Source organism: Luteibacter sp. (assembly GCF_009912395.1).
GTDB lineage: Bacteria > Pseudomonadota > Gammaproteobacteria > Xanthomonadales > Rhodanobacteraceae > Luteibacter.
In genome coordinates, this window is sequence record NZ_WNDO01000032.1 from 1 (window position 1) to 57,671 (window position 57,671).

A 57,671-nucleotide genomic window follows, 5' to 3' on the forward strand; every position below is an offset into this window, starting at 1 on the left:
GCGCGAGCACCGCGCCCTGTTGGAGCAATACGCTTTGATCGCCAGCATGAGTGCCAGAGGCAACTGCTACGACAACGCAGCAATGGAGAGTTGGAACCACAGTCTGAAGGTCGAGGCCATCCATGGTGAACACCTCGCCACACGGGAGCAGGCCAAGGCTCATGTGTTTGACTACATTGAGGTTGACTACAATCGGATCCGGCTGCACTCGACCCTGGGCTACCTCAGCCCAGAGCAGTACGAGCTGGCCAATGTCGCTTAGATAGGTGTCCGTAAATCAGGGGCAAGATCAGGGGCACCACCTTTGACACCATCGGGCACAGGCCGTGCGGCGGCGCTGTTCCGCGAACTGGCCTATCGCGCCGAACGCGCCAACTCGCTGAAAACGATGTCACCCTTAGGCCGCGAGCGACACGCCCGCGGCCAACGCGTCGAAGTACTCGCGCGTAAGGCGCAGCTGCGTATCGGCATCCTCGGCACGATTCACGACATGACGGAACGCCGCGTTCTCGGGACGGTCCTTCGCATACCAACCCAGGTGCTTGCGCGCGATGCGCACGCCCATGACCTCGCCGTAAAACGCGTAGAGGTGTTCGAGATGTCCGAGGAGGATGTCACGGACCTCGGTCGGCGTGGGCTCCGGTAGAAACCCGCCGGTTTTCAGGTGATGCGCGATCTCGCGGAAGATCCAGGGACGACCCTGCGCACCGCGGCCGATCATCACCGCGTCGGCGCCGGTGACGGCGAGAACTTCCCGGGCCTTCGCCGGGGTGATGATGTCGCCGTTGGCGAGCACGGGGATCGAGACGCTCGCCTTCACGGCGGCGATGGTCGCGTATTCGGCATCGCCTTCGTACTTGTCGGCGCGCGTGCGGCCATGCACGGCGAGCGCGGCGATGCCAGCGTCTTGCGCGATGCGCGCGATGGTCAGGGCGTTGCGATGATCGCGGTCCCAGCCGGTACGGATCTTCAGTGTCACCGGGATGTCCACCGCCGCGACCACGGCGTGGAGGATGCGGCCCACCAGCGGCTCGTCCTGCAACAGCGCGGAGCCCGACCACACATTGCAGACCTTCTTGGCCGGGCAGCCCATGTTGATGTCGACGATCTGCGCGCCATTGTCGGCGTTGTAGCGCGCTGCCTCGGCGAGCATGCCGGGGTCGTAGCCGGCGATCTGTACGCTGATCGGCTCCGGCTCGCCGTCGTGGTCCATGCGGCGCAGCGACTTGCGCGTATTCCACAGGCGGGGATCGGCGGTGGTCATCTCGGACACAGCCAGGCCGGCCCCCATGCGCTTGCACAGGAGACGGAAGGGCTTGTCGGTGACGCCGGCCATGGGGGCGAGCACCACGGCCGGGGCGATGGAATGGGGACCGATGAACATGCGGGCATTTTACGCCAGCCGGGTCGCAAGATCCTTCGGACAGGCCCGGGCGGTGCGTTTCTGCCGGAAATTCCATCCAAGAGCGGCGCCCCCCGACTAGGCTAGGCTAAGCGACCCTTACGCGAGATAGCCCATGTTCCGCCTGATCGCCGCCGCGACCACGATCGCGCTTTCCGCCTCTCTCGCCCATGCCGGGGAGGTCCGCGTCCAGGTCGTGGACGTGGACGGCCACCCGGTGGCCGATGCCGTCGTGAGCCTCAGTCCGGTCGACAAGGCGCCGCGGGCTGTCCATGCCGTCACCCGAAACGTGGATCAGAAGGCACAGACCTTCATTCCCTACGTCACGGCGCTGCACCCCGGCGACAGCGTCGTGTTCCGCAATAGCGACGATATCGACCACCAGGTCTACTCGGTGTCCGACATCGCCCGTTTCGAATTCGTGCTGGACACGGGTGAATCGTCCAAACCACTCAAAGTGGACAAGACGGGCGTTGCCGCGGTCGGCTGCAATATCCACGACCGCATGCTGACCTACCTATACGTGACCAAGGATCCCGACGTGGTGGTGACCGACGCGAAGGGCGAAGCCCGCATGGAAGGCGTACCCGCCGGCCACTACACGGCGCACGCCTGGCATCCGCAGTTGCGCCCGGCGATCACCCTGCCGATCCAGGATGTGATGGTCGGGGCCGATGGCGGTTCCGTGCGCTTCATCGTCGCGCCCTTGCTGCCCGACCCCCGCACCGCGATGGACCACATGTCCATGGGGTCCTGAGCCCTCCATGCGGCTACCGGGTTTCCGCACGCGCCTGGCGATGTTCTTCGTCGCCACGCTGATCGTCGTCCAGGGCCTGACCGCCGGTCTGGCCTACGAGGTCGCGCGCCGGCACCTGCTGGCCGAGGGCGGCAGGCAGCTCACCGCCAATGCGGACGCCTTCGTGGCGCAGATGAACGACCTGTCCGAGCGCGTGGCCTCCGGCGTGCAGATCATGTCGCTGGACTATGCGCTGCGCTCGGCGATCGGCACGCGGGACCGCGGCACGATCCTCTCGGTACTTCGTAACCACGGCCATCGCGTCGGCGCCGCCCGGATGCAGCTGATCGGGCTGGACGGCCTGGTGCAGATGGACTCCACCACCACCGCCGGCGACGGCAAGCCGTTCGCCTTCCCCGAATTGGTCGCCAGCGCCTACGACGGTCATGCGGCGTCGGTCGCGACAGTCGGTGGCAAGGCCTACTGGGTCGTGGTGGTGCCGATCTACGCCCCCCAGCCGGTCGGCCTGGTGGCGGCAAGCATTCCGCTCGACGACGCCCTCGTGGCGCATATGCAGCAACTGTCGGCGCTGCCGCGCGACGTCGAATTGGTCGCCCGTGACGACGACGGCGCGTACAAGGCGATTGCGCATGGCGATTCGCGCCCGGAACTCACCGCGAGTTTCGTCGAGCGCGGCGAAGACCTGCCGCGCCATCCCACCGTGACGCGGATGGGCGGCCGTGAGTACCTCGCGCTGGCGCAGGCCCTGCGGCAACCCACGGCCAGCGGCTCGGTGCTGGCGGTGATGGGATACTCGCTCGACGACGCGATGCGGCCCTACAAGGCGATCTGGAGTGCGTGGTTGGGCCTGCTGGCGTTGGGACTGGTCAGCGGCCTGATCGCGTCCTGGCTCGTGGCGCGTGGTGTATCACGTCCGCTCGAAGCCCTGGCCGAAGCGGCCCGGCGCATCGCTGGCGGCGATTACCAGGGCACACCTTCCATTCGGCGGCGCGACGAAATTGGCGACCTGGCGCAGGCGTTTCGGACCATGGGCGATGCCGTCCACGAGCGCGAGCGCCGCATCCGCCATCAGGCGATGCACGACCCCGTCACCGGTCTGCCCAACCGCGCGGCGGCCGAAACGGCAATCGACGCGGACCTTGCGCAGGCTCCCCTGCGTGGCGGCGCGTTGCTGGTCGTCGGCGTGAACCGCCTGCCGGATATCGTGAAGACACTGGGCCACGCTATCGCGGATCGCCTCATGGCCGATGCCGGCCAGCGCGTGCGTTCGGTGGCGGGCGAGGCGATGGTGGCGCGCGTCACCGATACCCAGTTCGCGGTCTGGTTGTGCGGTGGCGACAGCACGGGTGCCGTGGGCGTCGCGCGCCGCGTCGTGAAGGTGCTGGGCGAGCCGTACCAGGAAGCCCAGGTTTCGATGGATATCGGCCCGGCGGTCGGGATCGCGCTCGCTCCGGATCATGGCGAGCATGCCTCAGCCCTGTTGCGCCGCGCGGAGGTCGCCGAATTCGCCGCGATCGGCTCGAACGCCGGCGTGGACATCTACGATCCGTGCACCGATCCGCATCGTCCCGAGCGCCTTTCGCTGATGAGCGACCTGCGCGACGCCATCGACGATGACGCGCTGGAACTGTGGTTCCAGCCGAAGCGGAACCTGCTCGATGGCCGCATCGACGCCGCCGAGGCCCTCGTCCGCTGGCATCGTCCCGGTCACGGCATGGTGCCGCCCGACCAGTTCATCGGCGTCGCCGAGGAAACCGGCAACGTCCGCCGGGTGACCCGCTGGGTGCTGGCGCGCGGCATCGCCCAGGCCGCGCAACTGCACCGCGAAGGGCGCGAGATGAAGGTATGGCTGAACCTCTCCGCCCACGACATCGGTGACACCGGCCTGCCCGAGCGCGTGGCCGAGTTGCTGGCACGTCACGAACTGCCGCCTTCGGCGATCGCCCTGGAAGTGACCGAAAGCGCGGTGATCGGCGAACCCGAGGTGGCGCTCGACGTGCTGCGTCGCTTCGCGGACATGGGCATCGACGTGGTGATCGACGATTTCGGCATCGGCCAGACCTCGTTCGCCTACCTTCGCCGCCTGCCGGTGACCGAACTCAAGATCGACCGCATGTTCGTCCGCCAGCTCGGCCAGGACGTCACCGACCGCACCATCGTCCGCGCCCTGGTCGAACTGGGCCACCGCTTGGGCTTCCGGGTAACGGCCGAAGGCGTGGAGGACGAGGGCAGCCTCGACTACCTCGCTGACGTCGGCTGCGACCACGCCCAGGGCTATTTCATCGGCCGCCCCATGCCGTTCCGCGACCTTTGCAGCTTCTACGATGCGCAGACCGTGGCGTAAACCCGATCGCGGCGTACGATGTACGGCATCGTCGAACGGGTCGGGGGATCGGGTGGATCAGGACGTCTGGGAACGGAAATACCATCTCGCACTGGAACGGATGGAGCGTGACGAACACGATTTCCGCCAGGTCGAGGAAAACCTGCGCCGGCTCGCGCTGCGTCTCGCGCTGCTCGCCCGTGGTCAGAGTACCGATGCCGACGCCTTGCTCGACCGTCTCACGTCCAGCCTTCACGCCGCATCCTCGGGCGAATCGCTCGATCCCCTGCTGGACGATCTCAGCGCCGTGGTCGCGGCCCTGGACGTGCCGCGTGGCGCCGACGATCCCGATAGCGTCGCGGCTCTGCGCGAGGACATCGCGCGTCTCCAGGACCTTCTGGCCGAAGTCGGGACGCGCCTGGGCGACGTGACCCGCTTCCTCGCCGGTGGCATGCGCGAGGCGGAGGAGGGCGAAGACCAGACACGCTCGCTCGACGCCCGCGTGCACGTGGAGATGAAGCTGCTGGAAGAACAGGTGGCGGCGGCCACCGACTTGTCGGGCCTGCGTGCGCAGGTCAGCGAGCGGCTGTCGATGATCGACGTGCATTTCCGCGAGCACCGCGAGCGTGAGGACGCACGACTGGCGGCCTATCGCGACGGCGCGCGACGCATGCGTCATCGCGTCGAAGAGCTGGAAACGCAGGCCACCACCCTGCAGGACTCGTTGCGTCGCGAGCACGAACGTGCCCTGACCGATCCGCTCACGGAGTTGCCGAACCGGCTGGCCTGGGAACGTCGCATGGAGGATGTCGAAAGCGACGTGCGCGCTGGTGGCATGGCCTGCCTTGCCGCCTTCGATATCGATCACTTCAAGGCGATCAACGATACCTATGGCCACGCGGCGGGCGACGCCGTGCTGCGTATCGTGGGGCGGACTCTGGCCCAGATTCTCGGCGACGACACCTTCGTAGCCCGTTACGGTGGCGAGGAATTCGTCGTGGTGTTCGTGGGCCGTGATACCGATGCTGCGCTGGCGTCCTCCGTGGCCCTGTGCGCGGCGGTGGCGAAGCTGGCTTTCCACGCTGGCGGCAAGCCGGTGACCGTGACGATGTCGGGCGGTATCACGCGATTCGACGCACGCGATACCGCCATCACCGCTTTCGAACGGTCCGATCGCGCCCTTTACGCGGCCAAGCGCGCGGGACGCGATCGCTGCCTGGTGGGCTGATCGGGGTCAGTCGCGACGGGCGAGCAGCAACCCAACGAGGATGCCGACGCCGAAACCACCCAGGATGGCGCCGAGCGGACGCTCGGCGACGGCCTCGCGGACGGTTTCCACCGCTTCGCCGGCCTTGGCCTGCACGCGGCCGGCGGTTTCGCGCACCGCGCCTTCGGCCTCGAGGTCGTGATCGCCCGTGAGGGCGCCGGCGGCACGCTGCACACGGCCACCGATGGTATTGGCGGCACCGCGGATCTGGTCTTCGTTCATGGTCCTCTCCTCGCTGGGTTGACGATCGGCAGACGTTGCCGGGAAGGGGGTGCACATTCCGTCAAGCCGACGCGTTCACCGTGTCCATGCGGCGACGCGTCATAATGGGCTCTTCGTTCGCCACAGGGGTGCTACCCGACCCATGGAAGCCACGACTCACCCGACGCCGCTCGGCGCCGCCGCGCAGCCTGAAGCCACCGTGGAACGGGGCGAGGCGCGCTTTACCGTGCTGTCCCCACGCCTGATCCGCCTGGAGTGGAGCGCGGACCGCCAGTTCCGTGACGGCCGCACGCAGGTGGTCGTCCACCGCGCGGTCGACGTACCGCCGTTCACGCTCAGCGAGGACGACACGGCGCTGGAGATCGACACCGGCACGCTGCGTCTTCGTTACGAGAAGGGCCCAGGCCGCTTCACGGCCGGCAATCTCGCGATCCTGGTCCGCCGTCCTTCGGGCGATGCCACCTGGCATCCGGGCGACACCCAGGGCGACAACCTTGGCGGTACCTATCGCACCCTCGACCGCTACGACGGCGACACCTGGCAGGACGGCAGCAAGCTGCCGCTGGAAGAGGGGCTCATCGCGCGCGATGGCTGGCACGTCGTGGACGACACCGCCGGCTTCGGTATCGACGACGAGGGCTGGGTGGTGGATCCACCGCGCGGCGAGCGCCAGGACTTGTATTTCTTCGGTTACGGGCACGACTACCGCGCCGCCCTGGCCGACTTTGCCGCCATCGCGGGTCCGCAGCCGATGCCGCCGCGCTTCGTCTTCGGTTACTGGTGGTCACGTTACTGGAACTACTCCGACGAGGAACTGCGCATCCTCGGTGCCCGCTTCGAGAAAGAGCGCATCCCGCTCGACGTGCTGGTGCTGGACATGGACTGGCACACCACCCCGGGCCTCTCGTTGCGGCCCGGGCACGAACATCGCGACGTGTTCGGCGAACAATCCGGCTGGACCGGCTACACGTTCAATCGCAGCCTGTTTCCCGATCCGGCCGCGTTCATGCGCTGGGCGCGTGGAGAGAAGCTGCGCATTACCCTGAACCTGCATCCCGCGTCGGGCGTCATGCCCCACGAAGAGAAATACGAGGCGATGGGCAAGGCGCTGTCGTGGGACACCTCCACGCGCGAACCCATTCCCTTCGAAGGCGCGTCGCAGCCGTACATGCGCGCGCTGTTTGACACCATTCTGCACCCGCTGGAACGGCAGGGCGTGGATTTCTGGTGGCTGGACTGGCAGCAGTGGCCGGAGTCGAAGGCCTTTCCCGGCCTGTCCAACACCTGGTGGCTGAACCATGTGTTCTTCACCGAGATGCAGCGCGATGGCGACCGGCGTGGCCTGATCTACCATCGCTGGGGCGGGCTCGGTAACCATCGCTACCCGATCGGATTCTCCGGCGACAGCGTGATCTCCTGGACATCGCTGGCGTTCCAGCCGCATTTCACGGCGATGGCGTCGAACGTGCTTTACGGCTACTGGAGCCACGACATCGGCGGCCACACCTTCCACAAGCAGATTCCACGACCGGAGCGGCACCTCGATCCCGAGTTGTACGCGCGCTGGATGCAGTTGGGCGTGTTCAGCCCCGTCTTGCGCACGCATTCGGCGAAGGAAGCCAGTCTGCACAAGGAATCCTGGCATTTCGGGCCGCCGTACGGCGACGCGATCTTCGCGGCGATCCGCCTGCGCTACCAGCTGGCGCCCTACATCTACGGCGCCGCCCGCGCGGCGTACGACACGGGTACCTCCATCGTCCGGCCGATGTACTACCACTGGCCGGAGCATGAGGAAGCCTACGGGCATCCGTCGCAGTACATGTTCGGCGACGACATCCTCGTCGCACCGGTCACGCTGCCGGTGGGCGACGATGGTACGGCGGCTTTCGCCGTCTGGTTGCCCCCGGGGCTCTGGTATAGCCGTGACGGCGCGGAAGCCTACGAGGGCGGCCAGGTGCTGGAGCGTAACTATGCGCTGGAGGAAATGCCGATCTTCGTGCGCCCCGGTAGCGTGGTGCCGCTGTATCCCGAAGGCCTGCGCGATCTGGCGAGCGTGCCGGCGTCGCTGATCCTTCAGGTGTTCCCCGGCGACGAGGGCCATGCGTCGCTCTACGACGACGATGGCGCGACGCAAGGTTACCAGCGTGGCGAGTTCGCCCGTACCACCGTGCGCAGCCGCCGTGGTGATCGTGCGCATCGCGTGCATATCGATGCGATGGACGGGCATTACCCGGGACGACCGACGACGCGTTCGTACGTGGTGGAACTTCTGGATGCCGGTATCCCGGAGAGTGTCGAGGTGAATGGCCGTGCACTTCCGTACAGCGCGACCGCCGCCCCCGGCACGTGGCTGTTCGACACGGCGTCGCTATGCATCCGCATCGACCTGGGCGAGGCATCCGTCGACATGGCGCACGATGTCGTCGCGCGTTTTGCACCCGAGCACGCCTTGCCGCGCGGGTTGCTGCATCGCATGCGGCGTGCTGCGCATGCGGTGAGTTATCTCAAGCAGGTGTGGGGCGATATCTCCGCGCTGCCCGATGACGTGGACCTGGCCGGGCAGGCGGCGCGTGTGCTCGCCTACGCGGTGGAGGAGGGCGACGACGAGGGCCGGGCAGAGCGGTTCACCCAGGGCGTGCGGGCCTTCGAGGCACGTTTCCTTGCCTTGCCCAACAGCGTGGACGCGACGCCGATCGACGACGCGTTCAAGCGCACCTTCGCCGACCTGCTGGGACGTTAAGCATTGCGTCGCGTCCTGTTCGCCATCCTGTGCCTGGTCGCCGTTTCCGTCCAGGCGCAGACACCCGTGCGCGTGGGTTCGAAGGCCGATAACGAGGGCGCGGTGCTGGGCCAGATCGTCGTGCAGGTGCTCAAGCACGAAGGTATCCCGGTGATGGACCGTACGCAGCTCGGGCCGACATCGATCGTCCGGCGCGCGCTGCTCAACGGCGATCTCGATATCTATCCGGAGTACACGGGCAACGCGGGGTTCTTCTTCCATCGCGAGACCGATCCCGCGTTTCGCGATGCGGCGCGAGCCCATGCGCTGGCCGCCTCGCTGGACCTGGCCGCGAACCGGTTGGTGTGGTTGCGTGCGGCCCCGGCGGACAACCATTGGGCGATCGGCGTGCGCGGCGATGTCGCGCGTGCAGCGGGCCTGAAGACGCTGGATGATTTTTCCCGCTGGGTGCGTTCGGGCAGCGATGTCTATCTCGCCGGCTCGGCGGAGTTCGTGGAAAGCGATGCCGCGTTGCCCGCCTTCCAGTCTGCCTACGGATTCCGCCTGCGCGGCGACCAGTTGCTGGTGCTGGCCGGTGGCGATACCTCGGCCACGATCAAGGCGGCGGCGGAGGGCACCTCAGGCGTGAACGCGAGCATGGTCTATTCGACCGACGGTGCGCTGGCGGTGACGGGCCTGGTGGTGCTGGACGATCCGCGTCATGTGGAAATGGTCTATCAGCCCGCGCCCGTGGTTCGCGAAGAGGTGTTGCGGCGCTATCCGCGGATGCGCGAGGCGCTGGACAAGGCGTTTGGTTCGCTGACCGTGGACGTGTTGCGCCGACTCAATGCGCGAACCCAGATCGATGGCGAGGACGCGGCGAAGGTCGCGGCGGACTACCTTCGCGACGAGGTGTCGTTATGACGACGGATGTACGCAAGGCGCCCTTCCTGCCGGTCGCGGTGCTTTGTTGTCTCGGTTTCGCAGCGGTGTGGCTGCCTTTCCTGCATGTCGCGCCCAATCGCCTGCTGAGCGGCGTGGCGCGCAGTCCCCACGAGATCGTGCTGGCTGTCGCGTGGCTGGCAGTGGCGGGGCTCGCGTGGTTCATTCGTTCGCGGACGCTGGCGATCGCCTGTGTATCCGCCATGGTGGTCGCGTTGCCCTGGCTGGCGGGCCATGACGCCGGGCGCCTGCTCGACGGCGCGGCGCCCACGTCGCGCGTGCAGACCGGTGCGGGATTCTGGACGATGTGGCTGGCCGCTGGCCTGTTGCTGCTGGATCGCCTTCGCGGCTTGTCGCTGCGCTGGCGCGCCGCGACCTGGGCCGCGATAGCACTCGCCGTGCTATCCCTTGCCATGGGCGGTGCGTTCGGCGATATCGCCATCGTGCGTGAGTACCGCGCGCAACGAGGCGTTTTCATCGATGCGTTCTGGACGCACGTCGCGCTTTCCGGAACGACCTTGCTACTGGCCCTGGCGATCGGTTTGCCACTGGGCGCTTGGGCGTGGCGAGCGAAGCGTGCGGGTGGCGTGTTGCTGGGCGTGTTTTCTTTCCTCCAGACCGTTCCGTCGCTGGCGTTGTTCGCTTTGCTGATCGGCCCGTTCGCATGGCTCGCGCGCGCATGGCCGGCGCTGGGCGCGCTCGGCTTTGGCGGAACCGGCGCCGCGCCGGCCGTGTTCGCGCTGGTGCTCTATGCCTTGCTGCCGGTGCTGCGCTACACGGTGACGGGGCTCGATGCCGCGCCCGCCGACGCGCGCGACGCGGCGCGCGGTCTGGGCATGAGTCGTTGGCACGTGCTGGCGCGTATCCAGGTGCCCTTGGGCCTGCCGGTGTTGCTGTCCGGGCTGCGCATCGTGGCGGTACAGACCGTGGGCCTCGCCGCCGTCGCGTCGCTGATCGGTGCGGGCGGGTTAGGGCGTTTCGTTTTCCTAGGCATCGGGCAGGGGGCCACCGACATGGTGTTGCTTGGGACGCTGGCGATCATCGCGCTGGCTTTTGCGATGGACCTGCTGTTCCAGGGGCTGCATGCCCTGGCGGAGGTGCGGGCATGATCGTCTTCGAAGGCGTCGGCAAGCGTTTCGGCGGACGCTCGGTGATCGATGGACTCGACCTGCGTATCGAGGATGGCGAGTTCTTCGTGTTGGTCGGACCCTCCGGTTCGGGCAAGTCGACCTTGCTGCGCATGGTCAATCGATTGGTGACGCCGGACAGCGGTCGCATCCTGGTGGACGGTGACGATGTGGCCTCGGTGGATGTCGAGCAATTGCGTCGCGGTATCGGCTACGCCATCCAGTCGGTGGGATTGTTTCCGCACCGGACCGTGGGAGAGAACATCGCCACGGTGCCACGCCTGCTCGGCTGGTCGAAGCGCGACATCGACGCGCGGGTCGACGAACTGCTCGCCCTGCTGCGGCTCGACGACCCCGGCATCGCCGATCGCTATCCGCGCACGCTCTCCGGTGGCCAGCAGCAACGCGTCGGCGTCGCGCGCGCGCTCGCTGCGCGTCCGCGCATCGTGCTGATGGACGAACCCTTCGGCGCGCTCGATCCGCTCACCCGCGAATCGCTGCAATCTGCCCTGCGCACGATCCAGCGCGATACGGCGACGACGATCCTGTTCGTTACCCACGACATGGACGAGGCCTTCGGGCTGGGCGATCGCGTCGGCCTCATGCTCGACGGCCATCTCGTGCAGGTGGGTACGCCGCTCGAATTGATCCGGCAGCCGGCGGACGAGCGCGTGCGTGAGTTCGTCGGCGGTTCGCGGGCGCGTCTTCGCGAACTGGCGATCCGGCCGGTGCGTGAGCGAATGCGCAACGAGATCGCCAGCGGTGGCGCCGCGGTGGATATCGACGCGAGCCTCCAGGACGCCCTCGGCGCGATGCTCGCGCAAGGACGGGACCGACTGCGGGTAGAAGAGAAGGGTCGTGTCGTCGGCAGCATCGCGTTGGCCGACCTGGTCGAGCGTCGCGGGTGAGGGCGATCCTGCCCCTGTGCATCCTCGTGGCCTTGCTGCTGGTGCTTCCGCACGCGGGGCCATGGTTCCATGCGTGGATGCCGACGCTGTCGCATCCGTTGTATGCGCGTACGTCGTTCCATGCGCTCACCTTCGCCCATCTGGGACTCGTGTTCGCGGCGACCTTGGTGGCCACCGTGCTGGGCCTGTCGCTGGGCATCGTCGCGACGCGGCCGTTCGGGCGCTCTCTGTTGCCCACGGTGCGCGCCGTGGCCGTGATCGGACAGACCTTCCCGCCGGTGGCGGTACTGGCCATCGCGGTGCCATTGCTCGGCTTCGGTGCGGCGCCGACCTTCCTGGCGCTGGTGCTCTACGGCGTGCTGCCGGTGCTCGGGCAGACCGTCGCCGGACTCGACGCCGTGCCACCCGCTGCGCTGCATGCGGCGGACGGCATGGGCTACGGCCGGTGGCGGCGGCTGTTGGAGGTGGAATTGCCCCTGGCGGCCGGGCCGATCATGGCCGGCATCCGTCTTTCGGCCATCGTCAGCATCGGCACGGCGACCATCGGCTCGGCGGTTGGCGCGACGACGCTGGGTTCGCCCATCGTGGAAGGGCTGGTCGGCAACAATCCGGCGTATGTGATCCAGGGTTCGCTGCTGGTCGGTGCGTTGGCGTTGTCGGTGGATGGTTTGCTGGGCGCGTTCGAACGCTACGTACGCCGCCTGTAGGAGCGCGCAAGCGCGCTCCTACAAGTGGGATGACTTACCAGATCTTCACGCGCTGCGCCGGATCCAGGTACAGCTTCTGCTCGGCCTGCGGCTTGAACGCGTCGTACCAGGCGTCCAGGTTGCGCACGGTCTGCGCGCGGAACTGGCCCGGCGCGTGACCGTCGCCGATCACCTGCTGGCGCATCGCCGCGTCGCGGGTCTTCTCGCGCCAGCTCTGCGCGAAGGCGAGGAAGAAGCGCTGGTCGCCGGTCAGGCCGTCGATCACCGGAGCCGGCTTACCGCCCAGGCTTTCCTTATAGGCGGCATAGGAGATCGCCAGGCCGGACACGTCCGCGATGTTCTCGCCCAGCGTTTGCTGGCCGTTGACGTGCAGGCCCGGTAACGGCTCGTACTGGTCGAACTGCTTCACCAGGCGCTGGCCCGCTTCCTTGAAGTGCTTCTGGTCGGCGTCGGTCCACCAGTTGGCGAGGCGACCCTGGGCGTCGAACTCCGCGCCGGTGTTGTCGAAGCTGTGGCTGATTTCGTGGCCGATCACGGCGCCGATGGAGCCGTAGTTGGACGCGGCGTCGGCCTTGGGATCGAAGAACGGCGCTTCCAGGATCGCGGCGGGGAAGTTCAGTGCGTTCTGCAATGGCAGGTTCACCGCGTTTACCGTCTGCGGGGTCATCCACCACTCGTCGCGGTCCACCGGCTTGCCGAGTTTGGCGAGCTGGTGGTGGTACTCGGCGAGGTTGGCGCGCTGGTGGTTGCCCAGGGCGTCGTCCGGCCGGATTTCAAGACCGGCGTAGCTGCGCCAGGTATCCGGGTAGCCCACGCCGACCTTGATGGTGGCGATCTTCGCCTTGGCCTTCTGCTTGGTGGCCGGGCTCATCCAGTCGAGCGTATCGACGCGCTGGTCGAAGGCCTTCAGCAGGTTCTTCACCATGTCCTGCACTTCGGCGCGCGAGGAGGCGGGGAAGTACTTCTTCACGTAGATCTGGCCCACGGCGTCGCCGAGGTCGCCGTCGAGCACGCTGAGGCCGCGCTTCCAGCGATCGCGCTGCTTCGGCGTGCCGGTGAGCGTCTTGCCGTAGAACTCGAACGACAGGTCGTCGAACGCCTTGGGCAGCACGAAGGTGACTTCGCTGATGGTGTGGTAGCGCAGCCATGCCTTCCAGGTGTCCAGCGGCTCGCTGGCGACCAGCGCGGCGAACTTCGTCACCGTGGCCGGCTGCCAGACGATAAACGTGGGCTGGTCATCGAGCTGGGCGGCCTTGAAGTAGGCATCCCAGTCGATGCCCGGGGCATTCGTCGCGAACTCGGTGCGCTTCCACGGATTGTTGGCCTTGTGGATGTCCTCGCTCTCCACGATGGAGGCCTGGGCTTCGGCGAGCTTGGTTTCCAGGGCGACGATGGCCTTGGCCTTCGCGGCGGCATCGGGCGTGCCGGCCTTGGCGAGCACGGCCTGGACGAAGGCGGCGTACTTGGTCCGCGCCTCCACCATATCCTTGTCGTTCTTCAGGTAGTAATCGCGGTTGGGCATGCCCAGGCCGCCTTGAAGCAGATAGGGGTAGTTCTTCGAGGGATCTTCCAGGCCTTGCGCCACGAACAGGCCGAGCAGGTGGCCGGTGTCGAGGTTGGTGGCGTTGATCGGGTCCACGTCGGCGCGCAGCTGGGCGCCCAACGCGGTGGACAGGGTCTGCTTGTCGGCGATGGCGTCGATCTTCGCCAGCGCAGGTTCGAGCGGCTTCAGCCCGGCCTTCTCGATGCCGGCCTGGTCCATGAAGGCCTTGTAGTAGTCGGCGATCAGGCGCTCGTTGCTGCCTTGGGGGGCGTTGGCGGCGGCCGCTTCCTTCACGAGGTCGGCATTGCGCTTCTCGGCCTTCTGGAACACCTGCAGGAAGATGCCGGTGCTGGCGCGATCGGCCGGGATCTGGGCCGTCTTCTTCCAGTTTCCGTTGGCGTATCCGTCGAAATCGTCGCCGGGCTTCACGGCATGGTCGATGCCCTTGAGGTCCACGCCCGAGGGCTGGTCGGCCGCCGCGACGGTGGACGTGGCCAGCGCGCAGGCGATGGCGGTGACGAGTAGCCGGTGGATGGTGGCCATGGAAGCTCCTTGGGGTGGAAAAGGTCGCCCACGATAGACCCGCTACCCACCCTCGTGTCCATGACCGATGGCACCCCCGTATCCGGCAAGTCGTGACGGGGGATGTGCCCTAATGATCGTCCGGCCCCGCAATGGGGACCGGCTGGGCGGGCCGCGGGTCGCCCCGGTCCGCCCGGACCTTCCAATGGCAAAGATCTTTAGGGAGATCGCCTTATGAACGCTCGTTTCGAACTTACCGGTCCGCAGATGGACATCACCAGCTACCCGACCTGGGCCCAGGACATGGTGTCCTCCTGTGAAGACGCCCGCGCGGCCATCGTCCGCCACGACATGTGGTCGGCGATGGTCGAGGCCACGCTGGATCCGCAGACCACCCGCAACTTCATGGTGGGGGTGTGGCCCGTGATCGAACGCTTCCCCGGCTATATGTCCCATAGCCTGCTCAAGACCCGTTACGGCCGCAGCCCGGGCGACGATCTCGCCCGCCGCTGGCTGGTCCGCAACATTCGCGTGGAGCAGAACCATGCCGAGTACTGGCTCAACTGGGCCGAATCGGCGGGGGTGTCCCGCGAGGAGGTCCTGGGCGGCGAGCCGCCGAAGGGTTCCCAGGCCCTGGCCGACTGGTGCGAGGAAGTGTCCCGGCACGATTCGCTGGCCGCGGGCATGGCCGCTACCAACTATGCGGTGGAAGGAGCCACCGGTGATTGGTCGCAGATTGTCTACGAAAGCAAGGCCTATGCGGAAAGTCTGCCGATTTCCGGCCGAAAAGCCGGTCTGCGCTGGCTTCAGCTCCATGCCGCGTATGACGATACCCATCCGTGGGAGGCGTTGGAAATTGTCTGCACGCTGCTGGGGAGCAATCCGCCAGTGGACCAGATCGAGCACGTGAAGGAATGCGTTCGCCGCAGCTACGTCGCCATGACGGTGACGCTGGATCGTTGCATGGATGGCATCCTCTCCATCCGCAAGTTGAACGAGGCGGCCGCGTAACTCGATAGTTGCAAGCAAAGTAGCGCAATATCACGAATAGTTTGAGGTAGAGGGATTCGATGCGACGCATTGAGGCCAGTCAACAACGACCACTGGCACGGCGCCTGAGGCCCTTGGCCTATGCGCTTGTGGCGGTCGTGTGCCTCATCCTCACCCTGACGTGGGTCGCGCTACAGACCCAGGTGACTCTCGCCGGTTTTCTCAACGGCGAGAGTCTTTGGTCGAAAGCCCAGAAGCAGGCGGTCATCGACCTGGACGATTACGCCCAGCATGGGCGTGCTGACGACCTCAATGGTTTCAAGCGTAACTATGCGGTGCTGATGGCCGATCGCTCCGCGCGCGATGCCATCGCCAGCGGTCATTTTTCGCATGCGGAGGTGGAGGACGACTTCGCCCGTGGCGGGGTCATCCCCGAGGCCATCCCCGGCATGGTCTTCATCTTCGAACATTTCTCCGGCATGCCTTACGTGCGCGAGGCCATTACGGAGTGGCATTCGGTCGACGATAGTCTCGCCGAACTGGACGGTATCGCGGAGCGGCTGGAGCACGGATACAACGCCGGTACGCTGACCGCGCAGGACATCGAGGAAGAGCGTGCGCACATCGGTGCGCTGAACCGTTTCATCGAGCCACGCGCCAAGGCGTTCTCGCTCGACATCGCCAACGGCGCCTCGTGGCTGGGCAGGGTGCTTTTCTTCACCGTGCTCGGCGTGGCCGCGCTCGCTTCGGCACTGTGGATGCGTCTGGCGAGTCGCATCCTCGCCGGTATCCGTGGCACCGAGGAACGCTACAGCCTGCTATTCGACAGCGCCGCCGACGCCATCTTCATGGTGGACGAGGAAACCGGCCGCATCCTCGACGCCAATCGACGCGCGGCGAGCTGGATCGGCTGCTCGCGACACGAACTCACCGGCATCCAGTTGTCGAGCCTGTTCGTCGACGGCACCGCGTATTCCGGCGTGGGTACCTTGCGTGGCGTCGAGGGCAAGACGCGACCGGTGGAAACGCAGAGCAGCCTCGTGGTGTGGGGATCGCGCCAGGTCTGCCAGGCCATCGTGCGCGACATCTCCGATCGCGTCGCGATGGAGCAGGAGCGCAAGATCGCCGCCGAAGCGCTGGCGAGCATCGCGGAAGGCGTGATCATCGCCGACGCCGAGCGCCGCGTGACCACCGCCAACGCGGCGCATACGAAGCTCACCGGTATTCCCGTGCAAGCGTTGCGCAAGACGCAGTTCGACGCGACGCGCACGCTGCCCGATGGCCGTCCGCTGCCTGCATCGCTGTGGGAAAACATCGCCGCCGGCGACAACTGGCTCGGCGAAGTGGAAAGCCGCCGTGCTGATGGCAGCACGTATCCCGAGCTGATGAGCATCAGCACGATCCGCGACGCGGAAGGCAAGCCGCAGCATTACGTCGCGGTGGTGTCCGACATCACCGCGCGCAAGGCCGATCGCCAGCGCCTGCAGCACATGGCCACGCACGATCCGCTGACGGGTCTGGTCACGCGCTCCGAATTCGAGCGGCTCTGTGCCGAGGCGATCACGCGCGCCGCCCACGAGCGCGGCGCGGTCGCGGTGCTGTTCGTCGACCTCGACGCGTTCAAGGTCATCAACGACAGCTATAGCCATGCCACGGGCGACGCCCTGCTCATGCGCGTGGCCGAGCGCATCCGCGCGCAGCTGTCGCCGCACGACGTGGCGGGTCGCATCGGTGGCGACGAATTCACCATCCTGCTGGCAGACCTGCGTTCGCGCGAGGAAGCCCTGGTCACCGCGGAAGCCTTGCTGGCCGCGTTGGCGCGCCCCTTCGACCTGGGCGACTACGAGCTGTTCGTCAGCGCCAGCATCGGCATCGCGGGTTATCCCCTGGACGGCAACGACCCGGTCACCCTCATCGCGAACGCCGACGCGGCGATGTATGTGGCGAAGACGGAAGAACGCAACGCGTTGCGTTTCTACACGCCCAAGATGCACGCCGACGCGCGGCGCCGCCTGAAGCTTGCTTCGGAGTTGCGCCAGGCGCTTGTCCGTAACGAATTCCAGTTGCTCTACCAGCCCAGCGTCGAGATCCGCAGCGGGCGGATCGTGGCGGTGGAAGCCCTGATCCGCTGGCGGCATCCCGAGTGCGGCAGTGTGCCGCCGGACGAGTTCATCCCCATCGCCGAAAGCCTGGGCCTGATCCGCCAGATCGACGAATGGGTCATGGAAACGGCGTGCCGCCAGTTGGTGGTCTGGGACGAACTTCGCCTGCCGCCGTTGCGCGTGGCGGTGAATGTCTCCGCCGGCTCATTCGCCCATCCGGAATTCCTACCGGGCGTCGAGCATGCCCTGGCGAAGACGGGCGTGCCGGCCAACCGCTTGCTCATCGAACTGACCGAAAGCGCGATCCTTCGACTTGGCGAGGATACCGAGCGCACGATGCTGGCCCTGCACAAGCATGGTGTGGCCGTGGCGATCGACGACTTCGGCACGGGGTACTCCTCGCTGGCCTACCTGAAGCTGCCGGCCGTGGCCTATCTGAAGATCGACCGTTCCTTCATCACCGGCCTGCCGACCAATGGCAACGACGTGGCGATCACCGAGGCGATGCTCGCCATCGCCCGCAGCCTCGACCTGCACACCATCGCCGAAGGCATCGAGACTGAGCCCCAGCACGACTTCCTGCTGAAGGCGGGCTGCCAGGAAGGGCAGGGCTTCCTGTACTCGCGGCCGCTGCCGCCGGACGAGATCGAGCGCCTGCTGGCGCCGCGGGCTTCCACGGCGGCAAACAAGCGCCTGTCCCTGGTGCCACCCAAGCGGGCCTCCTGACCGCCGGCCTTCGGATCGTCACGGGCGTCCCCATATGATGGGGCATCCGCTTTCCGTAAGAGGCAACGCCGTGTCCGACCGCGACTCCATCGTTTTCCTGTTCGACGTCGACAACACCCTGATCGACAACGACCGTTTCAGCGCCGACCTCGCCGCCCGGCTCGAACACGAGTTCGGCACGGATGGCCGCGAGCGCTACAACGCCATCGACAAGGAGATTCGCGGCCAAGTGGGCTACGCCGATTATCTGGGCGTCTTGCAGCGCCTGCGCGGGCAGCGCAGCGAGCGCTCCTTCATGGAGATGTCGTTCTTCCTGCTCGACTACCCCTTCGAGCAGCGTCGCTTCCCGGGCGTGCTGGAAGCCATCGACCACCTGCGCACGCTGGGTCGTCCGGTGATCATGTCTGACGGCGATACCGTGTTCCAGCCGCGCAAGATCCGTCGCGCGGGGCTATGGGAAGCCTTCCGCGAGGACGTGCTGATCTACGTGCACAAGGAAGAGATGCTCGACGACATGCAGGCCCGCTACCCGGCTGACCACTACGTGATGGTCGATGACAAGCCGCGCATCCTCGTGGCACTGAAGAAGCTGCTGGGCGATCGCGTGACCACGGTGTTCGTAAAGCAGGGGCACTATGCGGCGGCGGCGGGCAAGGACCTGGAAGACACGCCGCCGGACATCACGGTGGACACCGTCGCCGACCTGGCGAAGCTGGGGCGCGAGGCATTTTTCGCTACCGCTTGATATCAAGGACGCTTACGCATTGTAGGAGCGCGCTTGCGCGCGACAGGCCAGGTCGCGATCACCAATCCCCATCGAACGCCCCCCGCACCCACTCCATGCGCTCACCCTCAAACCCCACCACATCGAACCGGCACGGCCGTCGCGCATCGAGCGGCCTCCCCGTCAGCCAGATATGCGCGGCGCTGACGATGCGCCGTCGCTTGGCGGTCGTGACGGACGCCAGCGCTCCGCCGAACGCGGCACCACGCCGGTAGCGCACCTCGACGAAGACGACGACCTCTCCCTCGCGCATCACGAGGTCGATCTCGCCGTGTCGACAAAGAAAGTTGGCCTGGACCAGGCGCAGGCCACGCGCCTGCAGAAACGAAAGCGCCGCGCCTTCGAAGCGGTCTCCGAGGGCGCGGCGCGGGGTGGTGGTGCGGGGTGGTTTCAACGCGGACTCCTGTCCGCGCCGGCGGGAGATCAGCCGCCGCCGCTCTCGACGGTGGGGGCCGTGGCCGGCGCTTCGAGTTCGAGGCTACCCGCGACCGGGCGGGCCACGCCGTCGGTGAAGCGCGCCCAGATGAGTACGCGACGCACGCGACCGAATTCGTCGGCGACCAATTGACCGGTGGCGCCCGGCAGATAGCTGCCGGGGTGGCCGCGCATCCAGTCGATGTACGGCACCAGGCCCCACGCATCCATGCCGAAGGCGAACAGGCGTGCGGCGACACCCCGCGTGGCCGGGATCGCGCTGGCGAGATCCGCGCGATGCGGCAGACCCGGTTGCGCGTCGAACAGCCACGGCGCGTCGCAGAACTCCACGCCTTCCAGGTCGCGATCCGTGGTGGGATCGTCGCTACCCGCGTACACGTGAGAGGTGGCGAAAACTGGTTCGGTGTTGCGGGTCAGGCGTAGCTGGGGCATCAGCAGGCGGGCCTGCTGCGGCTTCATGCTGATGAACACACCGCCGTCGGTATCGCCTTCCGGCGTGGCGCCGATGCCTGCGCCGGAGAGCTGCGAGGCGAAGTCGATGCTGTTGGCGTCCAGCGTGACCTGTCCGGCCAGCTTGCCGCCGCGCGCCTGCCACTCAGCCTTGAAGGCATTGCCGGCGCGGCGGGCGAAGTCGTCGGTGGACACGATCACCACGGCCGAGTGCAGGCCGCGATCGGCCATGTGATCGGCGACCTGGGCGCCTTCGGTTTCCGGCAGCAGGCCGAACTCATTGGCGCCGGACGGCGGCAGGTTCTTGTTGTCGTTGGGGTAGTTCAGCGTGAGCATCGGCGCGGGCAGGGCGCCCTTGGCGAAGATCGCGGAGACGCCATCGCGGTTCAGCGGTCCGACCACGAAGCGGGCGCCTTCGGACACGGCCTTGTCGTAGGCGGCCACGGCATGGGTGGCGTCGTTGCCGGAGTCGTAGACCACCACTTCCGGGCGGGGCGCGTTGGTGTGCGCGGCGTCGATGTAGTTGGCGAAGAAGCCGTCGCGGATGGCGGCCCCCGCACCCGCGAGCGGGCCGGTCAGCGGCAGCAGCAGGGCGACCTTGGTCGGCACCTTGTAGCCTTCGCGCACACCCTTGTCGCCGGTCACGGTGCCCACGGCCTGGTCGAGCACCGCGGGCGAGCGGGTGGCGCTGCCCAACTGGGTCTGGGCTTCCATCACCCAGGGTCGCAGCGGATCGTTCGCCGGTAGCGTCGCGCCACGCGTGGCGAGCGGCTGCGCACCCAGGCTGGTCAGGATCGCGAGGATTTCCTTGCGGTTCTGTTCGCGGTCGATACCGCGCAACTGGCCGTCGAGGTCGACACGCGTCTGCGCCGCGCTCCAGGGATCGCCGGAGGCTACCTGCGCACGGGCGCGCAGTTCGGCAAGGCGTTGTTCGATCTGCGGGGACACGCGCGACGACGGCTTGCCGGTGAGCGACAGGGCGGTCGCCGGGTCGCCCTTCTTGAGAGCGAGTTCCGCGCGGATGGCGTCGAAGCGAAGGGCATCCTCGCCTTCCAGGCGCGAGCGGCGGATATCGCCGAGCACGGGCGCGGCGCGCTCCAGGGCACCTTCCTGGCGATACGACTCGGCCGCGAGCAGGCGGAAGTAGTCGCGATGCGTGGCGTCCTGGTCGGCCAGGGCCAGATAGGCCTGCGCGGCCTGGTCGAACTGGCCCTTCGTGTAGAGCGCCTGCGCGGCTTGCGTCGCCTCGCCGCTGGGTGCCGTGCCATGTGGCTGGGTCGTGCCACCCGGGGTCACGCAGCCGGCAAGGCCGGCGGACAGCAGGAGGCCGAGGGTGGTGGCGCGCATCGCTCGCATCGCGGTTTCCTTTGGTAACGCGGGAGGCGCCCTCCGGCGCCGAAACGCCCCGGATCATAGCCCATCGCTTCGCGAGGCCGGCGTGATCCGGCGCCGTTTATGCTGCGACAGGTAGGTGGTTATTCATCAGGTGCGAAGGGTTCCCGCGACACCGCTTCGTTGGCTTCTCGCCGCTGAAGCGGCTCCCACGGGGTTCGGCGTCAGGCGCCGTAGAGCGCCTTGCGTGGCGCGCCGGTGATCGCGGCGGCCAGTTTTGCCGCCTTGGCGGGCGGCAGTTCGTCCTTGAGGATGCCGAACACGCGAAGGCCTTCGGCCAGGCGTTCGTCCTCGCCGGCTTCGCGTCCGGCGACCATCACCACGAACTCGCCCTTCTGCTGGTTGGGATCAGCGGTGACGCGCGGCACCAGTTCGCCCAGTGGCGCACCCAGCACGGTTTCGAACAGCTTGGTCAGCTCGCGGGCCATCACCGCCTCGCGATCCGCGCCGAATACGTCACGCATGTCTTCCAGACATTCGACGATGCGATGCGACGACTCATAGAAGATGAGGGTGCGCGACTCGCCGGCCAGCTCGGACAGCCGCGACCGCCGCGCGCCGCCCTTGGCCGGGAGGAATCCCTCGAAGATGAAGCGGTCGCTGGGTAGTCCGGCAACCGACAGCGCCGCCACGACCGCACTGGGACCCGGCACCGGACTGGCCTTCAGGCCGGCGGCGCGCACCGCGCGGACCAGACGGAAGCCGGGGTCGCTGATCAGCGGCGTGCCGGCATCCGACACGAGGGCGACGTCTTCACCCGCCCGGATGCGTTCGACCAGGGCATCCACGGCCGTACGCTCGTTATGGTCGTGCAGCGCCACCAGCGGTGTGTCGATGCCCAGGTGGATGAGCAGCGGACGCGTATGCCGGGTGTCCTCCGCGGCGATCACGGCCACCTTGCGCAGGGTCTCGATGGCGCGCGCGCTGATGTCGTCGCGGTTGCCGATGGGCGTGGCGACGACGTGCAGGGTGCCGGGGCGAGGCTGGGACATCGGAATTTCCGCGTTGACTGGCCGCTCATTCTAGCCAGCATGGCTTATAATCGGAGGTGGAGTCGGCCAGACAGTCGCGTCGCGCCTTGTGCGCGTCGAGGAAAGTCCGGGCTCCACAGGGCAGGGTGCCAGGTAACACCTGGGCAGCGTGAGCTGACGGCCAGTGCAACAGAGAGCAGACCGCCGATGGCCCCGCAAGGGGATCAGGTAAGGGTGAAAGGGTGCGGTAAGAGCGCACCGCGTGCGGGGCTAACGTCGCACGGCACGGTAAACCCCACCCGGAGCAAGACCAAATAAGGGAACCATGACGCGGCCCGCGTCGTTCCCGGGTAGGTTGCTAGAGCCTGGCGGTGACGCTAGGCCGAGAAGAATGACTGTCACGTCGCAAGACGCACAGAACCCGGCTTACCGGCCGACTCCTTTCATTCTGTCGCGATCGGGGCACTTCGGTGCCCCGATCGCGTTTTCGTCGTCGGGTTGCGGCGAGCATCCATCGCGCGCAAGCGCGCTCCTACAAGAGGATGTCGACGCCGATGGTTGGGTGGGATGCGATTTCCTGGCATTCGTTCAGTCTCCACGCCATTTTCACGTCGCCCCGCCCCTCGTCGCGCAGAGCCATCCGTCAAAAAATCCTCGCGATTCAACCACCTTCGGTTGCTTTCTGAGAAATGGCTGGAATTGGTCATGAATGGAAGCTTTCTCCTTGATTCACAAGAAAAAATTCCTTGACAGTCTCAAGGGGCGAGACTATCGTGGGCTCCAGTGTGAAATCGTGGGATTTAGTGGGGTAGCCCTCAGTCATGTTTCAAGGCGAAACCGCCATCACGGTCGACGACAAAGGTCGTCTGACGATTCCGACCTCGTATCGGGATCTGGTGGCCGACGCCTGCGCAAACCGACTGGTGATTACCTACAACCCCTTCGAGTCGGGATCCCTGTGGATTTTCCCGTACGCGGAGTGGGAGCAGGTCCGCGACCAGGTCAATGCCCTGTCCAGCGTCAAGGCTGTCCACCGTGCGTTGCAGATGAAGCTGGTGGGTGCTGCCGCGATCGTCGAGCCCGACGGTGCGGCCCGTGTCCTCTTGCCAGCCAGTCAGCGCGCCGCGGCGGGCATAGAAAAAAAAGCCGTACTGCTGGGCATGGGCAACAAGTTCGAGCTTTGGAGCGAACAGGCCCACCTCGCCAAGATCCGGCAGACGATCAGCGAGGACGAGGTCAGCGACGACATGGCGGAACTGCGGTTGTAACGACGAACTGAATTTCTAAGTAGTGGCGTAACGGGAGCGGGATGTGGTGACGGCGGGGCGCGAAGTACACATCCCGGTGATGCTCGACGAAGCGGTGGAGGGCCTCGCCTTGCGCGAGAACGGGCGCTATCTGGACGGAACCTTTGGTCGGGGCGGTCACGCCCGGGCCATTCTGGACCGTCTGTCCGCCGACGGTCGCCTCTACCTCATGGACCGCGACCCGACCGCCATCGCCGTAGCCGAAGCCGGGCTCGCCACCGATCCGCGCGTGTCCCTACGCCACGACAACTTCGCCACGATGGGCGAATGGGCGGCCCTCGAAGGCGGCCTCGACGGCATCCTGCTCGACCTGGGCGTCTCCTCGCCGCAGCTCGACGATGCCAGCCGTGGCTTCAGCTTCATGGCTGATGCGCCGCTGGACATGCGCATGGACACCACGCGCGGCATCAGCGCCGCCGACTTCCTGGCCGAGGCCGACGAGGCCGAAATCGCCGACGTGCTGTGGACCTTCGGCGAAGAGCGCTTCAGTCGTCGCATCGCCAAGGTCATCGTGGAGCGTCGCGCCACCGCGCCGATCGCCCGCACCGGCGAACTCGCCGAACTGGTCGCCCGTTGCGTCGGTCGCCGCGAGCCGGGCAAGAATCCCGCGACCCGCACCTTTCAGGCGCTGCGCATCCGCGTGAACGCCGAACTCGAATCCGTGCAGCGTGGCCTCGACGCCGCGCTCGAACTGCTCAAGGTGGGTGGTCGCCTGTCGGTCATCAGCTTCCATTCGCTGGAAGACCGCACCGTCAAGCAGTTCATCCGTTCGCACGAAGGCCGCGTGCAGGGCAATCGCCGCGCACCGCCCACCGAAGCCAAGGCTGCGCGCCTGAAGCCGGTCGGCAAGGCCATCTTCCCGTCCGATGCCGAAGTCGCCGCGAACCCGCGTTCGCGTTCCGCCGTGCTGCGCGTGGCGGAGAAACTCGCATGAAGGTCTTCGGCGCGTTCTGCCTCACGATCCTGCTGCTGGCGGTCATCGCCAGCGCGATCGGTGTGGTGTGGACGCGTCACGAGAGCCGCATCCTGTTCGTCGAGCTGTCCCGCCTGCAAAGCCAGAAGGACGATCTTGGCGTCGAATACGGTCGTCTCGAACTGGAGCAAGCCACCTACGCCGAGCCCAGCCGCATCGATGCGGAAGCCCGCGCCCGCCTCGGCATGTACACGCCGAAGCAGCAGGACATCCAGCTGGTGCGCCGATGAGGGCCCGCTACGGCAAGCCCGTGGTGCCGAGCCGCCGCCGCGGCCAGGGACCGAGCCCGCGCAAGCGCATGACCGTGATGGTGGCCTTGCTCTGCATCGCCGCGTCCGGCCTCGTCGTGCGTGCGTTCGATCTCCAGGTGGTGCGCAAGCAGTTCTACCAGGACCAGGGCGATGCGCGCTTCCTGCGCGAAATGCCCATCGCTGTGTCGCGCGGCACCATCTTCGATCGCAACGGCGAGCCACTTGCCGTGTCGACGCCGGTCGCCTCGATCTGGGCCAACCCGCCCGAGGTGCTCGAAAACGCCGATCGCATCCCGGAGCTGGCGCATGCGTTGCACGTGGACGCCGACGACCTCAAGCAGAAGATCGAGGCGCGCGCCGACAAGGAATTCATGTACATCGCCCGCCAGATGCGTCCCGAGGACGCGCAGGCGGTCGTCGACCTGAAGATTCCCGGCATCGCCTCCCAGCGCGAATACCGTCGCTATTACCCGTCGGGTGCGGTGAACAGCCATATTCTCGGCTTCACCAATATCGACGACCACGGCCAGGAAGGCCTGGAACTCGCTTTCGACGAATGGCTGGCCGGCAAGCCGGGCGCCAAGCGCGTCATCCGTGACCGCATGGGTCATGTGGTGGAGGACGTCGAGCTGGTGCGCGAGCCGCAGCCGGGCCGTGATCTCACGCTGTCGATCGACCGCCGCATTCAGTACCTCGCCTACAGCGCCCTCAAGGACGCTCTGGAAAAGAACAAGGCCGACTCCGGCTCGATCGTGGTGATGGATGTCCACACCGGCGAAGTGCTGGGCATGGCCAACCTGCCGTCGTTCAATCCGAACGCCGTGCGTGGCAGCACCCCGCAGGAGCGCCGCAACCGCGCCGTCACCGACGTGGTGGAGCCGGGCTCCACGATGAAGGCGTTCACGATGGCCGCCGCGCTCACCAGCGGCAAGTACACCCCCACCTCGCCGCTGATCGAGACCTCGCCGGGTACCTGGATGATGGGTGGCCACCCGGTGCGCGACACGCATAACTGGGGCACGCTCACCCCGACCGGCGTCATCACCAAGTCGTCGAACGTCGGTGCGGCCAAGATCGCGATGACGCTGGACACCGATTTCCTCTACGGCATCTACAAGTCGTTCGGCATCGGCAACAGCACGGGCAGTGGCTTCCCCGGCGAGGCCTCCGGCTACCTGCCGGTGGGCCGTACCTGGAAGCCCATCGAGAAGTCGCGCCTGGCCTACGGTTACAACCTCAACGTGACGCCGCTGCAGCTGGCCACCGGCTACGCCGCCATCGGCAATGGCGGCCAGTACCGCGCGCCGTCGTTCATCAAGGGCGCCGACAACCCGCCCAATCAGGTTGTCACCCCCGAAGTGGCCCATGAACTCGTGCGCATGCTCGAGACCGTGGTCGCCCCGGGCGGCACCGGCTACGGCTTCGCCTCCGTGGCCAACTACAGCGTGGCCGGCAAGACCGGTACCTCGCACAAGAACTCCGCTGGCGGTTACTACGCCAACAACTACATTTCGCTGTTCGTGGGCATGATCCCGGCCAGCGCACCCCGCATCGTCACCGTCGTGGTCATCAACGACCCGAAGGGCGGCCGCTACTACGGCGGCTCGGTCGCCGGACCGGCCTTCGTCCAGGTGATGCAGGGCGCGGTGCGCCTGCTGGACATTCCACCGGACAACGTCGGTCGCTGGTACGCCGGTGGCCCGAGCCAGGGTGGCATGATCAGTACGAACAACGCACCGCCACAAGCGGACGACAGCGCGGCGGAAGAGGTGGTCCCATGACCATGCGCCTCGCGGATCTTCTCGACGGTTTCGCCGACGCCCCGGGTGTCGGCGAAATTCTCGTTTCCGGGCTCTCGCTCGATTCGCGTGCCATCGTCGAAGGCAACGCCTTCGTCGCGCTGCGCGGCACGAAGGGCCACGGCATGGACTTCGCCGCCAAAGCGGTGGAGCAGGGCGCGTCCGTCATCCTCGCCGAAGCGCCGTTCGACGCCGTCGATCCGGGCGTGCCAGTGGTGACGGTGAAGGGCCTTCGCGAGAAGACGGGGCGCATCGCCGCCCGCTTCTACGGTTCGCCGTCGCAGCCCCTGCAGGTCATCGGCGTCACCGGCACCAACGGCAAGACCTCGACCGTGCAGCTCATCACGCAGGCGCTGGCCTTCCTCGGTCGCAAGCCGGCGTCGGTGGGCACGCTGGGCGCGGGCATGCATGGCGCCGTCGTCGAAGGCGAGCGCACCACGCCGGACGCGATCAGCATGCAGTCGCTGTTCGCGGACTTCCGCGAAGCCGGCGCCACGCACGTCGCGATGGAAGTGTCCTCGCACGCGCTGGAGCAGGGGCGGGTGAACGCCGTCGCCTTCGACGTGGCCGTGTTCACCAACCTCACGCGCGACCATCTCGACTACCACGGCACGATGGAAGCCTACGGCGCGGCCAAGGCGAAGCTGTTTGCCTTCGAGGGTCTACGCGCGGCGGTGATCAACATCGACGACGCGTTCGGCCTGAAGCTGGCCAAGGGCCTGCCGGAAGGCGTGGCGAAGCTGCGTACCTCGATGGCCCACGAGGCCACCGAGAAGGACGCCGAGATCCGCGCGGACATCATCGTCACGTTGGCCAAGGGCCTGTCCTTCAATCTCAACACCCCGTGGGGCATGCGCACCGTGCGCAGCGCACTGCTGGGTCGCTTCAACGTCGCCAACCTGCTCGCCGTCGCGGCGGTGCTGGGCGCGCTGGGCGAACCGTTCGACCGCATCCATGCCGCGCTGGAATCGCTCCAGCCCGTCAACGGACGCATGAGCCGCCTCGGCGGCGACGGTAAGAAGCCGCTGGTGGTCGTGGATTACTCGCACACGCCGGACGCCTTGAAGCAGGCGCTGCTGGCACTGCGTTCGCACACCAAGGGTCGACTCATCTGCGTCTTCGGCGCCGGTGGCGACCGCGACCAGGGCAAGCGCCCGATCATGGCCGGCATCGCCGAGCGCCTCGCCGACGTGGTGATCGTCACCGACGACAACCCGCGCAGCGAGGACGGCGACACCATCGTCGCCCAGATCGTGGCCGGCTTCGCCCACCCCGACACCGTCATGGTGGAGCGCGACCGCGCCTCCGCCATCGCCCTGGCCCTGTCCGATGCGAAGGCCGACGACGTCGTGCTGATCGCCGGCAAGGGTCACGAAACCTATCAGGAAGGTCCGCAGGGCAAGCAGCCCTTCGACGACCTCGCCGTCGCCCGCGAGGCGATGGCATCCAGCACCAAGGGAGCCCGCGCATGATGCGCCTTTCCGCCGTCGCCCTCTGGACTCGCGGCCGCCTGCATGGCGCCGATGTCGAGGTCACCGGCTTTTCCATCGATACCCGTACCCTCAAGGCCGGCGATCTGTTCGTGGCCCTGCCGGGCGAGCGCGTGGACGGCCACGATTTCGTGGCCATGGCCGCCGAGCGTGGCGCCATCGCCGCGCTGGTCACCCGTCCCGTGGACGCGCCGATCGCCCAGGTCATCGTCGACGACACCCAGCTCGCGCTGGGCGACCTGGCCAGCGCGGTGCGTGCCCAGAGCAATGTCCGCGTCATCGGCATCACGGGCTCCAATGGCAAGACCACGGTGAAGACGCTTACGGCGTCGATCCTGTCGCGCCACGGCCGCACCCACGTCAACGCTGGCAACTTCAACAACGAGCTGGGCATGCCGCTGACCCTGCTGGGCATGCCGGCGGACACGCGCTACGCCGTGCTCGAAATGGGTGCGGGCAAGCCGGGCGACATCGACTATCTCGCCGCCATCGCGCGGCCCGATATCGGCCTCGTCAATTCCATCGCGCCTGCCCATCTTGAGCGCATGGGAACCATCGAAGGCGTCGCCGAGACCAAGGGGGCGCTGTACCAGGCGCTGCCGCCCGACGGCGTCGCGATCATCAATGCGGACGACGAGCGCTTCGCCGGTTTCTTCGCCGGCCTGGCTGGTTCGCGTCGCACGCTTCGCTATGCCCTGACCCATCGTGCTGACATCGGCGCCGATATCGTCGAGGAACGCATCGACGGTACGCATTTCGTGCTCTCGACGCCGCACGGCGACGGCGACGTGCACCTGCCGCTGGCGGGTCGCCACAACGTTGCGAACGCCCTGGCCGCCGCCTCCATCGCCATCGCGCTGGACGTGCCGGTGGAAACCATCGTCGAGGGTCTTGAGCAGGTGCCGCGTGTCGCGGGCCGCCTCAACCTCGAGCCGATGCCGGGCGGCTGGACGCTGATCGACGACAGCTACAACGCGAACCCGGGTTCCGCCGCCGCCGCCATCGACACCTTGTCGCTGGCCGAGGGCGAGCGCTGGCTGATCCTCGGCGACATGGCCGAACTGGGCCCCGACGCCGTGAAGATGCACGCCGACACCGGTCGCCTGGCCCACCAGCGTGGTATCGACCGCCTGCTGGCGACCGGGGCGAAGAGCGCCGCGGCGGTGGAAGCCTTCGGCGAAGGCGCCCATCACTTCGATACGCAGGACGCCCTGATCGCGGCCGCGTGCCACGACATCCACCAGGGCGTCACCGTCCTGGTGAAGGGGTCGCGCTCCTCCGGTATGGAGCGAGTCGCGGCAGCGATGAAGAAACACGCTGAAGGAGCATCCCATGCTGCTTGAACTGGCGGAATGGATGGCTCGGCACTTCACGTCGCTGCATCTTTTCCAGTACATCACCTTCCGCGCGATCATGGCGGCGCTCACCGCGCTGGCCGTGTCGCTGCTGCTCGGTCCGGCGATGATCCGCAAGCTCGCCGCCCTCAAGGCGGGGCAGGTGGTGCGTAGCGACGGTCCGCAGACCCATCTTTCCAAGGCCGGCACGCCCACGATGGGCGGCACGCTGATCCTGTTCGCCATCGGCATCTCGACGCTGCTGTGGGCCGACCTCGGCAACCGCTATGTCTGGGTCGTGCTGCTGGTGACGCTGCTGTTCGGCGCGATCGGCTTCTACGACGACTACCGCAAGCTGGTGTTGAAGGATAGCCGCGGCCTCGCCAGCCGCTGGAAGTACTTCTGGCAGTCGGTGTTCGGCCTCGCCGCCGCGGTGTTCCTGTACCAGACCCACCAGCTTCCGGCCGAGACAGCGCTGTACGTGCCGCTGTTCAAGCAGGTGGCGATCCCGCTCGGCGTGCTCTTCGTCGTGGTGGGCTACTTCATCATCGTCGGCTTCTCCAATGCGGTGAACCTTACCGACGGCCTCGACGGCCTGGCGATCATGCCGAGCGTGCTGGTCTCCGGCGCGCTGGGCATCTTCGCCTACCTCGCCGGCAACAAGCTGTTCTCCGAGTACCTCGGTATCCCGGCGATTCCGGGTGCGGGCGAGTTGGCGATCTTCTGCAGCGCGCTGTCCGGCGCGGGGCTCGGCTTCCTCTGGTTCAACACCTATCCGGCCCAGGTTTTCATGGGCGACGTCGGTGCGCTGGCCATCGGCGCCGCGCTCGGCTGCGTCGCGCTGATCGTGCGCCAGGAGATCGTGCTGCTGGTGATGGGCGGCGTCTTCGTCATGGAGACCGCCTCGGTGATGCTCCAGGTCGCCAGCTTCAAGCTGCGCGGCAAGCGGATCTTCCGCATGGCGCCGATCCACCACCACTTCGAACTGAAGGGCTGGCCCGAACCCCGGGTCATCGTGCGTTTCTGGATCATCAGCGTCGTGCTGGTGCTCATTGGTCTGGCTACCTTGAAGGTGCGCTGAGAAATCATGTTCGGCTTCGGCAACAAGCAGGCACAGCGCCGGCAGGGCCCGCGGGGGAGTTTCGACCTCCCGCTGCTCGTGGCCGCGCTCGCGCTCGCCACGATGGGCGTGGTGATGGTCACCTCCGCCTCCATCGCCGTGGCCGACGGCTCGCACGTGGGCGCGTTCTACTACCTCAAGAAACACCTGAGCTTCCTGGCGCTTGGCTTCGTGCTGGCCGGTGTCGCCATGCGCACGGAACTGAAGACGATCGAGAAGCACAGCACGCTGCTGCTGCTCGTCGGCATCTGCATCCTGCTGCTGGTGTTCGTGCCGGGCTTCGGCATGCGCATCAACGGTGCGCGCCGCTGGATCAACCTGTTCGTCACCAGCTTCCAGCCGGTGGAAGCGGTGAAGCTGATCCTTGTGGCCTATCTGGCCAGCTACCTCGTGCGCCATCGCGAAGGCGTGGAATACGAACTGTTCGGCGTGGTGAAGCCGATCGCCGTGGCCGGTTTCATGGTGCTCCTGCTGCTGGCCCAGCCCGACTTCGGTTCGGCGGCCCTCGTGGTCGCCACCACGGTCGGCATGGTCTGGCTGGCCGGTGCCCGCATGCGCAACCTCGTGCTGCTGGCGATGCCGCTGATCCCGCTGCTGATCTACGCCACCACCGCCGAGGACTACCGCATCAAGCGCCTCACCTCCTTCCTCGATCCGTGGAAGGACCCGTTCAATGACGGTTTCCAGCTCACCCAGGCGCTCATCGCGGTGGGTCGTGGCGAATGGACCGGTGTGGGTCTGGGCTCCAGCGTGCAGAAGCTGTTCTACCTGCCCGAGGCGCATACCGACTTCATCCTGGCCGTGCTCGCCGAAGAGCTGGGCCTGGCCGGCATCGTGGTCGTGATCGGGCTCTACATCGTGCTCGTCGGGCGTGGACTGTATATCGGCCTCAAGGGCGTCGAGCTCGGCCAGCGTTTCTCGGGCTACGTGGCCTACGGCATCTCGCTGATGATGGGTTTCCAGGCGATGGTATCCATCGGCGTGAATCTCGGTGTGCTTCCCACCAAGGGTCTGACGCTGCCCTTGATCAGCTCCGGCGGTTCGTCGGTGCTGATGACCTGCGCGATGGTCGGTGTGCTGCTGCGCGCCACCTTCGAGATCAACCGCGCCGAGGATGCGCGCCAGTCCGCTGTGCGCCAGCCGGCGAACGCGGTGCCGACCTCGGCTCCGGCGGGAGGCATGGCATGAGCGCCCCCGTCCTGATCATGGCCGGCGGCACCGGTGGCCACATCTTCCCGGGTCTGGCCGTGGCCGACGAGCTGCGTTCGCGTGGCGTGCCGGTGGCTTGGCTCGGCGCCGAAGGCGGCATGGAGACGCGTGTCGTGCCGGCGCACGGTCTCGACCTGCACACGATCAAGGTCGGTGGCCTGCGCGGCAAGGGCATGAAGACCCGACTGCTCGCCCCGGTGATGCTGGTGCGTGCGTTGTTCGAATCGCTGGCGTTGCTGCGCAAGCTCAAGCCCCGCTGCGTGCTGTCGATGGGCGGCTACGTCGCGGGTCCGGCTGGCGTGGCCGCGAAGCTGGCGGGCATTCCGCTGGTGGTGCACGAGCAGAACGCCGTCGCCGGCTTCACCAATCGCAAGCTCGCTTCGTTCGCGAAGCGCGTGCTCACCGGTTTCCCCAACGTGCTGCCGAACGGCGAGTGGGTGGGTAATCCGGTGCGCGCCCGCATCGCCGCCGTGCCGGCTCCCTTCGAGCGCCTGGCCGGTCGCGACGGTGCGCCGCGCCTGCTCGTGCTGGGCGGCAGCCTCGGCGCCCGCACGCTCAACGCCGTACTGCCCAAGGCCCTGGCCCGCATGGCGGCAACGGGCGCCATGGTGCCCGAGGTGGTCCACCAGACCGGTGAGCGCAACCTGCAGGAAACACTCGACGCCTATACCGCTGCCGGCAGCGCCGCGAACATCGTGGCCTTCATCGAAGACATGGCCGGCGCTTACGAATGGGCCGACCTCGTGCTTTGCCGCGCCGGCGCGCTGACCGTCGCCGAACTGTGCGCCGCCGGCCAGGAAGCCGTGCTGGTGCCGTTCCCGTTCGCGGTTGACGACCACCAGACCGCCAACGCCCGCGCGATGGTCGACGTGGGTGGTGCACGCATCGTCGCCGACGGCGCGTTGTCCAGCCACGAATCGCCGGACATGCTGGCGAAGCTGCTCGACGAACTGCTCGTCGACCGCAACCGCATCCTTTCCGCCGCCAATGCGTCACGCACGCTGGCCAAACCCGACGCTGCATCAACGATTGCCCGTCACTGCATGGAGGTATCCGCATGACGCCCGGTCGTTTGCGCGCCCACGACGATTTCATGACCTCGTTCCGCCGAGTCCACTTCATCGGCGTGGGCGGCGTCGGCATGAGCGGCATCGCCGAAGTGCTGAACAACCTCGGCTATAGCGTGTCCGGTTCCGACCGCGCGCATTCGCCGACCACGGAACGCCTGGCCAGCCTGGGCGTCCAGGTTCATATCGGCCACGATGCCTCGAACATCGACGGTGCCGACGTGGTGGTCACCTCCAGCGCGATCCGCCAGGACAACCCGGAGCTGGTCGCCGCGCGCGCCCAGCGCATCCCGACCGTGCCGCGCGCCGAGATGCTCGGCGAGCTGATGCGCTTCCGCCGTGGCATCGCCATCGCGGGTACGCATGGCAAGACCACCACCACCAGCCTCGTCGCCAGCGTGCTGGCCGAGGCCGAGTACGACCCGACCTTCGTCATCGGTGGCCAGCTCAACGCCGCCGGCGCCAACGCGCGCCTGGGCACGGGCCAGTATCTCGTGGCGGAAGCCGACGAATCCGACGGCTCGTTCCTGATGCTCTCGCCGGTGATCGCGGTGGTCACGAACATCGACGCCGACCACCTCGAGAACTACAACGGCGACTTCGCCCAGGTGAAGAAGGCCTTCGGCGATTTCCTGCATCGCCTGCCGTTCTACGGCATGGCCGTGCTGTGCATCGACGACGAGGAAACCGCGAAGCTGGCGCAGGACACCTCGCGCCGCTTGGTCACCTACGGCATCGACAACCCGAAGGCCGACGTGGTCGCCACGAACGTGCGCCAGATCGGTTTCCAGATGCAGTTCGACGTGCGCCTGCCGGGCATGGCCGACGCGCTGGCCATCACGCTCAACCTGCCGGGCCTGCACAACGTGCAGAACGCCCTCGCCGCTGCGGCGGTGGGCTGGCAGCTCGGTGTGGAAGGCGAGGCCATCGCCCGCGCGCTGGCCGGTTTCCAGGGCGTGGGCCGTCGCTTCCATCGTCGCGGCGAGATCGCGCTGGACACCGGCAACGCACTGCTGGTTGACGACTACGGCCACCACCCGCGCGAGCTGGCCGCCGTGTTCTCCGCCGCACGCGGTGGCTGGCCCGACCGTCGCCTGGTCGTGGCGTTCCAGCCGCATCGTTACAGCCGTACCCGCGACCTGCTCGACGACTTCGCCAACGTGTTGGCCGAGGTCGACGTGCTGGTGCTTACCGAGGTCTACCCGGCCGGTGAATCGCCGATCGCCGGTGCCGACGGCAAGGCCCTGGCACGCGCGATCCGTGCGCGCGGCAAGACCGATCCGGTGCTGGTCGACCACCCGCGCGACCTGCGCGACACGCTGCCCGCGCTCGCGCGCGACGGCGACCTGATCATGCTGCTGGGCGCCGGCGACATCGGCACGGCGGCCATCGAGCTGGCCAACGCCGGCCACCTGAGGACCCGTAAGTGATGAGCACCACCCGTTTCCCGCGCCTGGTCACCGATCCCGCCCAATTCGGGCGCGTGGCGGTGGTCTACGGTGGCAATTCCGCCGAGCGCGAGGTGTCGCTGAATTCCGGCAAGGGCGTGCTGGACGCACTGCGCGCCGGTGGCGTCGACGCGCATCCGATCGACGGCATTCCGGCGTTGCTCGACGCCGTACGCGCCGGACACTTCGCGCGCGTGTTCAACATCCTGCACGGCGCGGGCGGTGAGAACGGCGAGCTGCAGGGCGCGCTTCAGTCGCTCGGCGTGCCGTATACCGGTTCGGGCGTGCTGGGTTCGGCGCTGTCGCTCGACAAGATTCGCGCCAAGCAGGTCTGGCAGGCGTTGGGCCTGCCGACTCCGAAGTTCCGCGCGCTGCCGCGCGGTGCCGATGTGCACGCCGCCGCGCGCGAGGTGGGCTTCCCGCTAATCGTGAAGCCCGCCTGGGAAGGTTCCAGCGTCGGTGTCACGCGCGTTTTCAAGGAGTCCGACCTGGACGCCGCCGTGGAACTGGCGCACCGCTATCCCGGCGATCTGCTGATGGAAACGCTGATCGAAGGTGACGCGCACGAGGGCGGCGAGTTCACCGTCGGCATCCTGGGTCGCGAAGTGTTGCCCACGATCAAGATCGTGCCGGCAACCGAGTACTACGATTACAACGCCAAGTACGTCGCCGACGATACGCAGTACATCTGCCCCGGCCTTTCCGGTTACGCCGAGGAGGAGATGCGCGCGCTCGCGTTGCGCGCCTTCGACGCCGTGGACTGTTTCGGCTGGGGTCGCGTGGATATCATGCGCGACCGTCACGGCAAGAACTGGCTGCTCGAGGTGAACACCGCCCCGGGCATGACCTCGCACTCGCTCGTGCCGAAGGCTGCCGCCGTCGCAGGCCTGGATTACCCGGCCCTGTGCTGGCGCGTCCTGGAAACCTCCATGGAAAGGAGGGCATGAAGAGATGAAGGGAGCCGCTGCCACGCGGATCGTCGCCTGGGGCATCGCCATCACCTTGGTGGTGTTGCCCATTGTCGGCGTGATGCAGGGCTGGTTTGCCGCCAATCGTTGGCCGGTGACGCAGCTGAAGGTCGAGGCGGAGTTCACGCACGTCAGTGCGGAACAGATCCGCGCGGCCGTGCTGCCCAGTCTTGGCAAAGGCTTCTTTGCAACCAATCTGGAAAACGTGCGCCGCTCGATCGGTGGCCTGCCCTGGGTGGAGTCGGTGGAAGTGCGCAAGCGCTGGCCCGACACGCTGCTGGTGCGCATCTACGAGCGTCAGCCGTTCGCGCGCTGGAACGGTACTCGCCTGATCAGCCGCCAGGGCCAGGTGTTCGACGCGCCGGGTGCCGACCAGATGGGCGATCTGCCACGTCTGTCGGGACCGGACTCGCGGCTGGCCGAGGTGGTGAGTTTCTACGCCCAGGCACGCAAGGCCTTCGAAGGTCGCGCGCAGATGTCGGTGGTGGGTGTCAGCTTGTCCGAACGCGGCAGCTGGAGCGCCATCACCGAAAGCGGCGCGGAGATCGTGATCGGCGACCGCGAACAGGCGGACCGCCGTCTCGCGCGTTTCCTCGACGTCTACCCGCAACTCCTTTCAGGTCATCGTGGCGGATTCGCCTACGCCGACCTGCGTTACACCAACGGATTCGCTATCCGGTGGCCGCCACAGGAAAACACGGCCACCCCAAAGGTCGGAAGCTGAGCTAATACATGAGAAACAAGAACGACAAACAGCTCGTCGTCGGCCTCGACATCGGAACCTCCAAGGTCGTCGCGATCGTCGGCGAGTACGAGCCCGGTGAACCGATCGAAGTGATCGGCATCGGCACCCACGTCTCGCGCGGCATGAAGCGCGGCTCCGTCGTGGACATCGAATCGACCGTGCACTCGATCCAGCGCGCGGTGGAAGAGGCCGAGCTGATGGCCGGCTGCGACATCCGCTCGGTGTATGCCTCTATCTCGGGCAGCCACCTGGAAACCCGCAACTCGCACGGCACCGCGGCGATCCGCGACCGCGAAGTGATGGCGGCCGACCTCGAGCAGGTGCTGGAGGCGGCGAGCGCCGTCGCGATCCCGGCTGACCGCAAGGTGCTCTACAAGGAGTCGCAGGAATACCGCATCGACGGCCAGGACGGCATTCGCCATCCGGTCGGCATGAGCGGCGTGCGCCTGGAAGCCAGCGTGCACCTGGTCACCGGTGCCGCCAGTTCCGTGCAGAACATCTCCAAGTGCATCCAGCGTTGCGGCCTGTCGGTGGACGAACTCGTCCCCGCTGCCGTCGCCAGCGCCAAGGCCGTGCTGACCGAAGACGAACTGGAGCTGGGCGTGTGCCTGGTCGACATCGGCGCGGGTACCACGGACATCGCGATCTACACCCAGGGCGCGATCCGCTACACCAAGTCGCTGCCGGTGGGCGGTGACCAGGTCACCAACGACATCGCCTATGGCGTGCACACGCCGACCGCGCATGCCGAGGAGATCAAGATCAAGTACGCCTGCGCGCTGGCCCAGCTGGCCCACGCGGAGGAAACCATCCAGGTGCCCAGCGTCGGCGATCGCCCGCCGCGTCGCCTTGCCCGGCAGGCGCTCGCGCAGTCGGTGCAGGCGCGCTACGAGGAAATCTTCGAGATGGTGCAGGACGAACTGCGTCGCTCGGGCTACGAGAGCCTGGTCGCTGCGGGCATCGTGCTGACCGGTGGCGCCGCCCGTATGGAAGGCGCCCTCGAACTGGCCGAGGAAATTTTTCACAAGATGGTCCGTATCGGCGTGCCACAGCACGTCTCGGGCCTGGGCGACGTGGTTTCCAGCGAACTGCATTCCACGGGCGTGGGCCTCCTGCTGCACGGCTCGCGCGCCAGTGGAGGCAATCGTCAGATGAGTTCCGCCGTCGGCAACGTCGGCAACATGGTCGAGAAGTTCCGCAGCTGGTTCAGCAAGAACTTCTGACCAAACGCTTCATCGGCGCCCAAAGGATGGGGGGCGCCGGGGCATAAGGACGGCCCGCCGCTCGCGATCGACAGGAGTCGGTCACGGGACATAAACCAAAAAAACTAAAAGTTCTGCGGAGGACGGGAAATGTTCGAACTAATCGAAAAGCTGGCACCGAATGCGGTCATCAAGGTCATCGGCGTGGGTGGTGGCGGCGGCAACGCCGTGGCCCACATGGTGAACTCCAACATCGAAGGCGTCGAATTCGTCGTCGCCAACACCGACGCGCAGGCCATGAAGAGCTGCGGCGGTCGCACGCACCTGCAGCTCGGTGGCAACGTCACCAAGGGCCTGGGCGCGGGCGCCAACCCGGAAGTCGGCCGTCAGGCCGCGCTGGAAGATCGTGAGCGCATCGAGGACATGCTCGAAGGCGCCGACATGGTCTTCATCACCTGCGGTATGGGCGGTGGCACCGGTACCGGCGCCGCGCCGGTCGTCGCCCAGCTCGCGAAGGAGAAGGGCATCCTGACGGTCGCCGTCGTGACCAAGCCGTTCCCCTTCGAAGGCCGTCGCCGCATGCAGGTCGCCCTGAAGGGCATCGAAGACCTGTCGCAGCACGTCGACTCGCTGATCACCGTGCCGAACGAGAAGCTGCTCTCGGTGCTGGGTCGCGAAGTCACCCTGCTCAACGCCTTCAAGGCCGCCAATGACGTCCTTCTGGGCGCCGTCCAGGGCATCGCCGACCTGATCACGGCCCCGGGCCTGATCAACGTCGACTTTGCCGACGTGCGCACGGTCATGAGCGAGATGGGCATGGCGATGATGGGCTCCGGCACCGCCCGCGGCGACGACCGCGCGCAGGCCGCCGCCGAATCGGCCATCAACAACCCGCTGCTGGAAGACGTCAACCTGGCCGGCGCCTGCGGCATCCTGGTGAACGTCACCGCCGGTCCGAATCTCACCATGCGTGAGTTCGACGAGATCGGTCGCGTGATCCACGACTTCGCCTCGGAAGACGCGACCGTCGTGATCGGCACCTCGCTGGATCCGGACATGCAGGACGACGTCCGCGTCACCGTGGTGGCCACCGGCCTGAACCGCGGTATCGTCGCCGCCAAGCAGCCGGTCCGCCAGCCGGTGCAGCAGCAGGTCGAGATGCGCCAGCGTCCGCGTCCGGTCGTGCTGCGCACGGGCACGGGCAACGAAGTGGTCGACTACGCTCAGTCCGAGCCGGTCCCGTCGGTCTCCTCGCGCGCTGAACCGGCTCAGCAGCCGGCCAAGAGCCAGGAACCGGCGATCGACTACCTCGACATCCCGGCCTTCCTGCGTCGCCAGGCGGACTGATCGCGTCAGCCAAACGCTCCAAGGCACGTTAAGGAAAACGTGAGGACGACCCGGCACGATGCCGGGCCGCCCGTCGCCCCATCGCCGCTCCCGTCCGGGCGGTGGGGCGACGCCGTGCCGCCTTGAAGGCAACCCGGGAGAAAATTCAATGAGTTGCAAGTAATTGATGCGTCGCGCAATTCTGTCGCACGAGCGATGAGAACTGTTCTCAGAAAAAACTGAAGCCTCGGTGAAAGGATGGTTGAGCTGTACTGTCCGGTTTGTTTATTCCGAGGTTAAGACTGTGTTAGCATGTACGTTACTCAGGCTGCTGCCAGCAAGGTTCGACACAACATGATTAAGCAGCGCACGCTCAAGAACATCATTCGCGCCACCGGCGTCGGCCTCCATACCGGCGACAAGGTCTACATGACGCTTCGTCCGGCGGCGCCCAATACGGGCATCGTGTTCCGCCGCGTCGACCTCAATCCGCCGGTCGAGCTCAAGTCTCGCCCGGAGAACGTCGGCGATACGCGCCTGTCCACCACGCTTATCCATGGCGATGTCCGCGTTTCCACCGTGGAGCACCTGCTCTCGGCGATGGCCGGCCTCGGCATCGACAACGCCTACGTCGACCTGTCGGCCCCTGAAGTCCCCATCATGGACGGCAGCGCGGGCCCCTTCGTCTTCCTCATCCAGTCCGCTGGTATCGAGGAACAGGACGCCGCCAAGCGTTTCATCCGTATCAAGAAGCCGATCATCGTCGAAGACGGTGACAAGTGGGCGAAGCTCGAGCCGTTCGACGGCTTCAAGGTGGGCTTCTCGGTCGAGTTCGACCACCCGCTCTTCAACAAGCGCAATTCCCAGGCCGAGATGGATTTCTCGACCACCTCGTTCGTGAAGGAAGTAAGCCGCGCCCGCACCTTCGGCTTCATGCGCGATATCGAAGCCCTGCGTGAGCGCAACCTCACCCTCGGCGGCTCGATGGACAACGCCGTGGTCCTCGACGACTACCGCGTGCTGAACGAAGACGGCCTCCGTTACGACAACGAGTTCGTCAAGCACAAGATCCTCGACGCCATCGGCGATATCTACATGCTGGGCCACAGCCTGATCGGTGCCTACTCGGCGCACAAGTCGGGTCACGAGCTCAACAACAAGCTGCTCCGTCGCCTGATGGCTGATGCCACCGCGTGGGAAGAAGTCAGCTTCAAGGATCCGGCCAAGGCGCCGATCTCGTACGCACACCCGGCCCAGGCTGTCTGATACGCCCGGTTCCGAGGTAAGCAAAAAGGCCGCGAGCGATCGCGGCCTTTTTATTTGTCTGTAGGAGCGCGCAAGCGCGCTCCTACACATTTAAAGCGACGTGACATCCCTTACCGCGTCGGCGAATGCCTTCGGCGCCTCCTGCGGCAGGTTATGTCCGATGCCGCCGGTGATCGTACGGTGCGCGTACTTGCCGGTGAACTTGCTCGCATAGGCCGACGGTTCCGGGTGCGGTGCGCCGTTGGCGTCGCCTTCCAGGGTGATCGTCGGGATGGCGATCGTGGGGGCGGTGGCCAGCCTGGCCTCCAGTGCGTCGTACTTCGATTCACCTTCGACGATCCCCAGGCGCCAACGGTAGTTGTGGACGACGACGTCGACATGATCCGGATTGTCGAAGGCGACCGCCGAGCGGTCGAAGGTGGCGTCGTCGAAGGCCCATTTCGGCGAGGCGGTATGCCAGATCAGGCGGGCGAACTCCTTGCGGTTCGTTTCATAGCCGAGGCGGCCGCGTTCCGTGGCGAAGTAGAACTGGTACCACCACGACAGCTCGGCCTGGGGCGGAAGCGGCGCGGCGCCGGCTTTCTGGTTGCCGATGAGATAGCCGCTGACGGAAACCAGGGCCTCGCAGCGCTCGGGCCAGAGGGCCGCGACGATGTCGGCGGTGCGGGCGCCCCAGTCGAAGCCGGCGACGACCGCTTTCGGGATCTTCAGCGCGTCCATCAAGGCAATGACATCCACGGCAACGACCGACTGTTGGCCATTGCGCATGGTGTCCGGCGACAGGAATCGCGTGCTGCCGTAGCCACGCAGGTAGGGCACGATCACCCGATATCCCGAGGCGGCCAGTGCGGGAGCGACGTCGTCGAAGGCATGGATGTCGTAAGGCCAGCCGTGCAGGAGGATGGCGACGCGGCCGTTCGAGGGGCCGAGTTCGGCATAGCCGATATCGAGCACGCCGGCCTTGATCTGGCGGATAGGGCCGAGTCCGTTGCCGGCGGGCAGGGCGGTTGGAGCCGAGGGAGTCCGCGTCGCCGCGAACGCCTTGCCGATGTCGAGCAGGCCGAGCGGTACGGCCGCCGTGAGGGCGGCAGCGAAACCCATGAAGCGGCGGCGCTGGGTATTGGCGGGTGAGTTATCGCGTACGTCGTTCATGGCGTGGTCCTTAAGAAGGAGAGATGTTCAGCCGAAGGTGAAGGCGTAGGCGGAAGCGCCTGCGTCGATGAACTGGATGACGAACGTGTGTTCCCCGGTGTCCCCGGCCTGCCGCACGAGTTGGTAGAGGCGCGTCTCGCCGATCGTGCCATTGCCCTGGCCGTCGGTGTCGGTCCCGTGGGCGGCGCCCGGAGCCTTGCCATCGAGCAGGACACGGAAGCGCAGCGGCTTGCCATCCTTGCCGGGGGCGAGCACGAGGTGCAGGTCACGCGTGCGGAAGCGGTAGGTGATGGTGCCGCCCTCGCGATCCACCGTGGCGCAGTCACCATGGACCGTCCAGTCGCCGGTGAGGCCCCACTGGTTCAGGCGCGGTCGCCCGACCGAATAGTGCTGGCGGCGGTTTTCCGCAAAGCCTTCGGGTGAGGCGAAGCCCTCGGCCTTGTCGTAGCCGACGTAGGTTTCATCGGAAGCGACCCCGGCGGGGTCCGGAGCGACCTCGGTTCCCTTGGCTCGCGGAACGACGAGGCCTTCATCGGCCTTGCGCTGCCCGGCGGCTTCGGCGAGCAAGTCCTGGATGGCACGCTCCGAGGTGTCGTAGTCACCCTCGCCGTACTGGTGGTGACGGATGCGGCCGTTGGCGTCGACAAAGTAGAGCGCCGGCCAGAAGCGATTGTGGAAGGCACCCCAGATGGCGTGGTCGCTATCCACGGCGACGGGATAGGTGATGCCGAAGCGCGCGATGGCCTGGCGGATGTTGGCCTCGTCGCCCTCGAAGTCGAACTCGGGGGTGTGGACGCCGATGACGACCAGGCCTTGGTCCTTGTACTTGTCGGCCCAGGCGCGGACGTAGGGAATGGTGCGGATGCAGTTGATGCAGGAATAGGTCCAGAAATCGACCAGGACGACCTTGCCGCGAAGGCTCTCCGACGTCAGCGGTGCGCTGTTGAGCCAATCCGTGGCGCCGGCCAGCGAAGGCAGGGCGCCCTGGATGGGAAGCGTGCTCCGGTAGGCGTCACTCGCGTTGGCGGCAGAGGCGATCACGACGCCAGCGGTCAGGACAGCGCGCGAGACGGTGTGGCGAAATATCTTGGAAAGCGACATGGCGAGGCCCCTCGGAGGCAGGTCCGGAATGCCTTGCATGAGACCGCGCCGATGTATCCCCGGTGTTTTTGGCCGGGCGCCGATATGTACCGGAATGTAGCGATCAGGCCACCGAGCCCGCCTGTCGCGAGTGCGTCGGGTCTGTCGAATTTATGTGCAATTTAGGTGTTCGACCGCTTCATGCGTGCTATAAAGTTCGCCGCCCTGGCCTGGCCAGGGGCGCTCGCTGCGAGGCGAGAAGTCACGTAAGCGATTGATTAGTCTTGTTCTTCGGCCTGGGAGGCCAGTCCAAGGAAGAGGTCCCGCAACGTGGGATCGGAAAGTGTCGCGGCGACGGTCCGAAGGTGTCGGGCGGCCGTGGTGGAAAGCGGTTTGTGCAGGTCGGGGACTTCCTCCTCGACCGGCAGGGGGGCCACTTTCACGGCCACCGCGAAGGCCATCGCGCCCATGTCGCGGGCGGCGTCGAGGATCTGCGTCTGGTACAGGCGCACCCGGGATGCCCAGGCCGACGAGGGCGCAAGGAAGACGAGCCTGCCGTCGCGCAGGTCCGCAAAACGGACCTGGTCACGCAGCGGTTGGGGCAGCGTCGCGCGCAACTGGTGGTCCAGTCCGTCGAGTTCGCGGGCCCGTTTGGCCAGCGAGGCGACAGGGCCCACTTCCGCGATGGACTTGAGTCCACGCGTGGAGCGGCGGGGCGGCTGGTACGGCGGTGGCATGGACCGGCTTCAACGATTCGATGTGGAACGTATGCAGATCATACTCGTGTCACGTGGCCAGAAAGGGCCGAAAACACTGGATCTCACCTGCCGGCGCCTGCGCTGCAAGGTGGCGGTCATGGCAGTGGGCGGTTTCCTCGGGGTCGCCGGTGTCGGTGCCGCGCTGGCCCTGGCCTTCTCCGGGTCGCATGGCCGGCCGTCGTCGGTCGCGGTGCAAGGCAGCCCGGAAACGCAAGCGGCGACCGCTCGCGCGGATGCGCAGCGCGAACTGAACGCCCTGGCAGTCAAGCTCGGCCAGCTTCAGGCCCAGTCGATCCGTCTCAACGCCCTCGGCGAACGGCTGACCCAGGCGGGCAAGCTCGACGACGGCGAATTCAACTTCGGCGAGGAGCCGCCCCAGGGCGGCCCCGAGATCGCGCCGTCGGGCGACCTCGGCGCGTACGCCAAGCCGGATGCCCTGGGCAAGGACATCGACCAGCTGTCCGGCCAGTTCGACGCCCAGCAGGCGCAGCTGGAAGCCCTCCACGACATGCTCCTGGATCGCAAGATCGAGTCGAGCCTGCGCCCCACCGGCATGCCGGTGAACGGGTACATCTCGTCCTTCTTCGGTGGCCGGCCCGACCCGTTCAGCGGGCATGCCGCCCGCCATACCGGCATCGACATCGCCGCGCCGAAGGGTACGCCGGTGACGGCGGTCGCCGAAGGCATGGTCACCTTTGCGGGTCAGCGAAATGGCTATGGCGATGTCGTCGAAATCGACCACGGCAACGGCTACATGACGCGTTACGCCCACAACAGCGCCATCCTGGCCAAGCCCGGCCAGCACGTGCGGGTGGGTGACGAGATCGCCCGGGCAGGCTCCACGGGTCGTTCGACCGGGTCCCACGTCCATTTCGAGGTCTGGTACCACGACCGCGTCGTCAATCCGCTGGCGTACGTCCGCAGCCACCGCTGAAAGGCTTGAAACCGTGACGGGGTGCCGCCACCCCGGTGAAAGCCCGGGGCGGCCGTACGTAGTATGATCGTTCCTTCATGCCGGCCGTCCTGAGGGCGAACGGCGATTTCTTTCGTTTCTGATCCGGATGATCGATGTTCAATCGTGCCCTGACGAGCATTTTCGGAAGCCGTAACGACCGCGTGCTGCGCGACCTCTCCAAGACGGTCAAGCGCATCAACGCCCTCGAGCCGGAGTACGAAAAGCTTTCCGACGACGCCCTGCGCGGCAAGACCGACGAGTTCCGCCAGCGCCTGGCCGCCGGCGAGACCCTCGACAAGCTGCTGCCGGAAGCCTTCGCGACCACCCGCGAGGCCGCCAAGCGCGTACTCGGCATGCGCCACTACGACGTCCAGATGATCGGCGGCATGGTCCTGCATTCCGGTCGTATCGCCGAAATGCGCACCGGCGAAGGCAAGACCCTGGTCGGTACGCTTCCGGTGTACCTCAACGCGCTGGAAGGCAAGGGCGTCCACGTCGTCACGGTCAACGACTACTTGGCCCGCCGCGACTCGGCCCTCATGGGCAAGCTGTACAACTTCCTCGGCCTCACGGTCGGCGTCGTGTACCCGGGCATGGACCACGCCGACAAGCGCGGCGCCTACGCGTCCGACATCACCTACGGTACGAACAACGAATTCGGTTTTGACTACCTGCGCGACAACATGGCGCTCAGCAAGGAACAGCGCCATCAGCGCGGCCTGCACTACGCCATCGTCGACGAGGTCGACTCCATCCTGATCGATGAGGCGCGTACGCCGCTCATCATCTCCGGCCCCGCCGAGGATTCCCCGCAGTTGTACATCGCGGTGAACAAGGTGGTGCCAGGCCTCATCCGCCAGGAGAAGGAAGACTCGGCCGGCGACTACTTTGTCGACGAGAAGCAGAAACAGGTGCACATGTCCGAAGAGGGTATGGAGCACGCCGAGCAGCTTCTTCGCCAGGCTGGCGTCATCGAGCCGGACAGCGGCCTGTACGACTCCAAGAACCTCGCGGTCGTGCATCACCTGAACGCGGCCCTGCGCGCCAACGCCATCTACCAGCGTGACGTCGACTACATCGTCCGCGACGGCGAGGTCATCATCGTCGACGAGTTCACCGGCCGTACGCTGGCTGGTCGTCGCTGGTCCGATGGTCTGCACCAGGCCGTGGAAGCGAAGGAAGGCGTGCCCATTCAGCGCGAGAACCAGACGCTGGCGACGGTCACGTTCCAGAATCTGTTCCGCATGTACAAGAAGCTGGCCGGCATGACCGGTACGGCCGACACCGAAGCCTACGAATTCCAGAGCGTCTACGGCCTCGAGGTGGTGGTGATCCCCACCCACAAGCCGATGGTGCGCGTGGACAACCCGGACGCCATGTTCCTCGGTCCGGACGCCAAGTTCAAGGCGGTCATCGACGACATCAAGGCCTGTAACGAGCGCGGCCAGCCCGTGCTGGTGGGTACCGCGTCCATCGACGTGTCCGAACTGGTCTCGGGGCTGCTCAAGAAAGAACGCATCCCGCACGAGGTGCTCAACGCGAAGCAGCATGAGCGCGAAGCGCACATCATCGCCCAGGCGGGCGCGCCGGGTGCGGTCACCATCGCCACCAACATGGCCGGCCGCGGCACCGATATCGTGCTTGGCGGCAGCCTCGAGGCCGCGCTCGCCGCGTTGCCGGAAACGGCGACCGACGCCGATCGCGAGAAAGCCAAGGCCGACTGGAAGATCGTCCACGACCAGGTGCTCGCCGCAGGTGGTTTGCATATCATCGGTACCGAGCGCCACGAGTCGCGTCGTATCGACAACCAGCTACGTGGCCGCTCCGGCCGCCAGGGCGACCCGGGTTCCTCGCGCTTCTATCTGTCGCTGCAGGACAACCTCATGCGCATCTTTGGCGGCGAGCGCATCGGCCGCTGGATGCAGATGTTCGGCATGAAGGAAGACGAGGCGCTGGAAGATCGCCTGATCACGCGCCAGATCGAAAAGGTGCAGCGCAAGGTCGAACAGCACAACTTCGACATCCGCAAGAACCTCCTCGATTTCGACGACGTCGCCAACGACCAGCGCAAGGTGATCTACGCCCAGCGTGACGAACTGCTGGAGCTGGAAGACATCTCCGACATGGTCGGCGATATCCGCCTCGACGTGGTCGAGAGCGTAGTCCGTCGCTTCGTGCCGGCCGACAGCATCGACGACCAGTGGGATGTCGCCGGTCTCGACCGCGAGTTGGCCAGCGAACTGAATCTTCGTCTCGACCTGCCGAAGTGGGTGGAGGAGAAGAAGGACGTCGATGCCGAAGGCATCCTCGAGCACGTCCGCCAGGCGGTCGACGAGCTGTTCGCCGAAAAGGAAACCCAGATTGGCGGCGAGACCATGCGTTCGCTCGAGAAGCACGTGATGCTCTCGGTGGTGGACAACGCCTGGAAGGAACACCTCGCCAGCATGGATTACCTGCGCCAGGGCATCTATCTGCGCGGTTACGCGCAGAAGCAGCCGAAGCAGGAGTTCAAGCGCGAGTCCTTCGAACTGTTCTCCGAAATGCTCGACCGCATCAAGAGCGAAGTGGTGCAGATGCTCGCCCGCATCCGTATCCGCAGCGAAGACGAAGTGCTGGCCATGGAGGCCGAGCAGCAGCGTGCCGCCGAGTCGCAGCACCTGCAGTTCCAGCACGCCGATGCGCAGGCCGCGGGTCAGCCCGACGGTGGCGCTGATACCGAGCGTGCCGCGCTGGCGCCGGTGTTCAGCGAGGCGCCCAAGGTCGGTCGCAACGATCCCTGTCCGTGCGGCTCTGGCAAGAAGTACAAGCACTGCCACGGTCAGCTGAGCTGATACGAAAAACCCGCCGAAAGGCGGGTTTTTTATTGGGGCGTGATGATCCGCCCGTAGGAGCGCGCTTGCGCGCGATCAGGCCTGGCCTCAGTCTCCGCCACCCTTGGGCTTATGCCGATGCGGCTCGGCTTGCACGGTGATGTACTCAGGCTCCTCGGTGTCCAGGCGCAATGCCGTGAGCTGGCCACCCCATACGCAGCCGGTATCGATGGCATACACGCCAAGCCCGGCGAAGCGCCCCAGCGCTGACCAGTGACCGCACACGATCTTCGTATCGCGACGACGCATGCCCGGCACCTCGAACCATGGATACATCCCTGGCTTCTGCGTACCCGGCGTGCCCTTGCCCTCGAAGTCGATACGGCCGTTCACGTCGCAGTAGCGCATGCGGGTAAGGGTATTGATGGTGGCGCGATGACGTTCCACGCCCTGCAGGCGGTTGTTCCAGCCTGGCGGGCGATTGCCGAACAGGTTCTTCAGCAGGCGCTGGTGGCGCGGGCCACTCAGCTCGCGCTCGACTTCCATTGCGGCACGCTGGGCTTGTCGCAGCGTCCACAGTGGCGCGAGCCCGGCATGGATCATCGTCCAACCGAGGGTCTCGTCGTGATGCAGAAGCTTCTGCATGCGCAGCCATTCGAGCAGCACCGGTGCATCGTCGGCGAACAACACCTCGCGCAGTTCTGGATTGACGCGCGCCTGCGCATCTTCGCGCCGCTGGCCGATGGCCAGCAGGGAAAGGTCGTGGTTGCCGAGCGTGATGACGCTCTGCTCGCGCAGCGAATGGATGAGGCGCAGTGTGGCGAGGGACTCGCCGCCGCGATTCACCAGGTCGCCGCAGAACCAGAGGCGGTCGTTTGCCGGGTCGAAGCGGATCTTCTCCAGCAGGCGCTGCAGTTCCGGGTAGCAACCCTGGACGTCGCCGATCGCATAAATGGCCATCAGTCGAGTCGCTCCATGGCGTGGTATGGGCTTTCCATGGATGGGTTCCTAGTGGAGCGTGCGCGGAATCGAAAGCACGAAGGCGGGGATCTTCGCATCGAAATGGGTGCCGTCGTCGGCCACCATCCGGTAGCTGCCTTCCATCGTGCCAACGGAGGTTTCCAGCACGGCACCCGAGGTGTACTCATACGAGTCACCCGGACGCATCCACGGCTGTTCTCCGACCACGCCATCGCCACGGACCTCCTCGACCTTACCGTTGGCGTCGGTGATGACCCAGTGGCGGGTCAGCAACTGCGCGCCCGTGTCGCCGGCATTGTGCAGGGTGATCGTATAGGCGAACACGTAGCGGTTGTCCGCCGGCTGCGACTGGTCGGGGATGAAGCGGGTTTCGACCTCCACGTCGATCGTGTAGGGAGTCTTGGAATTCATGCACCGATTGTCCGGGACGGGGAAGAGGCGGGCAAGCCCGCCTTTCGTCCGTTCACATGGCGTTGGCGAGCGTGACGAAGTCGCCGGGAGCCAGCGTTTCGGCGCGGGCACGTGGATCGATGCCCAGGTCGCGGATCGTCGCTTCGTCCACGAGGCCCTTCAGCGTGTTCGAGAGCGTCTTGCGTCGCATGGCGAAGGCGGCCTTCACGACGGCGTGGATCTTCGCTGGATCGCCTTTGGGAAGCTGTTCCGGCGGAAGGGGGACAAGCCGGACGACGGCGGAATCCACCTTCGGCGGCGGCCGGAACGCGCCCGGGGGCACGGTAAACAGCGGCGTCACCTTACAGGCAAGCTGCAGCATGACGCTGAGGCGCCCGTAAACCTTGCTACCCGGCTCGGCGGCCATGCGGTCCACCACTTCCTTTTGCAGCATGAAATGCATGTCCTGGATGGTGGACGCATGCTCTACGCAATGAAAGAGGATGGGGCTGGAAATGTAGTAAGGCAGGTTGCCGGCAATACGCAGGCGCTCTGCGCCGAGTTCGCGGGCAAGCGCCGTGAAATCGACCTTCAGCACGTCCGAGTGCACGATGCGCAGCTCACCGATGGACGCAGCGCGTTCCTGAAGACCGGGGATGAGGTCGGTATCCAGTTCGATCGCGGTCATCTTCTTCGCGACGGCGAGCAGGGGCATCGTCATCGCACCTTCGCCAGGACCGATCTCGACGACGGTATCGCCGTCCTTCGGGCTGATGGAAGACACGATGCGCTCGATGTAGCACTTCTCATGAAGGAAGTGCTGGCCGAAACTTTTCTTGGGACGTGCGTTCATGCGTGGGCCCCGCGACGGGCGAGGTCGATGGCGAGCCGCGTCGCGGCGAACAGGCTGGCGGGATCGGCCCGGCCGGTACCGGCCAGGTCGAGCGCCGTGCCGTGATCGACGGACGTGCGGATGAAAGGGAGGCCGAGGGTGACGTTGACCGTGCGGTCGAACGCCTCGCTCTTGAGTACGGGGAGCGCCTGGTCGTGATACATCGCCAGCACGGCGTCGTAGCGCTCGCGCATGGCGGGCACGAAGGCGGTGTCGGCGGGTAGCGGGCCCAGGAGGTCCATGCCGTCGTCGCGCAGGCGATCGAGCAGCGGGATGATCGTGTCCAGTTCCTCGCGGCCCATGTGGCCGCCTTCGCCCGCATGCGGGTTCAGGCCCAGCACGGCGATGCGCGGACGGGCGATGCCGAAACGATCGACGAGCGCGTCGCGCACGATGCGCAGCGTGCGCTCCAGCAGCGGCGCAGTGACCGCTGCCGGCACGGCGGATAGGGGTAAGTGGGTGGTGGCCAGGGTGACTCGCAGTTCCGGGCTGGCCAGCATCATCACCACCTCGGCGGCGGCGCGCTCGGCGAAGAATTCGGTGTGGCCGCTGAAGGGGATGCCAGCCTCGTTGATGCTGGATTTCTGCACCGGTCCCGTGACCACGGCATCGAAACTGCCGTCGAGGCAGCCTTCGGCGGCCAGTGCGAGCATATCGAGCACGTGCCGCGCATTGGCCGGGTCGGGCTGGCCGAAGCGCGCTTCGCTACCCAGCGGCACATGCCGCAGACGGATACTGCCCGGGGAGCGTTCGGTGAGGCGGCTACCGTCGTCGTCGAGGATCTGAAGCGACAGGCCGCAGACAGCGGCAGCCCGCTCGAGCAGTCCCCGGTCGGTGACGGCGATGAGATCGGCGGGTAGATCGCTCGCTGCAAGTCGGGCGAGCAATTCGGGACCGACCCCCGCGGGCTCACCGGCGGTGACGGCGAGCCTGGGCAGGGTGGTCGCGTTCATATGGGCTTACGGTGTGCTGGTCGACGCCTGCTTGTCGTCCGGATCCTTCAGTTCCGGCGCGACCACCCTCACGTAGGACTGCGAGCGCAGATCGCGCAGGAAGTTCTCGTAGGCTTCGTCGGCCTTGCGATTGCCGATGGCCTGGCGAGCCTGGTCGCGCTGGAGCTGGTCGGTGAGATCGCTCTGGCGGGTGCCCAAGCGCTGCAGCACGATCCAGCCGGCATCGGTCTGGATGGGATGCGAGATCTCGTTGTCCTTCAGCTGGTCGATGTTGTTCGAGATGGCGGCGCCCCAGGCGTCCTTCGCGAACCAGCCCATGTCACCACCACTATTGGCCGTGGTGTTGTCCTTGGACTCGTCCTTGGCCAGCTTGGCAAAGTCTTCGTGCTTGTCGGCGACGCGGGTGTAGATGTCCTGCGCCTTCTTTTCGGCCTGCTCCGGGGTGACGATTTCGGACGGCTTGATGAGGATCTGGCGAGCGTGGTATTCGGTGACGATCTGGCGGCCCGGGGCGCGGGTTTCCACGAGCTTCAGGATATGGAAGCCCGTGGGGCCACGCAGCGCGGCGGTGGTCTCGCCGGGCTTTAGGCCCGCGACGGCGTCGGCGAAGGCCGGCGGCACTTCGTCGAGACGGCGCCAGCCGAGGTCGCCGCCATCGAGGGCGTCCTGGGCATCGGAGAAGCGGATGGCCGCGGCATTGAAGTCCATGCCGCCCTTGATCGCCTTGAGGGCATTCTCGGCCTTGGCCTGCGCGGCGGCGATGTCTTCGGCGCTGGCGTTGGCGGGCGTGCCGATCTGGATGTGGGCCAGATGCACTTCGCCGGCCTTGTAGGTCGGGCTGGCGAGGAAATTGTTCACTTCGGAATCGGTAACCGAGACCTGGTCGCGCACGATGCTCTCGTGAAGCTTCTGGGCGACGATCTGGTCGGACAGCTGCTGGCGGAACGCCGCGAAGCTGTAGCCGTCCTGCTGGACCGCGCCACGGAGCTGGTCCGGGGTCATCTTGTTCTGCTGGGCCACGTTGGCCACGGCCTGGTCGACATCCTGGTCGGAGACCTTGATGTTCTGGTCGTTGGCCTTGGAGACCTGCAGCTTCATGAGGACGAGGCGATCCAGTACCTGGCGGGCAAGGACGTCCTTCGGCGGCAACTGCTCCGGGTTGGCGGCGTACTGGCGGACGATGGCGTTGATGGCCTCGTTCAGCTCGCTCTGCAGGATGACGTCGTCTTCCACCACCGCGACGATGCGGTCCAGGGAGCCGTTGCCGATATCCGCGCTACCCGGCGTGGCCGGTTGGGCGGCCGGCATGAGCTGGGCGTGGGCGGAAGGAACGGCCACCAGGATGGAGGCGGCGAGCAGGGAGTAGGCGAGGATCTGCTTCATCGAGTAAGGATGCCCGGGGCCGTTGCCCCACTTATTGATAGCCAAGGATAGCACGGCGCAGGTAGGAGCCCGATTGTGGGTTGAGCGAGCCCAAGCCCTTGAATTCCACCTCGAACATGATCGCGTTGGCCGTGGATCGGGTGTAGTCGTGCACGTAGTGGCGGCCGAGCACGCGGAAGGCGGCGCAGCAGCTGTCGTACTCGACACCGATCGCGGCGTCCAGGGTGCGATGGGAGTAGGTGAAGGTGTTGAACGGCTGCCCGTTATTGAACCCGGCCACCGTGACCGGAACGACGTCGCGGCGGGCGAAGACCCAGCGGGCCAGCGCACGCCAGCGCTCGGACACCGGGTAGACCACGGACGTGTCGAATTGTTCCATCACGTTCCGCCGGTAGCGGTACGAGAAGTTCACGATGCCGTCGCCCAGGATGCGTCGCTGGAGCTGGATGGTGGCCAGATCGGTATCGCGACCCTGGGTGAACGGCAGGCCCTGATCGCTGTAGTACGGGCTGGCCTTCTTGTTCGGGTTCCACTGGTAAGAGGCGTTCATGCGCCACTTGTCGTTGAACTGAACGGCGAGCTGGGCCACGTAGTCCGACTTGTCGAACGTGGTAGGCGCGGTGAATGGCGAGGCTTGTACGCGCTGGTCGCGGAAATAATGGATCTGGCCGATGCTGGCCGACAGTCGTTCGACGCCCTTGTCGTCCAGCAGGCGTGTGGTCAGGGCCGCCGTCAGGTTGTTGGCGTCCATCTGGCGGTCGGCGCCGGAGAAGCGATTGGTGGTGAACAACTGCCAGAAGTCGAAAGACATCTCGCTGGTATCGAACAGTGGCAGGTTGTTCTGGTTTCGGTATGGCACGTACAGGTAATACAGGCGCGGTTCGAGCGTCTGCGTGTAGCTGTTCCCGAACAGGCTTGTCTGGCGGTCGAAGATCAGGCCGGTGTCCAGGCTGGCGATGGGCAGGGAGCGCGAGGGGCTTTGCTGGGTATAGTTGTAATGCTGGTAGTCGCTGTCCAGTTTGTAGGCGGTATAGCGATATTCCAGGCGTGGTCGAATGAACCAGGAGGCCCCAGAGAAATCGGCGGCTACATAGGGAGCAAGGTCGAGACGGTTGCCGTCCACCTGGCCCGGGAACGGATTCGCCACGGGCGCCTTGTCGATCTTACGAAACGCCACGGCCTCGCTGTCGATACCCACGTCCAGCCAGTTGTTCGCCGGGAAGCTCAGGTTGAACGTGGCGCGCGGCCACCGACGATAGGGCACGACATAGTTTGGCAGGCCCGCGTCGACGTTCTGGTAGTCGTCCACGCCCAGCGATGCGCTCCAGTACTTGCCTCCCTTGGAAACATAGGCGGTGGAGCTGAGCAGACCCGTGGCCGAGCTATACAGATCGTTGCTGAAGTCGCGGAAGTACTGGTTATCCGAGGCGTGGTTGATGTTTGCGCCGAAATGGAAGCCCGCGCCCAGGTCGGTCGAATTGGTCACCTGGACCAGGTAACGCTGCTTGGACCCGTCGCGATCGCTGGTGTGACTGATGTCGTCATCCGGGCCCTTGTCGTGGGCCATGTACTGCGCATAGAACGTGCCGTTCGACTTTGGCAGCAAATAGCGGAACTCGCCGCCCAGCATGAAGCCGCGGTCGGAGTAGTACCTGGGATCGAGCGTAGCGTCGTAGTTCGGCGCGAGGTTCAGGTAGTACGGCGTGGACAGGTACACGCCCGAATGACTTGACGAGCCGAAGGTCGGGTACAGGAAGCCGCTCTTGCGCCGGTCGTCCAGCGGGAACGTGAAGTACGGCAGATACATGATCGGCACGTTCTTGAAGCGCAAGGTGCCGCTTCGTGCCACGCCGACGCCGGTTTCCTTGTTGAGGTTCATCGTCTTGGCGCGGAACTCCCACATGCGGCTGCCGACGTCGCAGGTCGAGTACGACGCCATGCGGAAACGGCCGTGCTGCGGGTCCATCACGGTGGCATGTTCGGCCACGCCGTTGCCGCGCGATTGCAGCAACTGGTAACGCACATGCTCGGCCTCGCCCTGGTTGGGCGTGGTGGTGCCGGTCATGCGATCCGCGGAGACCAGCATGCCGGCCTCCTGGTAGCGCACGTTGCCTTCGGCGTCGTACGCGGTGGAGTCCGAGTTGTAGGTGACGTCGTCGGCGCGCAGGACCTGGTCCGCGCGCTCTAGGCGAACGCCGCCGGTCATGTGGTAGACGTTCGGTTCCGGGCTTTCGACCTTGACGCCGCTCTTGCCCTCGTCGTCGATACCCGAGTGGACATCTGTCGGCGACGTGTCGCGCAACGTGGTGTCCTTGGTGATCGCCGGCTCGTAGAAACTCAGCATCGCGTTCGGACGGCACAGCGCGTAGCTGACCGGTCGCGGCGGGCAGATGAACGAGCCCAGCGGGCAGGTCTCGGCCACAGGCTGGGTCGACCCCGCCTGGATCGTGTTCTTGGGTGTCTTGGCCTGCACGCCCATGGCGGTGCCGGCGATGACGAGGGCGACGGCGGTCGCCAGCAGGCGGCGTTGAGGCAGGATGCTGATGCGTGACGTCACGGGCTCGGTCTTATCCGTTCGAAAGGGCGCCAAAGTAGCAGAATCGTCGACGACGCCGCACGCTGGCGCGCCCCCCTGGCGCTACGTCCCCTGCGGCCTCAAGGCCCCTGGAAGCCGTTCGACGCCAAGAGCTTACATGGTCCGGGCCTCAGCCGCGTGGGCGCCGTTCATGTTGCCAGAGCACTTCGCCATGGCCGCTGCGCCGCGCCAGCACGCGGGCCAGCACGAACAACAGGTCCGACAGTCTGTTCAGGTAACCGACGGCTTCCGGACGCACGTCTTCGATGCGTGCGAGCGCCACGACCTCGCGCTCGGCGCGGCGGCAGATCGTGCGGGCGAGGTGGCATGTCGCGGCGGCCATGCCACCGCCGGGCAGAATGAAGTCCTTCAGCGCGGGCAGGTCGGTGTTGAAGCCATCGAGCACGGTTTCCAGACGAGTGACGTCGTCCGCCTGGACCATCGCCATGCCGGGGATGCACAGCTCGCCACCCAGGTCGAACAGCTCATGCTGGACCTGGACCAGCACCTCGCGGATATCCGCATCGACACCATCGGCGGCGATCACCATGCCGATCGCGCTGTTCAGCTCGTCCACGGTGCCGTAGGCGGCCACGCGAGGCGCGTCCTTCCCGGTGCGGCTGCCATCGCCAAGGCCAGTGCTGCCGTCGTCGCCGGTCCGGGTGTAGATCTTCGTCAGTCGATTGCCCATGTCGGGGATTCTATCGATCGCCTGGGCACTGCGGCAGGCGGCCGCAGCGAGGGCACCTTCACGCGACGGCGTTATCATCGCGGCATGACTTCCCCAGACCCCATCCTCATCGTCGGCGGCGGCCTCGTGGGGGCCAGCCTCGCCATCGCCCTGGACTCGGCCGGCATCCCCGCCGTGCTCGTGGAAGCCGCTGCGCCCCGCGTGGACGACCAGCCCAGCTACGACGAACGCAACCTCGCCCTGGCCCGGGCGACGGTCAACGGCCTCAAGGCCATCGGGGTGTGGGAATTTGCCGAGACTCGGGCGACGCCCATCGTGCATATTCATACGAGCCGCGCCGGAGATTTCGGCAGCGTGCGTATGGATGCCGCTGAGGAGGGCGTGGATGCCCTGGGTTGGACGCTTCCGGCCCGTGAACTCGGCGCCGCCCTGCTGCGCCGGCTCGATCGCTGCAAGCTGCTTACCCGTCTCGCCCCGGCCCGCGTGGAGCGAATCGAATCCACGGAGGGCGGCTGGCGGGTCACGGTGACCACGCCCGAAGGCAGCGTGGAGCGCACGACGCCCCTGCTGGTCGGCGCCGACGGCACCACGTCCGGTATCCGCGCTCAGTTGGGCATCGGTACTCGCGACCACGATTACCGCCAGGCCTTGTTCGTCAGCACCATGACGTCGGAGCGCGATCCGCGCGGCCGCGCCTACGAACGTTTCACCGATGAAGGCCCGGTCGCCGTGCTGCCGCTGGCGGACCGGCGCATCGGCCTCGTGCTGACCGTCGACGCTGCGCAGGCGGCCGAGGTGGCCGCCATGGACGACACGGCCTTCGCCGCCTTCGCCCAGGAGCGTTTCGGCTGGCGCCTCGGTCGCCTGAGCCGGCCCGGCAAGCGCTCTCCGTACCCCATCCGTCGCGTGGCGGCCGAGGCCATCGTCGCCGACCGCGCCGTGCTGGTCGGCAACGCCGCGCAAACGGTGCATCCGATCGGCGCCCAAGGCTTCAACCTGGGCCTGCGCGACGCCCTGACCCTGGCCGAACTGGTTGCGCAGGCGCCGGACGTCGGCGCCCCGACCCTGCTGGCCGAGTACGCGCGGCGTCGCGAGGCGGATCGCGAGGGCACCATGGCGATGAGCCACGGCCTGGTCCGTCTCGCCTGCCTGGAGCAGCCGTTTCTCGGGCCGGTCCGGTCGCTCGCCATGTTGGCCTTGGATCGCATTCCGCCGCTGCGCCATGCGATGAGCCGGCGAGGCATGGGTTTCCGTGCCAATGCGCCGTTCGCCGTGAGGGAGAAGACGCCGTGACCGACTGGAAGGAATCGCCCCGCCGTCGTGGTGGTCTGCTCGATGTCGCCATCGTGGGTGGCGGCATGGTCGGTGCCACCGCCGCGCTCGCGCTGGCGCGCGCCGGTTTCTCGGTGGCCCTCGTGGATGCCCGCGAACCGGCCCCCTGGTCCGCGGCCGACGAACCCGACCTGCGCGTCGTCGGCCTCGCGCCCTCGTCCATCGCGCTGCTCGACGGTCTCGGTGTGTGGTCGCGTATCCGCGACGCCCGCGCCTCGGCCTATGAGCGCATGGTGGTGTGGGATGCCGAGAACGGCGCCACCATCCATTTCGACGCCGCCGACGAAGGTCGCGACGTGCTCGGCTACATCGTCGAGAACAACCTCGTACAGGCCACGGTGTGGCATGCCCTGGACGACACCGGTGTGCGCCGTGTCGTTCCGGGCGAAGTGGTGGGTTACTCGTTACGCGAAGACCGCGCCCAGCTCGACCTCGCCGACGGCCAGGTGCTGGCCGCACGACTCGTCGTCGCCGCCGACGGTGCCGATTCTGCGCTTCGCGCCATGGCCGGCATCGATACCCACGGACGCGATTACGGCCAGCGCGGCGTCGTCGCCCATGTGGAAACGACGCGTCCGCACGAACGTACCGCTTGGCAGCGTTTTCTCCCGACCGGTCCGCTCGCCTTCCTGCCGATGGCTGATGGACGGTGTTCCATCGTGTGGTCGTTGCCCGAGGAAGAAGCACAACGCGTGCTCGCCCTCGACGACGATGCGTTCCGTGCGGAGCTGGGTGTCGCCAGCGACTTCCGTCTCGGCCCCATTGGCGCGATGACCCGTCGTGTCGGTTTCCCGTTGCGCCTGAAGCTGGCCGACCGTTACGAATCCGGCCGCCTCGTCCTGCTCGGCGACGCCGCGCATACGGTGCATCCGCTGGCCGGGCAGGGCGTGAATCTCGGCTTGCGCGACGTAACCGAACTGCGCGACACGCTGGTCGCCGCCCGCGACGCCGGCCGTGATATCGCCGCCACGCACGTGCTTCGTCGCTATGCACGTCGCCGTCGCAGCGCCGACGGCATGGACGCATGGTCATTCGACACGCTCGGCCGCATCTATTCGTGGAAGGCGGCCCCGCTGGTCGCCGCCCGCGGCCTGGGCATCCGCCTCCTCGAACGCCTCACCCCGCTGAAACGCCAACTCACCCGCCACGCCGCGGGCCTATGAAGGCCCGTTACGCTGCGTGGCTATGACCATGTAGGAGCGCGCTTGCGCGCGACGGGTGCTCGCGACAAACCCCATCGCGCGCAAGCGCGCTCCTACAGGACTATCTCCTGGCCTCGTGGCCTTCTATGCTCCGGCCATCGTCCCAGGGAGATACACCCATGCGTCGTTCGTTGCTTGCCTTGTCCCTTGTGGTTTTCGGCTGCGCGGGAAGCGCGCATGCCGCGATGGTTGCCAAGCCCGTCCAGTGGACGGAGCAGGGTGTCACCTATAAGAGCTTCCTCGTCTACGACGACGCGGTGAAGGCCAAGCGTCCCGGCCTCGTGATGGTGCCCAACTGGTTCGGCGTGAACGACATGGCCGTGGCCAAGGCCAAGGAGATCGCCGGCAAGGACTACGTGATCCTGCTCACCGACATGTACGGTGAAAACGTCCGTCCGAAGAACGCCGACGAAGCTGGTGCGGCGGTAAAGCCGCTCTACGCCGATCGCAAAATCATGCGCGACCACGTGACACGCGCGCTCCAGGAACTGAAGGCGCAAGAAAAGACCGCACCGATCGATCCGGCCAAACTCGCAGCCATCGGTTTCTGCTTCGGCGGCTCGGCCGTGCTCGACCTGGCCCGCACCGGTGCAGACGTGGCGGCAGTGGTGAGCTTCCACGGCCTGCTCAGCACCGACGACAAACTGCCCAGCGACATCCACGCCTCCGTGCTCGCACTCAACGGTGCGGACGACCAGGGCGTGCCGCCGGAACAGCGCCAGG

48 protein-coding genes and 1 other RNA gene (1 of these 49 running past the window's edge) are annotated in these 57,671 nt (G+C 66.5%); 33 read left to right on the top strand and 16 right to left on the bottom strand.

Going from position 1 to position 57,671, the window contains the following annotated elements; all coding sequences use genetic code 11:
* The coding region (locus GAK28_RS21290) for an IS3 family transposase (protein WP_291774508.1) at positions 1-262 on the top strand (262 nt) is incomplete at its 5' end.
* 135 nt (positions 263-397) lie between these two features.
* On the opposite strand, the gene dusB is transcribed toward GAK28_RS21290, so the two are convergent.
* Positions 398-1,384, bottom strand: coding sequence for a tRNA dihydrouridine synthase DusB (gene dusB / locus GAK28_RS21295; protein ID WP_291784178.1), 987 nt, complete (start codon positions 1,382-1,384; stop codon positions 398-400).
* A 133-nt stretch (positions 1,385-1,517) separates the two neighbouring features.
* On the opposite strand from dusB, the gene GAK28_RS21300 reads away from it, so the two are divergent.
* The 3 genes from GAK28_RS21300 to GAK28_RS21310 all read left to right on the top strand — a co-directional run bounded on the left by GAK28_RS21300 (position 1,518) and on the right by GAK28_RS21310 (position 5,710).
* Positions 1,518-2,159: a methylamine utilization protein gene (locus GAK28_RS21300; protein WP_291784180.1), complete on the top strand. Its 642-nt coding sequence runs from the start codon at positions 1,518-1,520 to the stop codon at positions 2,157-2,159.
* 7 nt (positions 2,160-2,166) lie between these two features.
* A complete protein-coding gene (locus GAK28_RS21305; protein WP_291784182.1) occupies positions 2,167-4,503 on the top strand; it encodes an EAL domain-containing protein in 2,337 nt (778 codons plus the stop codon).
* A 100-nt stretch (positions 4,504-4,603) separates the two neighbouring features.
* Complete coding sequence (locus GAK28_RS21310) at positions 4,604-5,710, top strand: GGDEF domain-containing protein (protein WP_291784184.1); 1,107 nt, start codon at positions 4,604-4,606, stop codon at positions 5,708-5,710.
* 6 nt (positions 5,711-5,716) lie between these two features.
* Here GAK28_RS21310 and GAK28_RS21315 read toward each other — a convergent pair whose 3' ends face one another.
* The gene (locus tag GAK28_RS21315) at positions 5,717-5,971 is read right to left on the bottom strand and encodes a CsbD family protein (protein ID WP_291784186.1); all 255 of its coding nucleotides are present in this window, start codon (positions 5,969-5,971) and stop codon (positions 5,717-5,719) included.
* 142 nt (positions 5,972-6,113) lie between these two features.
* Here GAK28_RS21315 and GAK28_RS21320 point away from each other — a divergent pair, with 142 nt between their 5' ends.
* Genes GAK28_RS21320 through GAK28_RS21340 form a run of 5 tightly spaced genes read left to right on the top strand, consistent with a single transcriptional unit; the run spans position 6,114 to position 12,374 of the window.
* On the top strand, positions 6,114-8,711 hold the full coding sequence (locus GAK28_RS21320; RefSeq protein ID WP_291784188.1) for a glycoside hydrolase family 31 protein: 2,598 nt from the start codon (positions 6,114-6,116) through the stop codon (positions 8,709-8,711).
* A gap of 3 nt (positions 8,712-8,714) precedes the next feature.
* Positions 8,715-9,614 (top strand): glycine betaine ABC transporter substrate-binding protein, encoded by a 900-nt coding sequence (locus GAK28_RS21325; RefSeq protein ID WP_291784190.1) that lies wholly within the window; start codon positions 8,715-8,717, stop codon positions 9,612-9,614.
* Positions 9,611-10,741 carry an ABC transporter permease gene (locus tag GAK28_RS21330; RefSeq protein ID WP_291784192.1) on the top strand — a complete coding sequence of 377 codons (1,131 nt, stop codon included), beginning with the start codon at positions 9,611-9,613 and terminating at the stop codon, positions 10,739-10,741. Before GAK28_RS21325 ends, GAK28_RS21330 begins: the two co-directional genes overlap by 4 nt.
* Positions 10,738-11,667 (top strand): ABC transporter ATP-binding protein, encoded by a 930-nt coding sequence (locus GAK28_RS21335; RefSeq protein ID WP_291784194.1) that lies wholly within the window; start codon positions 10,738-10,740, stop codon positions 11,665-11,667. Before GAK28_RS21330 ends, GAK28_RS21335 begins: the two co-directional genes overlap by 4 nt.
* Entirely contained in the window at positions 11,664-12,374 is a 711-nt protein-coding gene (locus GAK28_RS21340; RefSeq protein ID WP_291784196.1) for an ABC transporter permease, read from the top strand. The genes GAK28_RS21335 and GAK28_RS21340 overlap by 4 nt, the downstream gene beginning before the upstream one ends.
* 34 nt (positions 12,375-12,408) lie before the next feature.
* Here the strand turns inward: GAK28_RS21340 and GAK28_RS21345 are convergent, their stop codons facing one another.
* Positions 12,409-14,460, bottom strand: coding sequence for a M13 family metallopeptidase (locus GAK28_RS21345; RefSeq protein WP_291784198.1), 2,052 nt, complete (start codon positions 14,458-14,460; stop codon positions 12,409-12,411).
* Positions 14,461-14,673: 213 nt separating this feature from the next.
* Between GAK28_RS21345 and GAK28_RS21350 the strand changes: the two genes are divergently transcribed.
* From GAK28_RS21350 to GAK28_RS21360, 3 genes are all read left to right on the top strand, one after another.
* Positions 14,674-15,450, top strand: coding sequence for an iron-containing redox enzyme family protein (locus tag GAK28_RS21350; RefSeq protein ID WP_291784200.1), 777 nt, complete (start codon positions 14,674-14,676; stop codon positions 15,448-15,450).
* 113 nt (positions 15,451-15,563) lie between these two features.
* Complete coding sequence (locus GAK28_RS21355) at positions 15,564-18,257, top strand: EAL domain-containing protein (RefSeq protein WP_343161900.1); 2,694 nt, start codon at positions 15,564-15,566, stop codon at positions 18,255-18,257.
* Between the two features lie 70 nt (positions 18,258-18,327).
* Positions 18,328-19,002, top strand: coding sequence for an HAD family hydrolase (locus GAK28_RS21360; protein WP_291784204.1), 675 nt, complete (start codon positions 18,328-18,330; stop codon positions 19,000-19,002).
* A 58-nt stretch (positions 19,003-19,060) separates the two neighbouring features.
* Here the strand turns inward: GAK28_RS21360 and GAK28_RS21365 are convergent, their stop codons facing one another.
* The 3 genes from GAK28_RS21365 to rsmI all read right to left on the bottom strand — a co-directional run bounded on the left by GAK28_RS21365 (position 19,061) and on the right by rsmI (position 22,310).
* Positions 19,061-19,435, bottom strand: coding sequence for a YraN family protein (locus GAK28_RS21365; protein WP_291784206.1), 375 nt, complete (start codon positions 19,433-19,435; stop codon positions 19,061-19,063).
* A gap of 29 nt (positions 19,436-19,464) precedes the next feature.
* Entirely contained in the window at positions 19,465-21,282 is a 1,818-nt protein-coding gene (locus tag GAK28_RS21370; protein WP_291784208.1) for a penicillin-binding protein activator, read from the bottom strand.
* Positions 21,283-21,482: 200 nt separating this feature from the next.
* Positions 21,483-22,310 (bottom strand): 16S rRNA (cytidine(1402)-2'-O)-methyltransferase, encoded by an 828-nt coding sequence (gene rsmI, locus GAK28_RS21375; protein ID WP_291784210.1) that lies wholly within the window; start codon positions 22,308-22,310, stop codon positions 21,483-21,485.
* A gap of 58 nt (positions 22,311-22,368) precedes the next feature.
* Here rsmI and rnpB point away from each other — a divergent pair.
* From rnpB to lpxC, 16 genes are all read left to right on the top strand, one after another.
* Positions 22,369-22,734, top strand: an RNA gene (gene rnpB, locus GAK28_RS21380) — RNase P RNA component class A.
* A gap of 376 nt (positions 22,735-23,110) precedes the next feature.
* A complete protein-coding gene (mraZ, locus tag GAK28_RS21385) occupies positions 23,111-23,557 on the top strand; it encodes a division/cell wall cluster transcriptional repressor MraZ (RefSeq protein WP_291784212.1) in 447 nt (148 codons plus the stop codon).
* A 46-nt stretch (positions 23,558-23,603) separates the two neighbouring features.
* A complete protein-coding gene (gene rsmH, locus GAK28_RS21390; protein ID WP_291784215.1) occupies positions 23,604-24,530 on the top strand; it encodes a 16S rRNA (cytosine(1402)-N(4))-methyltransferase RsmH in 927 nt (308 codons plus the stop codon).
* Positions 24,527-24,799 (top strand): cell division protein FtsL, encoded by a 273-nt coding sequence (gene ftsL / locus GAK28_RS21395; protein ID WP_291784217.1) that lies wholly within the window; start codon positions 24,527-24,529, stop codon positions 24,797-24,799. The genes rsmH and ftsL overlap by 4 nt, the downstream gene beginning before the upstream one ends.
* Complete coding sequence (locus GAK28_RS21400; RefSeq protein ID WP_291784218.1) at positions 24,796-26,601, top strand: penicillin-binding transpeptidase domain-containing protein; 1,806 nt, start codon at positions 24,796-24,798, stop codon at positions 26,599-26,601. The genes ftsL and GAK28_RS21400 overlap by 4 nt, the downstream gene beginning before the upstream one ends.
* Entirely contained in the window at positions 26,598-28,091 is a 1,494-nt protein-coding gene (locus GAK28_RS21405) for a UDP-N-acetylmuramoyl-L-alanyl-D-glutamate--2,6-diaminopimelate ligase (protein ID WP_291784220.1), read from the top strand. Before GAK28_RS21400 ends, GAK28_RS21405 begins: the two co-directional genes overlap by 4 nt.
* Positions 28,088-29,452: a UDP-N-acetylmuramoyl-tripeptide--D-alanyl-D-alanine ligase gene (gene murF, locus GAK28_RS21410; RefSeq protein WP_291784222.1), complete on the top strand. Its 1,365-nt coding sequence runs from the start codon at positions 28,088-28,090 to the stop codon at positions 29,450-29,452. Before GAK28_RS21405 ends, murF begins: the two co-directional genes overlap by 4 nt.
* Entirely contained in the window at positions 29,442-30,524 is a 1,083-nt protein-coding gene (mraY, locus tag GAK28_RS21415) for a phospho-N-acetylmuramoyl-pentapeptide-transferase (protein WP_291784224.1), read from the top strand. Before murF ends, mraY begins: the two co-directional genes overlap by 11 nt.
* 6 nt (positions 30,525-30,530) lie before the next feature.
* The gene (gene ftsW, locus GAK28_RS21420; protein WP_291784226.1) at positions 30,531-31,751 is read left to right on the top strand and encodes a putative lipid II flippase FtsW; all 1,221 of its coding nucleotides are present in this window, start codon (positions 30,531-30,533) and stop codon (positions 31,749-31,751) included.
* Positions 31,748-32,833, top strand: coding sequence for an undecaprenyldiphospho-muramoylpentapeptide beta-N-acetylglucosaminyltransferase (gene murG / locus GAK28_RS21425; protein ID WP_291784228.1), 1,086 nt, complete (start codon positions 31,748-31,750; stop codon positions 32,831-32,833). The genes ftsW and murG overlap by 4 nt, the downstream gene beginning before the upstream one ends.
* Positions 32,830-34,269, top strand: a complete 1,440-nt coding sequence (gene murC, locus GAK28_RS21430; RefSeq protein WP_291784230.1) for a UDP-N-acetylmuramate--L-alanine ligase — start codon at positions 32,830-32,832, stop codon at positions 34,267-34,269. The genes murG and murC overlap by 4 nt, the downstream gene beginning before the upstream one ends.
* The gene (locus GAK28_RS21435) at positions 34,269-35,234 is read left to right on the top strand and encodes a D-alanine--D-alanine ligase (RefSeq protein ID WP_291784233.1); all 966 of its coding nucleotides are present in this window, start codon (positions 34,269-34,271) and stop codon (positions 35,232-35,234) included. Before murC ends, GAK28_RS21435 begins: the two co-directional genes overlap by 1 nt.
* Before the next feature lie 4 nt (positions 35,235-35,238).
* Positions 35,239-35,979 carry a cell division protein FtsQ/DivIB gene (locus tag GAK28_RS21440; RefSeq protein WP_291784235.1) on the top strand — a complete coding sequence of 247 codons (741 nt, stop codon included), beginning with the start codon at positions 35,239-35,241 and terminating at the stop codon, positions 35,977-35,979.
* 8 nt (positions 35,980-35,987) lie between these two features.
* Positions 35,988-37,223, top strand: a complete 1,236-nt coding sequence (ftsA, locus tag GAK28_RS21445) for a cell division protein FtsA (protein ID WP_291784237.1) — start codon at positions 35,988-35,990, stop codon at positions 37,221-37,223.
* Between the two features lie 129 nt (positions 37,224-37,352).
* On the top strand, positions 37,353-38,549 hold the full coding sequence (gene ftsZ, locus GAK28_RS21450; RefSeq protein WP_291784239.1) for a cell division protein FtsZ: 1,197 nt from the start codon (positions 37,353-37,355) through the stop codon (positions 38,547-38,549).
* Between the two features lie 333 nt (positions 38,550-38,882).
* Positions 38,883-39,794 (top strand): UDP-3-O-acyl-N-acetylglucosamine deacetylase, encoded by a 912-nt coding sequence (lpxC, locus tag GAK28_RS21455; RefSeq protein ID WP_291784242.1) that lies wholly within the window; start codon positions 38,883-38,885, stop codon positions 39,792-39,794.
* 90 nt (positions 39,795-39,884) lie between these two features.
* On the opposite strand, the gene GAK28_RS21460 is transcribed toward lpxC, so the two are convergent.
* From GAK28_RS21460 to GAK28_RS21470, 3 genes are all read right to left on the bottom strand, one after another.
* Positions 39,885-40,946: an alpha/beta hydrolase gene (locus GAK28_RS21460; protein WP_291784244.1), complete on the bottom strand. Its 1,062-nt coding sequence runs from the start codon at positions 40,944-40,946 to the stop codon at positions 39,885-39,887.
* A gap of 27 nt (positions 40,947-40,973) precedes the next feature.
* Positions 40,974-42,047, bottom strand: coding sequence for a thioredoxin family protein (locus GAK28_RS21465; RefSeq protein ID WP_291784246.1), 1,074 nt, complete (start codon positions 42,045-42,047; stop codon positions 40,974-40,976).
* Positions 42,048-42,304: 257 nt separating this feature from the next.
* Positions 42,305-42,763 carry a DciA family protein gene (locus GAK28_RS21470; protein WP_291784248.1) on the bottom strand — a complete coding sequence of 153 codons (459 nt, stop codon included), beginning with the start codon at positions 42,761-42,763 and terminating at the stop codon, positions 42,305-42,307.
* Positions 42,764-42,794: 31 nt separating this feature from the next.
* Here GAK28_RS21470 and GAK28_RS21475 point away from each other — a divergent pair, with 31 nt between their 5' ends.
* Entirely contained in the window at positions 42,795-43,718 is a 924-nt protein-coding gene (locus GAK28_RS21475) for a M23 family metallopeptidase (protein ID WP_291784250.1), read from the top strand.
* Positions 43,719-43,852: 134 nt separating this feature from the next.
* Positions 43,853-46,570 carry a preprotein translocase subunit SecA gene (secA, locus tag GAK28_RS21480; RefSeq protein ID WP_291784252.1) on the top strand — a complete coding sequence of 906 codons (2,718 nt, stop codon included), beginning with the start codon at positions 43,853-43,855 and terminating at the stop codon, positions 46,568-46,570.
* Between the two features lie 87 nt (positions 46,571-46,657).
* On the opposite strand, the gene GAK28_RS21485 is transcribed toward secA, so the two are convergent.
* The 7 genes from GAK28_RS21485 to GAK28_RS21515 form a co-directional block, all read right to left on the bottom strand.
* Positions 46,658-47,509, bottom strand: coding sequence for a symmetrical bis(5'-nucleosyl)-tetraphosphatase (locus tag GAK28_RS21485; protein WP_291784253.1), 852 nt, complete (start codon positions 47,507-47,509; stop codon positions 46,658-46,660).
* A 48-nt stretch (positions 47,510-47,557) separates the two neighbouring features.
* Positions 47,558-47,941: a Co2+/Mg2+ efflux protein ApaG gene (apaG, locus tag GAK28_RS21490; RefSeq protein ID WP_291784255.1), complete on the bottom strand. Its 384-nt coding sequence runs from the start codon at positions 47,939-47,941 to the stop codon at positions 47,558-47,560.
* 52 nt (positions 47,942-47,993) lie between these two features.
* Positions 47,994-48,773 (bottom strand): 16S rRNA (adenine(1518)-N(6)/adenine(1519)-N(6))-dimethyltransferase RsmA, encoded by a 780-nt coding sequence (rsmA, locus tag GAK28_RS21495; protein ID WP_291784257.1) that lies wholly within the window; start codon positions 48,771-48,773, stop codon positions 47,994-47,996.
* Positions 48,770-49,765 carry a 4-hydroxythreonine-4-phosphate dehydrogenase PdxA gene (gene pdxA / locus GAK28_RS21500; RefSeq protein ID WP_291784260.1) on the bottom strand — a complete coding sequence of 332 codons (996 nt, stop codon included), beginning with the start codon at positions 49,763-49,765 and terminating at the stop codon, positions 48,770-48,772. The genes rsmA and pdxA overlap by 4 nt, the downstream gene beginning before the upstream one ends.
* 6 nt (positions 49,766-49,771) lie before the next feature.
* Entirely contained in the window at positions 49,772-51,148 is a 1,377-nt protein-coding gene (locus tag GAK28_RS21505; RefSeq protein ID WP_291784277.1) for a peptidylprolyl isomerase, read from the bottom strand.
* A gap of 31 nt (positions 51,149-51,179) precedes the next feature.
* A complete protein-coding gene (lptD, locus tag GAK28_RS21510; protein WP_343161902.1) occupies positions 51,180-53,705 on the bottom strand; it encodes an LPS assembly protein LptD in 2,526 nt (841 codons plus the stop codon).
* A gap of 148 nt (positions 53,706-53,853) precedes the next feature.
* Entirely contained in the window at positions 53,854-54,414 is a 561-nt protein-coding gene (locus GAK28_RS21515; protein ID WP_291784262.1) for a cob(I)yrinic acid a,c-diamide adenosyltransferase, read from the bottom strand.
* Between the two features lie 84 nt (positions 54,415-54,498).
* Here GAK28_RS21515 and ubiH point away from each other — a divergent pair, with 84 nt between their 5' ends.
* The 3 genes from ubiH to GAK28_RS21530 all read left to right on the top strand — a co-directional run.
* Positions 54,499-55,707 (top strand): 2-octaprenyl-6-methoxyphenyl hydroxylase, encoded by a 1,209-nt coding sequence (gene ubiH / locus GAK28_RS21520; protein ID WP_291784264.1) that lies wholly within the window; start codon positions 54,499-54,501, stop codon positions 55,705-55,707.
* The gene (locus GAK28_RS21525; RefSeq protein WP_291784266.1) at positions 55,704-56,909 is read left to right on the top strand and encodes a UbiH/UbiF/VisC/COQ6 family ubiquinone biosynthesis hydroxylase; all 1,206 of its coding nucleotides are present in this window, start codon (positions 55,704-55,706) and stop codon (positions 56,907-56,909) included. Before ubiH ends, GAK28_RS21525 begins: the two co-directional genes overlap by 4 nt.
* 158 nt (positions 56,910-57,067) lie before the next feature.
* A protein-coding gene (locus GAK28_RS21530; RefSeq protein WP_291784268.1) for a dienelactone hydrolase family protein crosses the window boundary here: on the top strand, positions 57,068-57,671 show its 5' portion. The gene runs 188 nt beyond the window's last position; only the first 604 of its 792 coding nucleotides appear in the window; it begins with the start codon at positions 57,068-57,070; the stop codon falls past the right edge of the window.

Excerpts from the sequence above, each read along its gene's own strand:
- dusB (WP_291784178.1), bottom strand. The coding sequence starts at position 1,384 with ATGTTCATCGGTCCCCATTCCATCGCCCCGGCCGTGGTGCTCGCCCCC.
- GAK28_RS21300 (WP_291784180.1), top strand. The coding sequence starts at position 1,518 with ATGTTCCGCCTGATCGCCGCCGCGACCACGATCGCGCTTTCCGCCTCT.
- GAK28_RS21305 (WP_291784182.1), top strand. The coding sequence starts at position 2,167 with ATGCGGCTACCGGGTTTCCGCACGCGCCTGGCGATGTTCTTCGTCGCC.
- GAK28_RS21310 (WP_291784184.1), top strand. The coding sequence starts at position 4,604 with ATGGAGCGTGACGAACACGATTTCCGCCAGGTCGAGGAAAACCTGCGC.
- GAK28_RS21315 (WP_291784186.1), bottom strand. The coding sequence starts at position 5,971 with ATGAACGAAGACCAGATCCGCGGTGCCGCCAATACCATCGGTGGCCGT.
- GAK28_RS21320 (WP_291784188.1), top strand. The coding sequence starts at position 6,114 with ATGGAAGCCACGACTCACCCGACGCCGCTCGGCGCCGCCGCGCAGCCT.
- GAK28_RS21330 (WP_291784192.1), top strand. The coding sequence starts at position 9,611 with ATGACGACGGATGTACGCAAGGCGCCCTTCCTGCCGGTCGCGGTGCTT.
- GAK28_RS21335 (WP_291784194.1), top strand. The coding sequence starts at position 10,738 with ATGATCGTCTTCGAAGGCGTCGGCAAGCGTTTCGGCGGACGCTCGGTG.
- GAK28_RS21345 (WP_291784198.1), bottom strand. The coding sequence starts at position 14,460 with ATGGCCACCATCCACCGGCTACTCGTCACCGCCATCGCCTGCGCGCTG.
- GAK28_RS21350 (WP_291784200.1), top strand. The coding sequence starts at position 14,674 with ATGAACGCTCGTTTCGAACTTACCGGTCCGCAGATGGACATCACCAGC.
- GAK28_RS21370 (WP_291784208.1), bottom strand. The coding sequence starts at position 21,282 with ATGCGAGCGATGCGCGCCACCACCCTCGGCCTCCTGCTGTCCGCCGGC.
- rsmI (WP_291784210.1), bottom strand. The coding sequence starts at position 22,310 with ATGTCCCAGCCTCGCCCCGGCACCCTGCACGTCGTCGCCACGCCCATC.
- mraZ (WP_291784212.1), top strand. The coding sequence starts at position 23,111 with ATGTTTCAAGGCGAAACCGCCATCACGGTCGACGACAAAGGTCGTCTG.
- ftsL (WP_291784217.1), top strand. The coding sequence starts at position 24,527 with ATGAAGGTCTTCGGCGCGTTCTGCCTCACGATCCTGCTGCTGGCGGTC.
- GAK28_RS21400 (WP_291784218.1), top strand. The coding sequence starts at position 24,796 with ATGAGGGCCCGCTACGGCAAGCCCGTGGTGCCGAGCCGCCGCCGCGGC.
- GAK28_RS21405 (WP_291784220.1), top strand. The coding sequence starts at position 26,598 with ATGACCATGCGCCTCGCGGATCTTCTCGACGGTTTCGCCGACGCCCCG.
- murF (WP_291784222.1), top strand. The coding sequence starts at position 28,088 with ATGATGCGCCTTTCCGCCGTCGCCCTCTGGACTCGCGGCCGCCTGCAT.
- mraY (WP_291784224.1), top strand. The coding sequence starts at position 29,442 with ATGCTGCTTGAACTGGCGGAATGGATGGCTCGGCACTTCACGTCGCTG.
- ftsW (WP_291784226.1), top strand. The coding sequence starts at position 30,531 with ATGTTCGGCTTCGGCAACAAGCAGGCACAGCGCCGGCAGGGCCCGCGG.
- murG (WP_291784228.1), top strand. The coding sequence starts at position 31,748 with ATGAGCGCCCCCGTCCTGATCATGGCCGGCGGCACCGGTGGCCACATC.
- murC (WP_291784230.1), top strand. The coding sequence starts at position 32,830 with ATGACGCCCGGTCGTTTGCGCGCCCACGACGATTTCATGACCTCGTTC.
- GAK28_RS21435 (WP_291784233.1), top strand. The coding sequence starts at position 34,269 with ATGAGCACCACCCGTTTCCCGCGCCTGGTCACCGATCCCGCCCAATTC.
- GAK28_RS21440 (WP_291784235.1), top strand. The coding sequence starts at position 35,239 with ATGAAGGGAGCCGCTGCCACGCGGATCGTCGCCTGGGGCATCGCCATC.
- ftsA (WP_291784237.1), top strand. The coding sequence starts at position 35,988 with ATGAGAAACAAGAACGACAAACAGCTCGTCGTCGGCCTCGACATCGGA.
- ftsZ (WP_291784239.1), top strand. The coding sequence starts at position 37,353 with ATGTTCGAACTAATCGAAAAGCTGGCACCGAATGCGGTCATCAAGGTC.
- lpxC (WP_291784242.1), top strand. The coding sequence starts at position 38,883 with ATGATTAAGCAGCGCACGCTCAAGAACATCATTCGCGCCACCGGCGTC.
- GAK28_RS21460 (WP_291784244.1), bottom strand. The coding sequence starts at position 40,946 with ATGAACGACGTACGCGATAACTCACCCGCCAATACCCAGCGCCGCCGC.
- GAK28_RS21465 (WP_291784246.1), bottom strand. The coding sequence starts at position 42,047 with ATGTCGCTTTCCAAGATATTTCGCCACACCGTCTCGCGCGCTGTCCTG.
- GAK28_RS21470 (WP_291784248.1), bottom strand. The coding sequence starts at position 42,763 with ATGCCACCGCCGTACCAGCCGCCCCGCCGCTCCACGCGTGGACTCAAG.
- GAK28_RS21475 (WP_291784250.1), top strand. The coding sequence starts at position 42,795 with ATGCAGATCATACTCGTGTCACGTGGCCAGAAAGGGCCGAAAACACTG.
- secA (WP_291784252.1), top strand. The coding sequence starts at position 43,853 with ATGTTCAATCGTGCCCTGACGAGCATTTTCGGAAGCCGTAACGACCGC.
- GAK28_RS21485 (WP_291784253.1), bottom strand. The coding sequence starts at position 47,509 with ATGGCCATTTATGCGATCGGCGACGTCCAGGGTTGCTACCCGGAACTG.
- apaG (WP_291784255.1), bottom strand. The coding sequence starts at position 47,941 with ATGAATTCCAAGACTCCCTACACGATCGACGTGGAGGTCGAAACCCGC.
- rsmA (WP_291784257.1), bottom strand. The coding sequence starts at position 48,773 with ATGAACGCACGTCCCAAGAAAAGTTTCGGCCAGCACTTCCTTCATGAG.
- pdxA (WP_291784260.1), bottom strand. The coding sequence starts at position 49,765 with ATGAACGCGACCACCCTGCCCAGGCTCGCCGTCACCGCCGGTGAGCCC.
- GAK28_RS21505 (WP_291784277.1), bottom strand. The coding sequence starts at position 51,148 with ATGAAGCAGATCCTCGCCTACTCCCTGCTCGCCGCCTCCATCCTGGTG.
- GAK28_RS21515 (WP_291784262.1), bottom strand. The coding sequence starts at position 54,414 with ATGGGCAATCGACTGACGAAGATCTACACCCGGACCGGCGACGACGGC.
- ubiH (WP_291784264.1), top strand. The coding sequence starts at position 54,499 with ATGACTTCCCCAGACCCCATCCTCATCGTCGGCGGCGGCCTCGTGGGG.